49 protein-coding genes, 1 pseudogene and 1 riboswitch (1 of these 51 only partly in view) are annotated in these 56,451 nt (G+C 70.5%); of the genes and pseudogenes, 19 read left to right on the top strand and 31 right to left on the bottom strand.

From position 1 onward, the window contains the following. A riboswitch (yybP-ykoY riboswitch) is annotated at nt 1-96 on the top strand (it extends 38 nt beyond the left edge of the window). 77 nt (nt 97-173) lie between these two features. Beyond that, the gene (locus CS062_RS12755; RefSeq protein WP_099862007.1) at nt 174-752 is read left to right on the top strand and encodes a TMEM165/GDT1 family protein; all 579 of its coding nucleotides are present in this window, start codon (nt 174-176) and stop codon (nt 750-752) included. Here CS062_RS12755 and CS062_RS12750 read toward each other — a convergent pair. The 4 genes from CS062_RS12750 to CS062_RS12735 form a co-directional block, all read right to left on the bottom strand. Continuing rightward, a complete protein-coding gene (locus CS062_RS12750; protein ID WP_099862006.1) occupies nt 674-1,144 on the bottom strand; it encodes a type II toxin-antitoxin system VapC family toxin in 471 nt (156 codons plus the stop codon). The two genes, CS062_RS12755 and CS062_RS12750, sit on opposite strands and share 79 nt — an antisense overlap. Beyond that, nucleotides 1,141-1,401: an AbrB family transcriptional regulator gene (locus CS062_RS12745; RefSeq protein WP_099862005.1), complete on the bottom strand. Its 261-nt coding sequence runs from the start codon at nt 1,399-1,401 to the stop codon at nt 1,141-1,143. Before CS062_RS12745 ends, CS062_RS12750 begins: the two co-directional genes overlap by 4 nt. A 127-nt stretch (nt 1,402-1,528) precedes the next feature. Beyond that, nucleotides 1,529-3,022 carry a glycerol kinase GlpK gene (glpK, locus tag CS062_RS12740; RefSeq protein WP_099862004.1) on the bottom strand — a complete coding sequence of 498 codons (1,494 nt, stop codon included), beginning with the start codon at nt 3,020-3,022 and terminating at the stop codon, nt 1,529-1,531. 57 nt (nt 3,023-3,079) lie between these two features. After that, complete coding sequence (locus CS062_RS12735) at nt 3,080-3,844, bottom strand: DeoR/GlpR family DNA-binding transcription regulator (protein WP_099862003.1); 765 nt, start codon at nt 3,842-3,844, stop codon at nt 3,080-3,082. 174 nt (nt 3,845-4,018) lie between these two features. Between CS062_RS12735 and glpD the strand changes: the two genes are divergently transcribed. The 8 genes from glpD to CS062_RS12695 all read left to right on the top strand — a co-directional run bounded on the left by glpD (nt 4,019) and on the right by CS062_RS12695 (nt 12,451). Then, nucleotides 4,019-5,635, top strand: a complete 1,617-nt coding sequence (gene glpD, locus CS062_RS12730; protein WP_099862002.1) for a glycerol-3-phosphate dehydrogenase — start codon at nt 4,019-4,021, stop codon at nt 5,633-5,635. Nucleotides 5,636-5,814: 179 nt separating this feature from the next. After that, the gene (locus CS062_RS12725) at nt 5,815-6,885 is read left to right on the top strand and encodes an ABC transporter ATP-binding protein (protein WP_099862001.1); all 1,071 of its coding nucleotides are present in this window, start codon (nt 5,815-5,817) and stop codon (nt 6,883-6,885) included. Beyond that, nucleotides 6,885-8,042 carry an ABC transporter ATP-binding protein gene (locus CS062_RS12720; protein WP_099862000.1) on the top strand — a complete coding sequence of 386 codons (1,158 nt, stop codon included), beginning with the start codon at nt 6,885-6,887 and terminating at the stop codon, nt 8,040-8,042. Before CS062_RS12725 ends, CS062_RS12720 begins: the two co-directional genes overlap by 1 nt. After that, nucleotides 8,039-8,923: a carbohydrate ABC transporter permease gene (locus CS062_RS12715; RefSeq protein WP_099861999.1), complete on the top strand. Its 885-nt coding sequence runs from the start codon at nt 8,039-8,041 to the stop codon at nt 8,921-8,923. The genes CS062_RS12720 and CS062_RS12715 overlap by 4 nt, the downstream gene beginning before the upstream one ends. Then, entirely contained in the window at nt 8,916-9,728 is an 813-nt protein-coding gene (locus CS062_RS12710) for a carbohydrate ABC transporter permease (protein ID WP_099861998.1), read from the top strand. Before CS062_RS12715 ends, CS062_RS12710 begins: the two co-directional genes overlap by 8 nt. Then, nucleotides 9,728-10,036 (top strand): DUF2160 domain-containing protein, encoded by a 309-nt coding sequence (locus tag CS062_RS12705; protein WP_099861997.1) that lies wholly within the window; start codon nt 9,728-9,730, stop codon nt 10,034-10,036. Before CS062_RS12710 ends, CS062_RS12705 begins: the two co-directional genes overlap by 1 nt. 96 nt (nt 10,037-10,132) lie before the next feature. Beyond that, nucleotides 10,133-11,869 (top strand): ABC transporter substrate-binding protein, encoded by a 1,737-nt coding sequence (locus tag CS062_RS12700; RefSeq protein WP_091728865.1) that lies wholly within the window; start codon nt 10,133-10,135, stop codon nt 11,867-11,869. Between the two features lie 105 nt (nt 11,870-11,974). Then, a complete protein-coding gene (locus CS062_RS12695) occupies nt 11,975-12,451 on the top strand; it encodes a tellurite resistance TerB family protein (RefSeq protein WP_099861996.1) in 477 nt (158 codons plus the stop codon). A gap of 94 nt (nt 12,452-12,545) precedes the next feature. On the opposite strand, the gene CS062_RS12690 is transcribed toward CS062_RS12695, so the two are convergent. Next, nucleotides 12,546-14,522, bottom strand: coding sequence for an RDD family protein (locus CS062_RS12690; RefSeq protein WP_099861995.1), 1,977 nt, complete (start codon nt 14,520-14,522; stop codon nt 12,546-12,548). Between the two features lie 147 nt (nt 14,523-14,669). Continuing rightward, the gene (locus CS062_RS12685; RefSeq protein WP_099861994.1) at nt 14,670-15,194 is read right to left on the bottom strand and encodes a hypothetical protein; all 525 of its coding nucleotides are present in this window, start codon (nt 15,192-15,194) and stop codon (nt 14,670-14,672) included. Between the two features lie 63 nt (nt 15,195-15,257). Between CS062_RS12685 and CS062_RS12680 the strand changes: the two genes are divergently transcribed. After that, complete coding sequence (locus tag CS062_RS12680) at nt 15,258-15,881, top strand: hypothetical protein (RefSeq protein WP_099861993.1); 624 nt, start codon at nt 15,258-15,260, stop codon at nt 15,879-15,881. A gap of 48 nt (nt 15,882-15,929) precedes the next feature. Here CS062_RS12680 and CS062_RS12675 read toward each other — a convergent pair whose 3' ends face one another. The 3 genes from CS062_RS12675 to CS062_RS12665 all read right to left on the bottom strand — a co-directional run bounded on the left by CS062_RS12675 (nt 15,930) and on the right by CS062_RS12665 (nt 19,696). Beyond that, nucleotides 15,930-16,319: a hypothetical protein gene (locus CS062_RS12675; RefSeq protein ID WP_099861992.1), complete on the bottom strand. Its 390-nt coding sequence runs from the start codon at nt 16,317-16,319 to the stop codon at nt 15,930-15,932. Between the two features lie 29 nt (nt 16,320-16,348). Continuing rightward, nucleotides 16,349-19,072, bottom strand: a complete 2,724-nt coding sequence (locus CS062_RS12670) for a serine/threonine protein kinase (protein WP_099861991.1) — start codon at nt 19,070-19,072, stop codon at nt 16,349-16,351. 69 nt (nt 19,073-19,141) lie between these two features. Next, nucleotides 19,142-19,696: an ECF-type sigma factor gene (locus tag CS062_RS12665; protein ID WP_099861990.1), complete on the bottom strand. Its 555-nt coding sequence runs from the start codon at nt 19,694-19,696 to the stop codon at nt 19,142-19,144. A gap of 309 nt (nt 19,697-20,005) precedes the next feature. Between CS062_RS12665 and CS062_RS12660 the strand changes: the two genes are divergently transcribed. Beyond that, entirely contained in the window at nt 20,006-20,611 is a 606-nt protein-coding gene (locus tag CS062_RS12660; RefSeq protein ID WP_158238775.1) for a diguanylate cyclase domain-containing protein, read from the top strand. A 94-nt stretch (nt 20,612-20,705) separates the two neighbouring features. Here CS062_RS12660 and CS062_RS12655 read toward each other — a convergent pair whose 3' ends face one another. The 3 genes from CS062_RS12655 to CS062_RS12645 form a co-directional block, all read right to left on the bottom strand. After that, nucleotides 20,706-21,167 (bottom strand): GNAT family N-acetyltransferase, encoded by a 462-nt coding sequence (locus CS062_RS12655; RefSeq protein ID WP_099861988.1) that lies wholly within the window; start codon nt 21,165-21,167, stop codon nt 20,706-20,708. Nucleotides 21,168-21,299: 132 nt separating this feature from the next. Then, complete coding sequence (locus CS062_RS12650) at nt 21,300-23,144, bottom strand: phytase (protein ID WP_099861987.1); 1,845 nt, start codon at nt 23,142-23,144, stop codon at nt 21,300-21,302. Between the two features lie 14 nt (nt 23,145-23,158). Next, nucleotides 23,159-25,741, bottom strand: coding sequence for a TonB-dependent receptor (locus CS062_RS12645; protein WP_099861986.1), 2,583 nt, complete (start codon nt 25,739-25,741; stop codon nt 23,159-23,161). Nucleotides 25,742-25,929: 188 nt separating this feature from the next. Here CS062_RS12645 and CS062_RS12640 point away from each other — a divergent pair, with 188 nt between their 5' ends. The 5 genes from CS062_RS12640 to CS062_RS12620 all read left to right on the top strand — a co-directional run bounded on the left by CS062_RS12640 (nt 25,930) and on the right by CS062_RS12620 (nt 31,065). After that, nucleotides 25,930-26,826, top strand: a complete 897-nt coding sequence (locus tag CS062_RS12640; protein WP_099861985.1) for a GGDEF domain-containing protein — start codon at nt 25,930-25,932, stop codon at nt 26,824-26,826. After that, entirely contained in the window at nt 26,823-27,926 is a 1,104-nt protein-coding gene (locus CS062_RS12635) for an AraC family transcriptional regulator (protein ID WP_143742340.1), read from the top strand. Before CS062_RS12640 ends, CS062_RS12635 begins: the two co-directional genes overlap by 4 nt. A gap of 132 nt (nt 27,927-28,058) precedes the next feature. Beyond that, entirely contained in the window at nt 28,059-28,886 is an 828-nt protein-coding gene (locus CS062_RS12630; RefSeq protein ID WP_099861984.1) for an AraC family transcriptional regulator, read from the top strand. A 21-nt stretch (nt 28,887-28,907) separates the two neighbouring features. After that, nucleotides 28,908-29,891 (top strand): DMT family transporter, encoded by a 984-nt coding sequence (locus tag CS062_RS12625; RefSeq protein WP_099861983.1) that lies wholly within the window; start codon nt 28,908-28,910, stop codon nt 29,889-29,891. Nucleotides 29,892-29,967: 76 nt separating this feature from the next. Continuing rightward, on the top strand, nt 29,968-31,065 hold the full coding sequence (locus CS062_RS12620; RefSeq protein WP_099861982.1) for an alpha/beta hydrolase family protein: 1,098 nt from the start codon (nt 29,968-29,970) through the stop codon (nt 31,063-31,065). 27 nt (nt 31,066-31,092) lie between these two features. Here CS062_RS12620 and CS062_RS12615 read toward each other — a convergent pair whose 3' ends face one another. Further along, entirely contained in the window at nt 31,093-32,544 is a 1,452-nt protein-coding gene (locus CS062_RS12615) for an aminotransferase-like domain-containing protein (RefSeq protein ID WP_099861981.1), read from the bottom strand. A 152-nt stretch (nt 32,545-32,696) separates the two neighbouring features. Here CS062_RS12615 and CS062_RS12610 point away from each other — a divergent pair, with 152 nt between their 5' ends. Both CS062_RS12610 and CS062_RS12605 read left to right on the top strand, forming a co-directional pair. Next, nucleotides 32,697-33,020: a DUF2917 domain-containing protein gene (locus CS062_RS12610; protein ID WP_158238774.1), complete on the top strand. Its 324-nt coding sequence runs from the start codon at nt 32,697-32,699 to the stop codon at nt 33,018-33,020. Nucleotides 33,021-33,141: 121 nt separating this feature from the next. Beyond that, a complete protein-coding gene (locus CS062_RS12605) occupies nt 33,142-34,776 on the top strand; it encodes a S41 family peptidase (RefSeq protein WP_303645156.1) in 1,635 nt (544 codons plus the stop codon). 58 nt (nt 34,777-34,834) lie between these two features. Here the strand turns inward: CS062_RS12605 and CS062_RS12600 are convergent, their stop codons facing one another. The 18 genes from CS062_RS12600 to CS062_RS12515 form a co-directional block, all read right to left on the bottom strand. Beyond that, nucleotides 34,835-35,452, bottom strand: coding sequence for a CDP-alcohol phosphatidyltransferase family protein (locus CS062_RS12600; RefSeq protein WP_099861978.1), 618 nt, complete (start codon nt 35,450-35,452; stop codon nt 34,835-34,837). Nucleotides 35,453-35,587: 135 nt separating this feature from the next. Then, nucleotides 35,588-36,706, bottom strand: a complete 1,119-nt coding sequence (locus CS062_RS12595; RefSeq protein ID WP_099861977.1) for a nucleotidyltransferase domain-containing protein — start codon at nt 36,704-36,706, stop codon at nt 35,588-35,590. Continuing rightward, nucleotides 36,703-37,617, bottom strand: coding sequence for an HprK-related kinase A (locus CS062_RS12590; protein WP_099861976.1), 915 nt, complete (start codon nt 37,615-37,617; stop codon nt 36,703-36,705). The genes CS062_RS12595 and CS062_RS12590 overlap by 4 nt, the downstream gene beginning before the upstream one ends. Continuing rightward, nucleotides 37,614-37,931 (bottom strand): HPr-rel-A system PqqD family peptide chaperone, encoded by a 318-nt coding sequence (locus tag CS062_RS12585; RefSeq protein WP_099861975.1) that lies wholly within the window; start codon nt 37,929-37,931, stop codon nt 37,614-37,616. The genes CS062_RS12590 and CS062_RS12585 overlap by 4 nt, the downstream gene beginning before the upstream one ends. Then, complete coding sequence (locus tag CS062_RS12580; RefSeq protein WP_099861974.1) at nt 37,931-38,605, bottom strand: hypothetical protein; 675 nt, start codon at nt 38,603-38,605, stop codon at nt 37,931-37,933. The genes CS062_RS12585 and CS062_RS12580 overlap by 1 nt, the downstream gene beginning before the upstream one ends. Before the next feature lie 305 nt (nt 38,606-38,910). Then, nucleotides 38,911-40,839 carry an ABC transporter ATP-binding protein gene (locus CS062_RS12575; protein ID WP_099861973.1) on the bottom strand — a complete coding sequence of 643 codons (1,929 nt, stop codon included), beginning with the start codon at nt 40,837-40,839 and terminating at the stop codon, nt 38,911-38,913. Between the two features lie 179 nt (nt 40,840-41,018). Next, nucleotides 41,019-42,719 carry an alkaline phosphatase family protein gene (locus CS062_RS12570; RefSeq protein ID WP_158238773.1) on the bottom strand — a complete coding sequence of 567 codons (1,701 nt, stop codon included), beginning with the start codon at nt 42,717-42,719 and terminating at the stop codon, nt 41,019-41,021. A gap of 402 nt (nt 42,720-43,121) precedes the next feature. After that, nucleotides 43,122-44,372, bottom strand: a complete 1,251-nt coding sequence (glcF, locus tag CS062_RS12565; RefSeq protein WP_099861971.1) for a glycolate oxidase subunit GlcF — start codon at nt 44,370-44,372, stop codon at nt 43,122-43,124. Between the two features lie 46 nt (nt 44,373-44,418). Next, on the bottom strand, nt 44,419-45,603 hold the full coding sequence (gene glcE, locus CS062_RS12560; RefSeq protein ID WP_099861970.1) for a glycolate oxidase subunit GlcE: 1,185 nt from the start codon (nt 45,601-45,603) through the stop codon (nt 44,419-44,421). Then, nucleotides 45,603-47,129 carry an FAD-linked oxidase C-terminal domain-containing protein gene (locus CS062_RS12555; protein WP_099861969.1) on the bottom strand — a complete coding sequence of 509 codons (1,527 nt, stop codon included), beginning with the start codon at nt 47,127-47,129 and terminating at the stop codon, nt 45,603-45,605. The genes glcE and CS062_RS12555 overlap by 1 nt, the downstream gene beginning before the upstream one ends. Nucleotides 47,130-47,215: 86 nt before the next feature. Beyond that, nucleotides 47,216-48,160 (bottom strand): substrate-binding periplasmic protein, encoded by a 945-nt coding sequence (locus CS062_RS12550; RefSeq protein ID WP_099861968.1) that lies wholly within the window; start codon nt 48,158-48,160, stop codon nt 47,216-47,218. Continuing rightward, the gene (locus CS062_RS12545) at nt 48,160-49,299 is read right to left on the bottom strand and encodes an FIST signal transduction protein (protein WP_099861967.1); all 1,140 of its coding nucleotides are present in this window, start codon (nt 49,297-49,299) and stop codon (nt 48,160-48,162) included. The genes CS062_RS12550 and CS062_RS12545 overlap by 1 nt, the downstream gene beginning before the upstream one ends. Nucleotides 49,300-49,328: 29 nt before the next feature. Next, nucleotides 49,329-50,102, bottom strand: a complete 774-nt coding sequence (locus CS062_RS12540; protein ID WP_099861966.1) for a PhaM family polyhydroxyalkanoate granule multifunctional regulatory protein — start codon at nt 50,100-50,102, stop codon at nt 49,329-49,331. Nucleotides 50,103-50,219: 117 nt separating this feature from the next. After that, complete coding sequence (locus CS062_RS12535) at nt 50,220-50,891, bottom strand: MarC family protein (protein ID WP_233218034.1); 672 nt, start codon at nt 50,889-50,891, stop codon at nt 50,220-50,222. Nucleotides 50,892-50,979: 88 nt separating this feature from the next. Continuing rightward, on the bottom strand, nt 50,980-52,101 hold the full coding sequence (locus CS062_RS12530; protein ID WP_143742339.1) for a TraB/GumN family protein: 1,122 nt from the start codon (nt 52,099-52,101) through the stop codon (nt 50,980-50,982). A 69-nt stretch (nt 52,102-52,170) separates the two neighbouring features. Beyond that, nucleotides 52,171-54,477, bottom strand: a complete 2,307-nt coding sequence (locus CS062_RS12525) for an ATP-binding protein (protein WP_099861964.1) — start codon at nt 54,475-54,477, stop codon at nt 52,171-52,173. Nucleotides 54,478-54,603: 126 nt separating this feature from the next. Continuing rightward, a complete protein-coding gene (locus CS062_RS12520) occupies nt 54,604-54,909 on the bottom strand; it encodes a BTH_I0359 family protein (RefSeq protein WP_099861963.1) in 306 nt (101 codons plus the stop codon). A gap of 220 nt (nt 54,910-55,129) precedes the next feature. After that, nucleotides 55,130-55,876 (bottom strand): hypothetical protein, encoded by a 747-nt coding sequence (locus CS062_RS12515; RefSeq protein WP_143742338.1) that lies wholly within the window; start codon nt 55,874-55,876, stop codon nt 55,130-55,132. 253 nt (nt 55,877-56,129) lie between these two features. On the opposite strand from CS062_RS12515, the pseudogene CS062_RS12510 reads away from it, so the two are divergent. Beyond that, nucleotides 56,130-56,451, top strand: a pseudogene (locus tag CS062_RS12510) (fumarylacetoacetate hydrolase family protein); the annotation flags it as partial.

The raw sequence follows: 56,451 nt of genomic DNA, 5'->3' as shown, positions 1-56,451 counted from the left end.
TCGCCCGACGGGCCGATTCAGCAGACCCGCGTCAACAGACTTGAGCCTCGGCTCATGGCGCGAGGTAGCCAGGAACCCACGGGTTCCCAGCCTGGCGAGACCTTTGACCATGCCCCCGGTGTCGCGGCCGGCGGCGGCATGGTCAATGGTTCGTCCCGGCCGCTGAGTCTTTCATGGAAGCCTTCCTCATCTCCACCGGCCTCGTGGCCCTCGCCGAGATCGGCGACAAGACCCAATTGCTGGCCTTCATCCTGGCGGCGCGCTTCCGCAAGCCAGGGCCGATCGTGCTGGGCATCCTGATCGCGACGCTGGTCAATCACGCCTGCGCGGGGGCGGTCGGCAGCTGGATCACCACGCAGGTCTCCGCGCAGACCCTGCGCTGGGTGCTGGGCGTGGGCTTCATCGCGATGGCGGTGTGGACGCTGATCCCGGACAAGATCGAGGAAGAGGAAACCGGCGGCAAGTTCCGACTGGGCGTGCTGGGCACGACGATCGTGGCCTTCTTCCTGGCGGAGATGGGCGACAAGACGCAGATCGCGACGGTGGCGCTGGCGGCGCGCTTCAATGACCTGTGGATGGTGGTGGCGGGCACGACGCTGGGGATGATGATCGCCAACGTGCCGGCGGTGCTGGTGGGCGGCAAGCTGGCGCACAAGCTGCCGGTGCGGCTGGTTCACGGCATCGCCGCGGCGATCTTCGCGGTGCTGGGGGCGCTCACGCTTCTTGGAGCAGGCGCGTCGATGGGGTTGTGAGCCAGCAGGGCCATCCCGGCAGACCTCGCCGCGCTCCGATCGAACGTCATCGTTTGGCTGCAGCCAGCAGTCGCGCATCGGCGCTCGATCAGGTAGTCCTGAAAGTCGGCAGACCCCATGACGAAGCGGTTCACTGCCTCCGCGACCTCGGATTCGTGCTCGACCCGCAGATGAGGGTCGGCCAGCATTCGACCAATGGTGCGAATCAGACCGGCCCTCTCCATCCCGTATGACTTGCTGAGCACCCACCACATCTCGATGAGGGCGACAGTGGACACGTAGCCCGGGTCTTCCAGCGTCAGTGTCCTCAGGAAGGATCGAGCCGCCGTGGTCTGTGGATCATCCTCGTCCACGAAGTGACGGACGAGGATGTTCGTATCCAGGCCCCTCATCGGACATGCCCTCCCCGGGCGCGGATGGCCCGGTTCATGTCCTTGATCGTGACCTTGCGACTGGGCTTGCCGATCATTCCCTGAAGACTGAGCGGATGCTCCTTTGAATAGATCAGGTACTCATGCGGCGCGAGCCTGAGGAACTCAACGCGATCCCCGGGAATGAGGCGCAGCTCGTCCCGGACATCGTCGGGGATGTTGAGCACCTGGCCTTCTTCGTACGTGCCAACCTTGACCAAGGCATCGAGTGCGGACATGAGGCTTCTCCTTGAGCAGATGGAAGCCTGCCACTCTAGGCACGCCGACCCCAACCCGCACTTCCCCAAATCAGTCATTGAGGAGGGACAGCCTGCCCCTCGGTCGAGGGCCATCGGAAGGGCGCCTTTATCGCGCTGATGCCTGCCGCACCGCGCGTTCCCAATTCGCCATCAGCGCCTCGGCGCGGTCGCGCGACATGGTCGGGCGGAACACGCGCTCGGCCTGCCAGTTGCGGCCGATGTCATCGAGGTTGCCGTAGACGCCGGCCGTCAGCCCGGCCAGGTAGGCGGCCCCGAGCGCCGTCGTCTCGATCACCTTGGGCCGCACGACCGGGATGCCGAGCAGGTCGGCCTGGAACTGCATCAGCAGGTCGTTCACGCACGCGCCGCCGTCCACCCGCAATTCGCTCACCGGCGCGCCGCCCGCCGCGACCGCATCGCGGCTCATCGCCTGCAGCAGCGCCGCGCTCTGGAATGCGATGCTCTCCAGCGCCGCGCGCGCGATGTGCGCCACCGTCGATCCCCGCGTCAGGCCCACGATCGCGCCGCGAGCCTCCGCATCCCAGTAGGGCGCGCCCAGCCCGGTGAACGCCGGCACGAACATCACGCCGCCCGCATCCGGCACGCTCTCCGCCAGCCCCTGCACCTCGCCGCTCGCCTTGATCGCGTTCAGCCCGTCGCGCAGCCACTGCACCACCGCGCCGCCGATGAAGACGCTGCCCTCCAGCGCGTAGCGCGGCGTCGCGTCGATCTGCGCGGCGCTGGTGGTGATCAAGCCGTTCGCGCTGGTCTGGAAGCGCGTCCCGGTGTGCATCAGCATGAAGCAGCCGGTGCCGTAGGTGTTCTTCGCCATGCCGGCCTCGAAGCAGGCCTGGCCGAACAGCGCGCTCTGCTGGTCGCCGCCGATGCCGCCGATGACAAGCGCGCCGCCCAGGTGCTCCGGCGCCGCCTGCCCGAATGCATGCGCCGACGGCTTCACCTCGGGCAGCATCGATGCGGGAATGCGCAGCAGCGCCAGCAGTTCCTCGTCCCACCGGTTCTCGCGCACGTTGAACAGCATCGTGCGCGACGCGTTGCTCACGTCGGTGACATGGACCTCGCCGTTGGTCAGCTTCCAGATCAGCCAGCTGTCGATCGTGCCGAAGGCCAGTTCGCCGCGCTCGGCCTGCTCCCGCGCGCCGCTGACGTGGTCCAGGATCCACTGCAGCTTCGTGCCGGAGAAGTAGGCGTCGACGACCAGCCCGGTCTTCTCCTGGATCCGCGCGCCGTGTCCCTGCTCGCGCAGTTCGGCGCAGCGCGGCTCGGCGCGCCGGTCCTGCCAGACGATCGCGTGATGAATGGGCCGGCCGGTGCGGCGGTTCCAGACCAGGGTGGTCTCGCGCTGGTTGGTGATGCCCAGCGCCTTCACGTCGGCGGCCTTCAGGGACGCCTTGGACAGCACCTCGCGGGCGACGGCGAGCTGCGTCTCCCAGATCTCGTCGGCGTCATGCTCGACCCAGCCCGGCTGCGGATAGATCTGGCGGAACTCGCGCTGCGCCATCGCGACGATGCGCCCTTGCGCATCGAAGACGATCGCGCGCGAACTGGAGGTGCCCTGGTCCAGGGCCAGCAGGTAGGTCATGACTTGTCTCGCTGGTCGTGTTCTTGAACGGCGCGGGCACGGACGCCCGCCGCGATGCTACGGCGCGACCACCAGCTCCACGCCGGCGTCGCTCATCAGCGCCGGGAAGGGCTCGGGCGGCGGCTCGTCGGTGAAGAGCGCGTCGATCTGCGGCAGCCGCGCGACCTCGGCCATGGCCGGTCGGTTGAATTTCGTCGCGTCCGCCGCCACCCACACCTCGCGCGAGTGCTCGACGATGGTCCTCGCCACCATCACCTCGCGGTAGTCGAAGTCGCGCAGGCTGCCATCGGACTCGATGCCGGAGATCCCGATCAGCCCGATGTCCACCTTGAACTGGCGGATGAAGTCGACCGCCGCCTCGCCGACGATGCCGCGGTCGCGATGCCGCACCGAGCCGCCCACCATGACGAGCTCGCAATCCGGGTTGTCGCTGAGGATCATCGCCACGTTGAGGTTGTTGGTGATGACCCTCAGGCCCTTGTGGCGCAGCAGCGCATGCGCCACGGCCTCGGTCGTGGTGCCGAGGTTCAGGATCAGCGAGCAGCCGGCCGGGATGCGCGCGGCGATCGCGCGTGCGATGCGCGCCTTGCCGTCGGCCTGCATCGCCTGGCGCTGCCGGTAGGCGATGTTCTCGGTGGTCGACGAAGGCACGCGCACGCCACCGTGGAAGCGCTGCACCAGGCCGGCCTCGGCCAGCCGCTGCACGTCTCGGCGCACCGTCTGCAGGGTGACGCCGAACTTCTCGGCCAGCGCCTCGACGCTCACCGATCCGCTGGCGCGCACCTCTTGCAGCAGGTCGTTCTGACGTGGGTTGGGATTCATGGCGCGCAGGCTAAAGGAACCAAAACGAACAAATGATCGGGTAAACCCTCGGCTGAAACGCGCATATTCGCGCTAAAAAGAAAAAAGAAGAACAGAATTGCGAACTTCGCGACGGCACTCGAACGGCCGGCGCGTCGATTCGCCCCCCAGGAGACCCGCTTGACTGCCGCCCCGATGACTGCCAGCCCCACGACGACCGAACCCGGAGCCTCCGGCGCGCCCGGCGCCTGCGACGTGCTCGTCGTCGGCGGTGGCATCAACGGCGCGGGCATTGCGCGCGACCTGGCGGGTCGCGGCTGGAAGGTGGTGCTGGCGGAGGCCTCGGACTTCGCGGCCCACACCTCCTCGTCGTCGACCAAGCTGATCCACGGCGGGCTGCGCTACCTGGAGTACTACGAGTTCTCGCTGGTGCGCAAGGCGCTGCAGGAACGCGAGGTGCTGCTGCGCAGCGCCCCGCACATCATGTGGCCGCTGCGCTTCGTGATGCCGCACGATGCGGCGATGCGTCCGGCCTGGATGATCCGCATCGGGCTGTTCCTGTACGACCACCTGGCGCGACGCGAGGTACTGCCCGGTTCCACCGGCGTCGACCTGCGCCGCTCGCCTTACGGCGAGCCGCTGAAGGCCACGTACACGAAGGGCTTCGTCTATTCCGACGGCTGGGTCGACGACGCCCGCCTGGTGCTGCTGAACGCGCTGGACGCCCGCGAGCATGGCGCGGTGCTGCATACCCGCACCACGGTCACCGCGGCGCGGCGGCATGCGGACCACTGGATCGTCACCCTGCGCTGCGCCGACGGCGAGCGCACGGTGCGCGCCCGTGCGCTGGTCAATGCGGCGGGACCGTGGGCGGAGGGTTTCCTGCGCGAGGTCGCCACGCCGGCGCGCGGCGAGGCGCTGGCCACCAAGAGCCTGCGCCTGGTCAAGGGCAGCCACATCATCGTGCGCAAGCGATTCACCCACGACCACGCCTACATCTTCCAGAACCCGGACAAGCGGATCATCTTCGCCATCCCTTACGAGGACGACTTCACCCTGATCGGCACGACGGACGTGGAACTCGCGCCCGATGCGCTGGCGGGCTTCGGCAAGGCGCGCATCGAGGAGCGCGAGATCGACTACCTCTGCGAGCAGGCCAGCCGCTACTTCCGCGAACCGGTGACCGCCGCGGACGTGGTCTGGACCTACGCCGGCGTGCGGCCGCTGCTGGACGACGCGTCCGGCGACCCGTCCGCGGTCACCCGCGACTACCTGCTGGAAACGCATGCCGACGGCGGCGCGCCGCTGCTGAGCGTGTGGGGCGGCAAGATCACCACCTTCCGCAAGCTGGCCGAGGATGCGGCCGACCTGATCGGCGCGCTGCTCGGCGACCGCCGGCGCGCCTGGACCGAGCATGCGCACCTGCCCGGCGGCGACCTGCGCGACTGGATCGGCGCGCCGCAGCGGCCCGACACCGATTTCCAGCGGCTGCTGGCCGCCATCGGCCAGCGCCATCCGTGGCTGCCGCCGTCGCTGGCGCGGCGGCTGGCGCGGGCCTACGGCGCGCGCGTCGGCCGGGTGCTCGGCGGCGCGGAACGACTGGACGACCTTGGCCCGGAGATTGCCCCGGGCCTGCACCAGGCGGAACTGGAATACCTGGTCCGCGAGGAATGGGCGCGCGTCGCGGACGACGTGCTGTGGCGGCGCTCCAAGCTGGGACTGCATTACACCGAGGCGCAGCGGATGGCGGTGGTCCAGTGGTTCGCCGAGCGCGAGCACCTCTGGGCCAAGCCGCCGGCCGCCGCGGCATGACCTGACCCTGCGCCCCGTGGCCCGTCGGGACTGCGGGTTCGCGGGGAGCGACAACGGGAGCCACCCGCGCCATAAAGCGCAACGGCGCGCCGACCGGTGCCCGCGAGCGCCCATCAACGCCACGAGGCGCGACGAATCGACAACGACATGCACAGAGAGACAACGATGGAGCCGAGCTCATGGAGCTGAGCCTGCAGGGCGTAAGCCACAAGGTCGGCGCGCAGCAGCACCTGTATCCGATGGACCTGCGGCTGGTGCCGAACGCGGTCACCGTGCTGCTGGGCGCGACGCAGGCGGGCAAGACCACGCTGATGCGGCTGATGGCGGGCCTGGACCGGCCCAGCCATGGGCAGGTGCTGGTCGATGGCACCGACGTCACCGGCTGGCCGGTGCGCCAGCGCGACGTGGCCATGGTCTATCAGCAGTTCATCAACTATCCGTCGATGACGGTGCGCGACAACATCGCGTCGCCGCTGAAGCTCCGTGGCCGTCTCGACCGCGACGCGATCCGCGCCCGTGTCGATGAACTGGCCCGCAAGCTGCACATCGAGATGCACCTGGACAAGCTGCCGGCGCAGCTGTCCGGCGGCCAGCAGCAGCGCGTCGCGCTGGCGCGGGCGCTGGCCAAGCAGGCGCCGCTGATGCTGCTCGACGAGCCGCTGGTGAACCTGGACTACAAGCTGCGCGAGGAACTGCGCGAGGAACTCGGCCAGCTCTTCGCCGCTGGCGAATCGACCGTCGTCTATGCGACGACCGAGCCCGCCGAGGCGCTCCAGCTCGGCGGCTACACCGCGGTGATGGACGCTGGCGAGCTGCTGCAGTACGGCCCGACCGCCGAGGTCTTCCACCGCCCCGCGTCGCTGCGCGTCGCGCGGGCCTTCAGCGATCCGCCGATGAATCTGGTGATCGCGCAAGGCCTGGGCGACCGGCTGCAGCTGCGTCCGGGCATCGAGCTCGGGTTGCCGGGGCAGGGCGGCGTCACCGTCGGCGTGCGCGCCAATGCGCTGCGGGTCACCGCGCAGCCCGGCGACCTGGCGATCCGCGGCGAGGTCGAACTCGCCGAGATCTCCGGCTCCGACACCTTCGTCCATGCGCGCACCGAGATCGGCGAGCTCGTCGCCCAGCTGACCGGCGTGCACGATTTCGAGCTCGGCGCACCGCTGACGCTGTACCTCAACGCGGCGCATGTCCACGTCTTCGACGCGGCCGGCCTGCTGACACGGGCGCCCGAGCGCCGGGGAGGCCGCTGATGGCCCGCATCGACCTGGACCTGGCCCATGCCTACCGGCCCGATCCGAAGGAGGACGCCGACTACGCGCTGCTGCCGCTGCAGATGAGCTTCGAGGACGGCGGCGCGTATGCGCTGCTCGGCCCGTCGGGCTGCGGCAAGACGACGATGCTGAACATCGTCTCCGGCCTGCTCAAGCCCTCGCACGGCACGGTGAAGTTCGACGGCCGTGACGTGACCACGCTGACGCCGCAGCAGCGCAACATCGCGCAGGTGTTCCAGTTCCCCGTCATCTACGACACGATGACCGTGGCCGAGAACCTCGCCTTCCCGCTGCGCAACCGCGGCGTCGCGCCGGATCGCATCCGGGCGCGCGTGGGCAAGATCGCGGAGATGCTCGAGCTCAACGGCCAGCTGGATCAGCGCGCCTCGGGCCTCTCGGCGGACGCCAAGCAGAAGATCTCGCTCGGCCGGGGCCTGGTGCGCGAGGACGTGTCGGCGGTGCTCTTCGACGAGCCGCTGACCGTCATCGACCCGCATCTGAAGTGGCAGCTGCGCCGCAAGCTCAAGCAGATCCACCATGAGCTCAAGCTGACGCTGGTCTATGTGACCCATGACCAGGTGGAGGCCCTGACCTTCGCCGATCGCGTCGTCGTCATGACGCGCGGACGGGCGGTGCAGGTCGGCACGGCGGGCGAGCTCTTCGAGTGTCCGAGCCACCGCTTCGTCGGTCACTTCATCGGCTCGCCGGGCATGAATTTCCTGCCCGCCATGCTGGACGAGCGCGGCGGGCTGCGGGTGGCGGAGCAGCCGGTGGCGACCGGCGGCGTCGCGCTCGACGCGGCGCTGCCGCGCGGCACGCCGTTCTCGCTCGGCATCCGGCCGGAATACGTGACCGTCGACGAGGTCGGCGAGGGCGTCCCGGCGCTGCCCGGCAGCCTCACCGGCGTGGTGGCGCAGGTCCAGGACATCGGCACCTACTGGCTGCTGACGGTCCGGACCGGCGCGCACATGCTGAAGGCGCGCCTGCCGGCGCACGCGTCGCCGCCGCCGGCCGGCGCGACGGTCGCGCTGCGCGTGCTCAATCCTCATACCTGCTTCTATGGCGCGGACGAGCGGCTGATCGCCGCCACCGCCGGCGCGGCGACGGCTGGCGCGCGCCAGGAGGATCTCGCATGAAACCCATCAACCAGAAAGCCTGGTTCCTGGTCCTGCCGGTGCTGCTGTGCGTGGCCTTCTCGGCCATCCTGCCGCTGATGACGGTGGTGAACTACTCGGTGCAGGACATCATTTCGCCGGAGCGGCGCGTCTTCGTCGGCACCGAGTGGTTCGCGGCGGTCATGCGCGACGAGGAGCTCCATGGCGCGCTGCTGCGGCAGCTGGGCTTCTCGCTGGCGGTGCTGCTGGTCGAGATCCCGCTCGGCATCTGCCTGGCGCTGTCGATGCCGGCCCAGGGCTGGAAGGCCTCGGCGGTGCTGGTGATCGTCGCGCTGTCGCTGCTGATTCCCTGGAACGTCGTCGGCACGATCTGGCAGATCTACGGCCGCGCCGACATCGGGCTGCTCGGCGCGTCGCTGCAGGCGCTGGGCATCGACTACAACTACACCGGCGATGCGACCGATGCCTGGATCACGGTGCTGGTCATGGACGTCTGGCACTGGACGCCGCTGGTGGCGCTGCTGTGCTTCGCCGGCCTGCGCTCGATCCCCGATGCCTACTACCAGGCCGCGCGCATCGACGGCGCCAGCAAGTTCGCGGTGTTCCGCTACATCCAGCTGCCCAAGATGCGGGGCGTGCTGATGATCGCGGTGCTGCTGCGCTTCATGGACAGCTTCATGATCTATACCGAGCCCTTCGTCCTCACCGGCGGCGGTCCCGGCAACGCCACGACCTTCCTCAGCCAGTACCTGACGCAGAAGGCGGTCGGCCAGTTCGACCTCGGCCCGGCGGCGGCGTTCTCGCTGATCTACTTCCTGATCATCCTGCTGCTGTGCTTCATCCTCTACAACTGGATGCAGGCGCTCGGCACCCAAGACAAGAGCGAGGTGGCCCATGGATGAGCGCCGATTCCGCAAGCGCACGATCTTCCTGATCGCCTACCTGCTCTTCGCGCTGCTGCCCATCTACTGGATGGTCAACATGAGCTTCAAGACCAACGAGGAGATCCTCTCCAGCTTCAGCCTGTGGCCGCAGCACTTCTCGCTGGCGAGCTACAAGACGATCTTCACCGATCCGTCCTGGTACAGCGGCTACATCAACAGCCTGATCTATGTGGCGATCAACACGGTGATCTCGATCAGCGTGGCGCTGCCGGCGGCCTACGCCTTCAGCCGCTACTCCTTCCTCGGCGACAAGCATGTCTTCTTCTGGCTGCTGACCAACCGCATGACGCCGCCGGCGGTGTTCCTGCTGCCGTTCTTCCAGCTCTACACGACGCTGGGCCTGATGGACACGCACCTGGCGGTGGCGCTGGCGCACCTGCTGTTCAACGTGCCGCTGGCGGTCTGGATCCTGGAAGGCTTCATGAGCGGCATTCCGCGCGAGATCGACGAGACCGCCTACATCGACGGCTACAGCTTCCCGCGCTTCTTCCTGACGGTGTTCCTGCCGCTGATCAAGGCCGGCGTGGGCGTGGCGGCGTTCTTCTGCTTCATGTTCTCGTGGGTGGAGCTGCTGCTGGCGCGCACGCTGACCAGCGTTGACGCCAAGCCCATCGTCGCGACGATGACGCGCACGGTGAGCGCGTCGGGCATGGACTGGTCGACGCTGGCCGCGGCGGGCACGCTGACCATCGTGCCGGGCGCCATCGTGATCTGGTTCGTCCGGCACTACATCGCCAAGGGCTTCGCCATGGGGAGAGTCTGATGTTCGATTGGATGGTATGGACGACTCCGGTCGCGATCTTCTTCAGCTGCGTGGTGCTGATGCTGATCGGGATGACGGTGTGGGAGATCAAGGCGCCGACGGCGCTGCGCAAGGGCTGGCTGCCGATGCGCACCACCCGCGGCGACCGGCTGTTCATCGGACTGCTGACGGCCGCGTACATCAACCTGGCCTTCGTCGGGCTGGGCGCGAAGATGGCCGAGTGGTTCAAGCTCGAGGCCGAGCCCAGCGTGTGGATCAGCTTCGTCGCGTCGATGCTGGTGCTGGGCCTGATCCTGCGCAAGGGCTGACAGGTCATTGAAGCTTCAAGGAATTCGGCTCCCTGTTCCCCCGGAGCCGCGATTCGTCCTCAAGAGGGGGAGATTCGACAGACACAGGAGACAAGCGTGAACAAGAGCAAGTATTCCGCGCTGGCCGTGGCCGCATTGCTGGCGTTGGGAGCAAACGCCGCCTGGGCCGGCGAGGCCGAGGCGAAGAAGTGGATCGACAGCGAATTCCAGCCGTCGACGCTGTCCAAGGACAAGCAGACCGCCGAGATGAAGTGGTTCATCGAGGCGGCCAAGAAGCTGCAGGCCAAGGGCGTGAAGGAGATCTCGGTGGTGTCCGAGACCATCACCACGCACGAGTACGAGAGCAAGGTGCTGGCCAAGGCCTTCAGCGAGATCACCGGCATCACGGTCAAGCACGACCTGATCCAGGAAGGCGACGTCGTCGAGAAGCTGCAGACCTCGATGCAGTCGGGCAAGAGCATCTATGACGGCTGGATCTCCGATTCGGACCTGATCGGCACGCACTTCCGCTACGGCAAGATCATGAACCTCACCGACTACATGGGCGGTGCGGGCAAGGAGTGGACGAATCCGGGTCTGGATCTGAAGGACTTCATCGGCACCAGCTTCACCACCGCGCCGGACGGCAAGCTCTATCAGCTGCCCGACCAGCAGTTCGCCAACCTGTACTGGTTCCGCGCCGACCTGTTCGCGCGCAAGGACCTGCAGGACAAGTTCAAGGCCAAGTACGGCTATGAACTCGGCGTGCCGCTGAACTGGAGCGCCTACGAGGACATCGCCGAGTTCTTCACCAATGACGTGAAGACCATCGACGGCAAGCCGATCTACGGCCACATGGATTACGGCAAGAAGGATCCGTCGCTGGGCTGGCGCTTCACCGATGCGTGGCTGTCGATGGCGGGCTCGGCCGACAAGGGCATCCCGAACGGCATGCCGGTGGACGAATGGGGCATCCGCGTCGCTGACGACAAGTGCACGCCGGTGGGCGCATCGGTGGCCCGCGGCGGCGCGACCAACTCGCCGGCGGCGGTGTACGCGCTGACGAAGTACGTCGACTGGATGAAGAAGTACGCGCCCAAGGAAGCGACCGGCATGACCTTCGGCGAGGCCGGCCCGGTGCCGGCGCAGGGTCAGATCGCCCAGCAGATCTTCTGGTACACGGCCTTCACCGCGGACATGACCAAGCCGGGCCTGCCGGTGGTGAATGCGGATGGCACGCCGAAGTGGCGCATGGCGCCCGGACCCAACGGGCCGTACTGGAAGGCCGGCATGCAGAACGGCTACCAGGACGTGGGCAGCTGGACCTTCTTCAGCGGCCATGACGCCAACCGGACGGCGGCGGCCTGGCTGTATGCGCAGTTCGTGACCGCCAAGACGGTGAGCCTGAAGAAGAGCATCCAGGGCCTGACCTTCATCCGCGACAGCGACATCCGCAGCGACTACTTCACCAAGAACGCCAACAAGTACGGCGGGCTGATCGAGTTCTACCGCTCGCCGGCGCGGGTGGCGTGGACGCCGACGGGCACCAACGTGCCGGACTATCCGAAGCTGGCGCAGCTGTGGTGGAAGAACGTGGCGCAGGCGGTGACCGGCGAGAAGACGCCGCAGGCGGCGATGGACACGCTGGCGGACGAGATGGACGCGGTGATGGCGCGCCTGGAGCGCGCTGGCATGGCCAAGTGCGCGCCCAAGCTCAACAAGAAGGAAGACCCGAAGAAGTGGCTCTCCGACAAGGGCGCGCCGTGGGCCAAGCTGGCCAATGAGAAGCCCAAGGGCGAGACGATCGCCTACGAGAAGCTGCTGGGCGCGTGGAAGGAAGGCAAGGTGCGCTGAGCACGCGGCTCATGCCCTCTCCCGCTTGCGGGAGAGGGCAGGGTGAGGGTCAGCGGCTTAAGACGCGCATAAGGCCGGCGATCACCGGCGTGCCACCATGCCGCCATGTTCAAGTCGCTGATGGACCTCTTCGACACGCTGGCGCCGGATGACGCGTTCGGGCGCTCGCGGGGCGGCACGCCGTCGCTGCCGCTGGCGGCGGCGGTGCTGCTGGTCGAAGTCATGCGGGCGGACGCCGATTTCTCCGGCCTCGAACGCACCGCGGTCCGCCGCGCCCTGACCGCGCTGTTCGCGGTCTCCGACGACGAGGCCGACGCGCTGACCGCGCAGGCCGAGCGCACCGCGCGCACCGCCTCCGACCTGTTCGCGTTCACCTCGCCGATCGACGAGCGCTGGGAGATGCCGCAGAAGCTGCGCCTGCTCGAGCTGATGTGGGGCGTGGCCTATGCCGACGGCCGACTCGGCGACATCGAACGGCACACCCTGTGGCGCATCGCCGACCTGCTGCACATCCCGCAAGGTGCTTACGTCCATGCCCGCCTGCGAGCGAAGGCGGCCGCCGGGCTCGGCGATGAGGACTGAGCGCGACGGCCACCGGCATGAATGCCGTGCGCCAGATAAGGAAAGGCCCTCCGCAGGAGGGCCTTCTCATTGGTGAGGTGTTGGTGATGGTGCGTCAGCGCACGTTCTGGAATACCACCCGCTCCGCCAGTTCCCGCGGCGCGACCGCCGTGCTGCGCTGCAGCTGGTTCAGCACCAGGCTGGCGCGCTCGCAGCTGATGGGCGCCGGGCCGGCATCGCCGTCGGTCCAAAGCTTGGAGAAGGCGCCCGCCGCGGTGGCGCCGACCGTGCGGGCCACGACCTCGAGTTCCAGCGCCGTCGCCTGCAGCGCACGCGCGCGCAGCGGTGCGGTCTCCGCGGCGGACTCGGTCAGCCAGCGGGCTTCCAGGGCCATGGCTTCCTCCGGCAGCAGGCGGCGCGGCACCGGCGAGCCCGACAGCCAGGACTGGCAGGTTTCCGCGCCGAGCGCCTGGGCCGCGGTCAACTGCGCCCGCAGCACCTGCAGGTAGCGCCGGCGCAGGTCGCGCGAGCCGTTCAGCAGCATTTCCCGCACGTTCGGTGCGAGCGCGGCCTGGGCCGCGATCTGCGCGCCGGCGGCGGCGTGTTCCGATCCGGCCAGCGCCATGTGGGCGTTGCGCATGCGGCCGGCGGCGTCGTCGATCAGGCCGGGGAAGCGCTGGTCGAGCCGGAACCACGCGTCGCTCGCCCGCAGAGCGTTGACGTAGTCGACCAGCGGCGCGTACTGGCCGGGCTTGTCGCCTTCGGGCAGGGCCACGTCCAGCGTCCGGGGCGGCGGCAGGATCAGCGAGTGGCGCACCAGGTCGTCGGCCGCCGGATACCACATGCGGCGCGACGGCGTGCTGAGCGTCTTCTCGATGAAGTCCTCGGGCAGCTCCATGCGGCGGTAGGTGCGGGCGAGCTCCTGGTTGGCGATCTCGTCGAAGGCCGGGTTGAAGGTGCCGCTGCTGGCGCGATGGAAGCCCAGCTGCGCACCGGGCATGAGCTGGCGCTTGTTGCCGGCCAGGAAGACCAGGGTGCAGGCGCTTTCGCAGTTGCCGACCGCGCGCGTGCCGACGCCGCGCTGGCGGATCAGCTCCACCATGCGCTCGGCCTCGGTGACGCGGCCGCCGGGAGAGGCGACCTCCAGCAGACGCACCGCCGGTGATTCCGACAGCAGCGTGCCCAGGCGATGCGCGTCGCCGGCGCCGATCGGGCCGTTGAACTGCATCGTGCGGCCGTCGGCGCTGACGGACAGGCGCACGTTGCCGATCGGATCGATGCCGCGCGCGAGCTTCCACAGCTCCGGGAACTCGGAGAACACGCCCAGCGCGAGCGAGAAGGCGATCTGCAGGAAGGAGCCCAACAGCGACAGCCGCGCGAGCCCGGAGATCAGGTAGGAGCCGCCGGCGTCGACGTAGCCGCGCACCGAGCGCCAGGTGCCGACGGCGCTCCAGACTTCGATCACGATCAGCAGCGGCCAGGCGATCAGCAGCGCGATCGCGACGCCCTGCAGGCCCTCGCTCTTGGTCGCGAGCCAGGCGACCAGGCCCTGCACGCCGGCGGCGACGGGCCAGGTCAGCAGGACATGGTTGATCCAGAAGCTCTGCGCCAGGTTCTGCTCGCCGCGCCAGTGGCTGGCGATGTAGCCGATGAGCAGGCCCTCGCCGTCGGCGGGCGCCTCGCGGCTGCGCTCGACGGCGGTGCGGGAGAGGCGGTCATGCCAGGTGCGGCCCTCGGCGTCGACCCGGGCCCAGAGGAATCCGGCGAACAGCGGGATCGCGGACACGAGGTAGCCGACCCAGCGCAGGGCGGCTTGCAGTGGCGACGGGTGCTTGCCGCTGCGGGTGTCGACGACCTTGATGCCGGCGACCAGCTTGCCGGGCGTGGCGCCTTGCCAGCTCCAGAACAGCACGCAGACGGCGAGCGGCAGCAGCCAGTTGATGGCGAGGGTGCCGGGGCGCAGGTCAGTCCATTTGGACACCGGGTCGCCATAGACGGCCCACATCAGCAGCGTGCTCGCGGCGAGCATCAGCGCGCCGTCGATGACCATGGCCAGTGCGCGGGGCGCCAGGCCGACGGATTGGTTCGACATCCTCTTCTCCCTCCAGGGCGGGGAGTGTAGTGAGCAGGCGCGGCGCGGCGCTTGTCAGTCCCGTGGCTGTGCCGGGGCTGTATTGAATCCGTCACAGGCGAGGGGCTGGAGTTCCCCCTTAGGGAGGAGAGCGCGAGCGCTGCCGACTCAGTCGTCCCAGAAGAATCGCCGGTCCGGATAGACCACGCTCTGCGAGGTGCGGAACACCACCCCGTTCTTGAAGTGCACATTGAAGCGCAGCAGGTAGCCGTTCATCTCGGGCTCGATGTTCCAGTCCCAGACGTCCTCGCCGCTGAGCTTGAAGAACACGCGGGTGCGTTCGCGGCCGAGGATGCGGTTCACCTGCTCGGGTGTCATGCCCGGCACGATGCGGTTGCGGCTCGCTGGCGACAGGCCGTCGACCACGCTCACGAAGCGGTCCTGGGCATCGAGCCGCACCATGTAGCAGGTGCGGCCGAAAGGCTGGGTGGCGTACTCCAGCGTGTGGCCGCCGTCGGCCTCGGACCAGACGTGGCTCGGCGGACCGTAAAGCTGCTGCACCTCGGCGCCGCTCGTGACGCCGGGCTGCAGACGCTGGTCCTTGAGCGGCGTCGTGCAGCCGCCCAGCGCCACCGTCGCGACCACCGCCACGACCGCCGTGCCCAGCGGGCCCGGGCTCGTCCACTCGCGCATCGTTCTCTCCTGCCAGACGAAGCGGCCATTGTGCGGCGAGCCCGGCGACGCACAATCCGCCCCATGCCGAGACCGCACTTCCGACAGGCGTTTCAGATCGCCGCCCTGACTGTCCAGCTCACCACGGTCCTGCTCATGAGCGGCACGCCGGCAATGGCCCAGACGCCAGCCGTCGCCGGTCCGGGAGCCGCCTCGAGCGCCGCGCCGGGCGCGCCGTGCGTGCTGCTGTTCGGCCAGGGCCGCAACTTCGATCCGGAGCAGCCGGCGGCCAATCGGCGCTGGGACGAGGCCAACAGCGCCTTCAACCTCGCCGTGCGCGAGCCGCTCGCGGCCGCGGGGTTGCCGGTGATCAATCTGGTGCTGCCGGTTTCGGCGATCGACCTGCCGCGCAACCTGCAGGGGCTGCTTGCCGAGGTGCAGCGGCGCGGGTGCACGCGGGTGCTGGAGACGGCGCTGTTCGCCGACGTCGCGCAAGGGGTGCTGATCGCGCGGCTGCGGGTGTATCCAGTGCTGGGGCTGCTGGGCCCGCAGGCGGCCGGCAGCCAGCCGCGGATTGGCGCGGTGGCCTATACGCAGCAGAAGGAGTTCACCCTCGATGCGCGGGTGATGGATCGGGTGAACCCGTCCCGGTTGGGACGGGTGATGGGGGAGGAGGCCATGGCGGCGCTGGTCGGTCCTCGTGAATGAGCAAAGGACCGCGATGCGGCCCTTTGCGTATCGGCACGGACGATGAGATCAGCAGGTCGCAGGACCGTCGTTCAGTACCTGGGGATCGCTGCTCGGGTAGAGGTTCTGGACCGTTCCGGGCGTCGAGAAAAGCAGCACGACGCCCTTGACGATCGATTGCGTCGTGGGCATGGCGAAGCTGACGTTATTCTCATCATCAGCGGGAGCGAAGTTGCTGGCATTCATGCCAGGCGTCGAGCCGATGGTCTTGAACGTCGCGCCGATCAGCAGCAGCTCGGTGCTCTCCGCCTGGGAGAAGATGCAGTTGCCAGAATCGATCGGAATGTGGATCTCCGAGCCCGGAATCTCTTCCGTTCCCTGGTAGTCCTTGAAGTACTTGCAATCGGCGAAGTTCCCATCGGCACTGATTTTTGCCTCGACGTAGACAGAGTAGGACATGTTCTCTCCTTGAGCTGTGGTTTGGAATGTCAGGACGGCGACTCAAGAGAGCGATCGTGCGCAAGCCATTCCGCCGCGCGCCTAGTCTCTTCCCGCTGCCCCCGTCCAAGACAGGATTGGGCCTCAACCCAAGCCTGGGTGATCAGCCGATGAACACCAATTGCCGCAGGTATCTTCAACGTGATGTCATCTATCTCTTTGCATCGAAGTTGCAGGTCTACCGTGCCGCGAGAGCTCGGATGCGCGCGCGCGAGTGCAATGATCTGAAGGCGCGTTTCTACGTAAATGGATACTGAGCGGATGTCGGGCAATTGCACCGCCTTCATCGAATTTTCGGAGTGCGATTCGTCATCGAGGACCTTCATCGCGCCGGCGATGTCGCCCCGCGTGGCCAGGGTTTTGGCCATGAGCACTGACCAACGCCCCCAAGCTTCGAGCAACCTCGGATTGCTTGCCGGTTTGCCCTTGGAGAACTGCTCGATCTGCACCTTCAGCTGATTGGCGCGATTCAAGCGCTCATTGGAGGGCAAGGCTTGCCACTCGAAGTCCAACTGCGCCACTTGGCTCAGAAGCAGATTGAGCCGCCATTGGGTATTGGCAGGATCCTGTGCGTGGAGCGTGCGTAGCAACTCCACAGACGCATTGGCATGACGGAGTGCTTCCCCCGGTTTCCCGAGACGGAAGAGCGCTTCAGCGCGCCATCTGCGCATGAACGCTTCTCTGTAAGCCCATGCGCCGTCGCCTGGCGCGCGTTCTCGAACTCCAGCAATGACTGTCGTCGCTTCGGCGAACATGTTGTCGGCCGCCTGCGTCTGTCCTCGCATGAAGTAGGTGGTGCCAAGCCAGCTTAGGCTGTCCGCAAGATCTCCTCTAACGCCCATATCCTTGGGATCTGCGCCGGCGACAGCTTCACGCTTGTAGGCGATGGACCGCCTGAAATGATCCAGCGCGCCAGTGAGATCAGCCGTCTCCAGCCTCGCGGTTCCAAGACTGTTGTAGGCATAAGAGAGCTCGATCAACGCCTCCCGGTTCCCCGGTTCTGCGTCGACCCAGGCTTGCCCGGCGTCGCGGTAGGCGAGCCAAGCTTCCGTCGCCTTGTCCATCTCGCGTGAATAGTAATGAGCATGTCCGACCCAGAACGCCGCAGCGCCCTGCGCCTTTCTCCATTCGCCCGACTGCACGCCGGGAGGCGGGGCGCCCTCCAGTAGCTTACGGGCCGCCTCCAATGGCTCAAGCGCCTCCTTCAGATTCCGCTTGGACACGCGTACTTCGCCGATAACGCTCAATGCCTTGGCGCGCTGCAGCCGCTCCATCGGCGACGCGTTCGCGTCCTGGGCCAGGTAAGAGAGCGCCTTGCTGCCCACGCTATCCAACAGCTCCAGCCGCCCAATCGGCCGCAGCTTGTCGGCGAACTCGCCGAGCATGTAGCTCAGCAGATCATCCGCCTGCTGCCGCCGTTCCTGCGCTTGGTGCTCCGCCCGTTCCGCCCGCCGCGCCTGCAGCACGCTCAGCCCCGTCAGCGACACCAGCGCCAGCACCGCCACGCTGCTCGCTGCCACGCTCCACCGGTGCCGCCGCACGAAGCGGCCCAGCACGTACAGCCGCGTGTCCGGCCGCGCCGTGATCGGCTCATGCGCCAGCCAGTGCCGCAGGTCGACCGCCATCGACTCCGCGTTGGCATAGCGCTCGGACGGCTTCTTCTTCAGCGCCTTGCCGACGATCGTGTCCAGGTCGCCGCGCAGCAGCTTGGCCTGGCGCGCGATCACCGGGTCGAGCTGGTCGCTCGCCACGTCCGACAGCCGCTTGGGCACCAGCTCGACCACCGCCCGCAGCCGGTCCAGGTGGGTCTGCGTGTCGTCCGCCGTCGGATGGCGGCCGCCGAGCATCTGGTACAGCAACACGCCCAGCGCGTACACGTCGGTGGCCGTCGTCACGTCGGCCTGCTGCACCTGCTCCGGCGCCGCGTACTGCGGCGTGAACGCGCTGCCGGCCCGCTGCGTGAGCTCCGTGGCCACGCCCGCATGCGTCGCGTCGTCCAGCAGCTTGGCGATGCCGAAGTCCAGCAGCTTCACCTGCCCGTCGTGCGTCACCAGGATGTTGCTGGGCTTGAGGTCCCGGTGCAGGATCAGCCGCTGGTGCGCATGCGCCACCGCCGCCAGCACGTCCAGGAACAGCTTGATCCGCGACTCGACATCCAGCCCGTTGACCTGGCAATAGCGATCGATCGGCAGGCCGTCGACATACTCCAGCACCAGGTAGGGCTGGTGCCCGTGATGCACGCCGGCGTCCAGCAGCCGCGCGATGTTCGGATGCGAGAGCCGCGCGAGGATCTGCCCCTCGCGCTCGAAGCGGCCGCTGTCGCCCTTGCCGAACAGCCCCGACTTCAGGAACTTGACCGCCACCTGGCCCTCGAAGCGCCCGTCGGCCCGGCTCGCCAGCCACACCGCGCCCATGCCGCCCTGGCCGAGCTCACGCTCCAGCTCATAGGGCCCGAGCGTCTCGCCGCGGAAGTCCAGCGGCGGCACCGACGACGGCACCGGACCCTGCAGCGCCTCCGCCGCGGGCTGTTCCAGGAAGCGGTCGTCATCGAGCGCAGCATCGCGCGCCAGCAGCGCCTCCAGATGCTCGGCCATCGCGACGTCGCCGGCGCGGATCTCCGCGAGGCGGCGACCCCGCGCGGGCTCCTCCAGGTCGAGCAGTTCGTCGAGCAGCGGACTCAGCGCGATCCAGCGCTGTTTATCGAGTGCGTCCATCGTCGGGCGTCTTGGGATTCCTGAGCGTCTTGGGCGGTGGCGACGGACCGCGCGGTGCCGACCCGGGGGTCAGTCCTTGAGGCTCATCGAGAGCAGGATTCTCGCCTTCTGCCAGTCGCGCTGGATGGTCCTTTCGGTGACGCCCAGCGCCTCCGCGATCTCCTGCTCCAGCAGACCGCCGAAATACCGCATCTCCACCACCTGCGCCAGCCGCGCATCGATCGTCGCCAGTTCCTCCAACGCCTCGTGCACGCGCAGGATGTGGTCGTCGGACTGGGGCGTGCCGTCGACCACCGCCGTGTTGAGCGTCAGGTCCGGCTGGTCGCCGCCGCGGCGCTCGGCCTGGCGCGCCCGCACCAGGTCGATGACAACGTGGCGCATGGTCCGCGCCGCGTAGGCCAGGAAGTGGCGCCGGTCGGGGAAGGTCTGCCCCTGCGCGCCCGCCAGGCGCAGCCAGGCCTCATGCACCAGCGCGGTGGTGTCGAGCAGCGTCATCTCGCCGGCCTGCCGGATGCGCTGCCGCGCCAGCCGTTGAAGGTCGCCATACAGCTGCGCCACCACCTGGTCGGCGGCGGACCGGTCGCCTTGACCAGCTTCTTGCAGCAGTTGGGTGATGTCCTTCATGAGGCGGAACTCTAGCGGGGGTGTATGACCTTGTTACATCGGCCCGGGCGACGGATGACGCAAACCGGTGGGTCTCGACATCAATTTAAGGGTTTCTACCCAGCAGATTTTTGTGAGCGGATGTCGGGATGGCGGTGAGCAATCCGTTTTAGATAGGTGAGGGCACGGCTGGTCAATGTGGCAAGGGAGGCCGGCATGGATCGGGCTGCTTCAGCAGGTCGTGTCCTCAACCCCCTTCATTCGTCCCCCGCGGAGCGGCCCGGCGCCGCACGCGGGCATGGATCCGTCCTCGACCTGGAGCTGTCGCGCATGAGCCTGTCCACCGCCATCGTCGCGTCCGCCGCCATGGAGGAAGCCCAGGCCGCGCTTGCCAAGCCGGCGCGGCAGACCTCGGCGCTGTGGGTGCCCCGGGTCGACTCGCTGGCCGAGTTCGGCCTCATGATCTCGCGCCAGCTGACGCAGTGCCGCCGCTATGGCGGACACCTGTCGGTGCTCTGGCTGGAGGCGGCGCAGGCCGATGCGCCGGAGACCGCGACGGTGGCCGCCCCGGTGTCCGGCGAAGCGCAGGCCGCCGACGATGGCGAGGGCGCCGCGGAACACGCCGCCGCGCTCGAGACCCGGTCGCAGCTGATGACGGCGGTGGGCCGCCGCCTGCGCAGCCGGGTGCGCGGGACCGACATGGTCCTGCAGGTTGGCGAGACCAGCTTCGCCGTGCTGCTGCTGGACGCCGGCCTGCGCGAAGCTCATCTGGTGCAACACCGCCTGGCGGTGGCGCTGAACAGCCCGTACAGCGTGGACGCGCGGACGATGCAGGTGCGCCTGCAGATGGGCACGGCCTCCTTCCCCGAGGGCGGCGTGCGTGGCGCCGATCTGGCCGAGAGCGCTCGCCAGGATCTGCGCCGGCGCCGCTGCTGAGCGCGCGACGCGCTCGAGCTCCCTCGCGCGGCGGCGCTCAGCGCGTCGACCGCGCTCGCCGTCGGACGGTCATCCGCCCGCCATTCGCGGCGGCTCAGAAGTCCTGGCCGTAGACCAGGAAGCCCTTGTGCTCCGCGACCCGGTCGTACAGCGCGCGCCCGGCCGCATTGGTCGTGTGCGTCTGCCAGTAGAGGCGGTGCCCGCCGCGCGCCTGCACCGCCGCGGTGACCGCCGCGATCAGCGCGCGGCCGACGCCGCGGCCGCGGACGTCATCGGCGGTGAACAGGTCCTGCAGGTAGCAGGTGTCCTCGATGCGCGTCGTGCTGCGGTGGAAGAGGTAATGGGTCAGGCCGACCAGCCGCCCGTCGAGTTCGGCCACGAAGGCATGGACCGGCTCGCGTTCATCGAAGAAGCGCGCCCAGGTCGAGGCCGTCACCGCCTCGGGCAGGGCGGTCTCGCCGACGCGGCCATAGAAGGCGTTGTAGCCGTCCCAGAGCGGGCGCCAGGCGGCGAGGTCGGACGGGGCGATCGGGCGGACGACGATTTCAGAGGACATGCGTGAGGTGAGGCGTGGGCCGGGGCCCGGTGGAAAGGGCCGCGATCATCGGGCTTCGCGCGACGCCCGGCAACCGCCGCATGACGCCGGAAGACGTCACGCCGGCGCGGTCGCGTGAACCGGCCGGCGGGCTCAGTGGCCACCCGCGTCGGCCGCACCCGCCGAGCCAGCCGCAGGCACTTCCCCGACCGCGCGCATCACCGCCTGCCAGGGCACCAGCTTGAAGTTCTGCCGCCCCATCGGCCAGCGCTTGTGGCCGTCCTGGACGACAAGCAGGCCCTCGCCGTACTCGCCGCCGAGCGCGGCCGCGCTGACGGCGAGCCCATCCGTCTCCGACGCCGCGTCGATGCCGCGGGCCGGATTCAGGCCGACGCGGAAGCGCCCCCGGACCGCGTGCGGCGCGTCGGCGTCGAGCAGCACATAGCTGTCGTTGCCCTGCGAGGACACGACCAGCCGGGCGCCCTGCGGGCCGCGATGCACCGCCATGCCTTCGACATCGGCATGCAGCATGTCGCCGACCGGCAGGATCAGCGCGGCGTCGCCCATTCGGCCGTCCGCATCGAGCGCGACGCGCCACAGCCCGCGCTTCTCCTCGCCGACGAAGAGCTGCCGGCCGGGTTCGTCGACCACGCAGCCTTCCGGTTGCGAGGCCAGCCGCATCGTCGCCACCGTCGCGGCGGACCAGGCGCCGCCGGCGCGCGCCAGCCGCAGCTGCAGCAAGCGGCCGTCCTTGTCGTTGACGAACACGTCGAGGCCGCCCGCCGGGTTGCGTCCGGCGCAGACGCCGTAGACCTCGTCGAGCCCGGTCGGCAACTCGGCCAGCGCGCTCACCCGGCCGCTGCCGTCGATGCCGAACAGCAGCACGCTGTGGCGGTCGCGCTGCGTGGCGACGGCCAGGTCCCAGTCGCGGCCGTCATGGCGCAGGCGCTGCCGCAGGTCGACGTTGTTGACGCGGCCGACCGGCAGGAACTGCCGCTCGTGGCCCTGCAGGTCGTAGACCGCCAGCCCGAGCTTCTTGTCGGTGCCCAGGATGAGGCTGCGCGCCGGCTGCGTCGGATGGACCCAGATCGCGGGATCGTCCGCGGCGTCGCCGCCGCCGCGCACCGGCTCGGTCTGTGCCGAGGGCACCGCGACCGGGATCGCCGGGTGGGGACGCGCCGCGCGGGCTTCGAGCCAGAGCGCCAGGTCCTTCGGTGCCAGCCCGGGCGCGACCAGCGCGCGGCCGGAGCGCTCCGGGTCGGCTTCGAAGGCCCACAGGCCGACGTCCGCCTCCGCGATGTACAGCGTCGCCTCCTCGTCGCGCACCGCGCAGCCCTTGGCGTCCGGGATGGTCGCCAGCTGTCGCAGCACCTGCGCCGGCATCGGCGAGGACGCGCCGTGGACGCCGCTCGCGCCGCTCGCGCTGGTCACGCCGGTCACGCTGGTCGGGCCTCGCGTGCGCTGCTTGGCCGGGTCGACCGGCGGCGGCGTCAGCAGCCATTGCTCCGACAGGCCATCGCTGCCGAGCAGGAAGGCCTGGAGCGTCTGCTGACGCGGCTCGAGATAAAGACAGATCGCCTCGACGTCGATGGCCGGCGCGACCCAGCGAGCGCGCTCGCGCAGGCGCTGGTCCCGCCCCTCGATCAGGCGCAGGACGCCGGTGTCGGCGTCCTGAAGCAGCGCGACGGTCGTGCCGTCCGCGAGCCGGCGTCGGTCCCATCGCTTGGCGCGGACGCCGAACTCGTCCTGCGGCCGGCCCGCGGCGTCGAGCAGCCGCAGTCCGCTCTTCCCCAGTTCAAGCACTGGCGGCGCCGCCGCCGCTGGCGCAGTCGCAGTGGTGATCGCCGCCGCCGGTCCAGATGCCGCCTGCGCGAATGCCGTCATCGCGGTCGCGATCGCCGTGGCCATCGCAAACGTCCGGATCACCGGCCCGCCGGTGCGCCACCTGGTGGCCGTCTGATCGGCGGTCGGTCGAGTCCTCATCGTCTTCTTCGTCATGACCTGCCGCTCCTTCAGAACATCGCCAGCTTCAGGCTGAGCTTGTAGGCGCGTCCGTACTGCTCGTACTGCGTGTTGAAGGCCTTGCTGCCCTGATAGACGTAATAGCGCTCGTTGCCCAGGTTCAGCGCCTCGAACTGCAGCTGCAGCTGCTTGTTCAGCTGAATGCGCATCGACGCGTCGATCTGGTTCTGCGTGTCGACCTTGCGGTCCTGCGCCGCATCCAGCACGTCGCCGACCTCGAGCAGGTAGGGCGACTTGTGATTCAGCGCGATGCGTGCGCCGAAGGCCGGCGACTCCCAGCCCAGGCTGAGGTTGATGCTGCGGTCGGACTGGCTCGGCAGCGCGATGCGGCGGCTGATGAAGCGGCCCTCGTCGTAGCCGCCGATGGTCGCGCGCGACTTCACGAAGCTGCCGTTGGCGCCGATCACCAGGCCGTTCCACGGCGCCGGCAGCCGGCTCAGCGCCTGGCTCCAGGACAGCTCCAGCCCGCGCACCGTCGCGTCGCCGCCGTTGGCGAAGGACTCGACATGGCTGAAGTCCTCCCAGCCCGGGGTACCGGCCAGGTCGGTCTGGAAGGCGAAGTCGCGGATCTTCTTGTGGAACAGGTAGGCCGACAGCGCCCCGTCGCGACCCAGGCGCTGCTCCAGCCCCAGGTCCAGGTTGCGCGCGCGCAGCGGCTTGAGCAGCGGGTTCCCGACGGTGGCTTCGTCGCCGTCGACGGTCACGCCCGGGCTCAGCTGGCCGAAGGCGGGCCGCACCACCGCGTGCGTCAGCGCCGCGCGCAGCACCAGGCCTTCGCTGAGCTTCTGGCGCAGCAGCACCGCCGGCAGCCAATGGCGCGAGCGGGTGTCCTGGTGCACCGGGCTCAGCTCGCCATCCTTCCAGGCGGTGCCGTCGGCGGTGAAGCGCACCCGCTCATGGCGCACGCCGACCAGCCACTGCGTGCTGCCGCGTTCCAACGTTGCCTGCAGGTAGCCGGCATCGGTGCGCTCCTTCATCGCATGGTCGTTGACCGACGAATCGACCGCATCGCGGAACGCGGTCAGGTCATAGGCGCCGTACAGGCCGCGCAGCCTGCCGGGATCGATGCCGGGCCCGAACGAGGTCCAGGGGTAGTCGACCTCGCCCCCACCGACGAAGTTCCCCAAGCCCAGCTGCGACGCGGGGACGTTGTAAGGCGCCTTTTTCAGCAGCTTCGCGCTGGGCGCATAGGTCTCCTGCGCGTTGTCCTTGTCGCGCCGCATCGCCTTCAGGCCGGTCTTGAGGTCGAGGTCCCAGCCCCCGAGGTCGAATTCGCGCTGGACGTCGGCCTTCAGGTGGCGCACCCGGTCGGTGGCGCTGCTCCGCTCGACCTTGGCCTTGTTGAAGGCGTATCGCGAGGCGTCGCCCAGGCCGGCCACCGCCGTGGGCATCGGCTGGACGGTGCCGGCGTAGCCAAGGCCGGAGAAGTCCGCGGTGAACGAGGACGAAGCCAGCGTGTCGGGCTTGTCCTCACTGGCGCGGCCGGCACCGGCCTCGGCCCAGAACTTCCAGTCGCCGCGGCTGAGTTCGGTGCCCAGCACCGCGGCAGTGGACTTGTTGATCTCGCGGCGTGCCTTCAGGCCGCGGCTGACCGTGCCGTCGCCGGTCTCGCCGGGGGCAAGCGGCTCGTCGAACTCGATCGCGATCGACTGGCGCTGCTCCTCGTCGGTGAAGCGGCTGGTGAAGCTGCGCAAGTAGACCAGCGAGGCCTCGTCGGGCTTGAAGTCCAGGTTCAACGCCGCGCCGACGCGCTCCCGGGTAATGGTGTAGCGGCGCAGCTCGAAGCTGCCCAGCTTGTCGCCATCCCAGTCGCCGCCGGTCTCGACGTTGTCGCTGGCGAAGCGGCGCTGGTCGGCCGACAGCGCCAGCGCCACACCCAGCCTGCCGCCGGCGAAGCGGTCTGCGAAGGCCACCGAGCCGCGTGGCCGGGTCTTGCCGGCATTGGCATCGTGGTTGGCGCCGAGCTCCACGGTGAACAGCCGGCCCGGCTGGTCGAAGGCGCTGAGCGTCCGCACCGTGACCGTTCCGCCCAGCGAGTTGGCGTCCTGGTCCGGCGTCAGCGTCTTCTGCACTTCCAGCGAGCGGATCAGGCCGGCCGGCACCAGGTCCAGGCCGGGAGCGCGGCGGTCGGACTCGGAGGCGGGCGTCAGCGCGCCGTTGATGTTGACCGCGTTGTAGTCCGGGCCCAGGCCGCGGACGCGGATGAAGCGGCCTTCGCCCTGGTCGCGTTCCACCGACACGCCCGGCATGCGGGCCAGCGCCTCGGCCGCGTTGTTGTCGGGCAGCTGGCCGATGCCGTCGGCGTGGACGATGTTGACGATGCCTTGCGCCGCCGCCTGCTTGTCCAGCGCGGAACGCAGCGCCGCCGCCTGGCCCACCGTCACGACGGTGTCGAGCTTGCGCGCATCGGAGGTCGCGTCCTTGGCGGTCTTGGCGTCCTTGCGGGTCTCGGTGCCGGCATCTGGACGGGCCTCGGCCTTCGTTTCGGCGGCCTGCTGCGCCCAGGCGGGCGCGGCGGCGAAGAGGCTGGAGAGGCACAGGGCGAGGAGCGTCGGGCGGGGCGGCGTGCGCATGGGATGAGGCGGGTGAGTCACGGATGGCGGCGCACGTTAGGAAGCCGGGATGGCGGGTCCGTGACAGCGTGGGATTCTCGACGCGCCGCGGCCCGGACGGCTCCGCCAGGCCCGGCGCGTGAGCCGATCCGACCCCTGGCGGCCGGTGTGACGGCGACTGTCACAAACGCTGCCTAGCATCGCGCGCCATGAAAGTCGTGTTGCCGCGTCCGCCGCTGGTGCTCGCGCCGGTCGCGGGCTCGCGCCACTTCGGCCATGGGCTGCTGCTGGCGATGGCGGCCATCACCTGGTCCTTCGGCTACTGGGCCGTCGCCAAGCCGCTGGCGCAGTGGCGCTGGATGGACATCCTCAGCGAATCGCTGATCGTCGCGATGCTGGCCCTGTGGCTGGTGCAACTGCGGGCGAGCCGGCCCGCCGGCCGCGTCACGACCTGGCTGTGCCTGGGGCTGGCCGGGATGCTGCTCGGCGGCTGGGCCGACCTGATGGACGAGTTCTGGAAGTTCCCGCGCGCCTTCACGCTGCTGATGGGCATGGAGTCCACCTGCCATGTCGTCGGCATGACCGGGCTGACCTTCGGGCTGCATCTGTGGCGGCAGGAACAGCTGGCGCTGAACGCGCTGCGCGCCGGCCGCGAGCGCGGCTACCGGGAGCATGCGCAGATCGACGGCCTGACACAGCTGGGCGACGGCGCCTACCTGCTCGCGCAGATCGAGCGGCTGCGACGCGCGCCTGGCGCGCCGACGACGCTGGTGATGCTGGGCTGGCAGGACCTGCCGGCGCTGGCGCGCCAGCACGGCCTGGCCGAGTCGGAGCGGCTGCTCCAGGCGACCGGGCCCTTGCTGCTGCTGCAGCTGCGGCCGGGCGACCTGCTGTGCCGCTACGCGGCGGACCGCTTCGTCGCCCTGCTGCCGAATGCGGACTCGGCGCAGCCGGGCGACCTGCTGGCGGCCCTCTCCGCCCATGTGCACCCCTGCGCCGACGGGCGCACCCGCGCCCGGCTGGGCGCCCGCATGGCCAGCGCGACGCTGGACCCCGACGAGGACGGCGAGGCGCAGCTGCTGCGCCTGCTGGAGCGGCTGCGATGAGCGCGTCGGTCCATGTGGCCGCCGATGTGACGGTCGACGCGACGGCCGATGTGACGGCCGATGTGCCCGGCGACGCGCTTGCCGCGCTGCGCCAGGCGCTGCCGGCGCGCGCCGCGACGGCCTACGGCGCCGACCACGCCTTCATCCCCTGGGCCTATCAGGGCGCGCTGCTGGCCGAGTTCGCCCGCAGCCGCGGCATCGACGCCGCCGAATGGCTGGGCCGCTGCGGCGTGGTGCCGGGGCAGGCGCTGTCCGCGCGCCAGTTGCTGTTGATGCTGGCGGCCCTGCAGCCGCTGGCGGCTGACGTGGGTTTCGTCGTCGGGCAGCTGAGCCTTCCCGGGCATTACGGCCTGGCCAGCCAGGCACTGCAGCAGGCGGGCGACCTGCGCCAGGCGCTGCGTGTGCTGTGCGACTGGCCCGCGCGGCTGTCGCCACTGCTGACGCCGCGGCTGGTGGAGACGGCCGACGAGCTGCTGCTGGTCTGGACCGAGGCCTGCGGCGCGCCGCCCAGCCTGCAGCCGCTGCTGGTGGACATGCAGATGAGCGCGGTCGTCGCGATGGCGCAGTGGCTGGGTGGCGGCCGGGCGCTGCCCTGGCGCTTCAGCTTCAACCGCACGCGGCCGCGCGAGCTGTCGCGGCATGCGGCCTACCTCGGTCCGGCGCTGCACTTCGGCTGCCAGATCGATGCGATGCGGCTGCCGCTGTCCGCGGCCGTCGAGCCCTGGCCGGCCGCGGTGGCCGGCCGCGCGGCGATGGCGCTGGGCGCGCTGGGGCAGGGCGCCGACCCGCAGGCCGCCTGGCGCGGCCAACTGGCCGTGCTCTATGACCATCTGCTGGGCGAGGTCGGCGGCGACCCGTCGCTGGAGCGCAGCGCGCAGCGCTTCGGCATCAGCCCCGCGACGCTGAAGCGGCAACTGGCCCAGCTCGGCACCCACCATCAGGCGCAACTCGACCAGGTCCGCGCGCATGCGGCGCTCTACCTGATGCTGCTGCGCGGCCAGCGCGGCGAGGCGGTGGCGCGCACGCTGGGCTTCCACGACAAGAGCAACTTCCGGCGCTCGTTCAAGCGCTGGACCGGCATGACGCCCGGCCTGCTCTGAAGCGGCGCCTCGGGCGCCCGCGGGGAAGGCGCCCCGGCGGCGGCCCGGCATGACGCGCCGGCATCGCCCGGGTTCCGGAGTCGCGAAGGCTGGCGCGGACCCTGCGGCGGACCCCGGCATAGACTGCCGCCCATGCCCACCGTGTTCGAGCATCCCGAGGACCAGGCCCAGTACCGTCGTCCTGCGCACCGCGCGGGCGTCGAGCTGTACCACGCCCACATCCTGCGGCACAGCTTCGAGCCGCACACCCATGAGGCCTACGGCCTGGGAGCGATCACCGACGGCGTCGGCCGCTTCCGCTGGCGCGGCGGCGAGCACCTGGCGCCGCGCGCCACGCTGATGTTGATGAATCCCGAGGACATCCACACCGGCGAGGCCGCCACCGCCGATGCGTGGGGTTACCGCATGGTCTACCTCGACGAGCAGTTGCTCTCGGAGTTGTACGGCGGCCCGGCCTGGCGCTTCGATGCCGCGGTGGCGCACGATGCGGCGGCCGCGACGCAGGCCGCGGCGCTGATCGCCGCGCTGTGGCGGGCCCGCGAGCCGCTGGCCTTCGACAGCGCGCTGCTCGAGCTGGTCCAGGGCCTGAGCCGCCATGCCCATCGCGCGCCCGTGCGGCCCGACGGCGCCGCGCCGCGCTTCGCCTCGGTGATCGAGCACATGCGGGCCCACCTGGACGAGTCGCTGGACACCGCCCGGCTGGCGGCCGTCGCCGGGCTCAGCCCGTTCCACTTCCTGCGCAGCTTCAAGGCGCAGCACCATGCGACGCCGCAGCAGGCGCTGATGGCGCTGCGGCTCAACGAGGCCAAACGCCAGCTCGCCGCCGGCCAGGCGCCGGCGCAGGTCGCCGCTGCCGTCGGCCTGACCGACCAGGCGCACCTGACGCGCACTTTCGCGCGCCGCTACGGCCTCACCCCGGCGCGCTACCAACAGCAACTCGGTACAAGACGCCGGACCTGACGCGGCGCGACACTGCGCCGCATGCTGTCCGGATTCCTGTTCGCGCTCGCCGCCGGCCTCATGTGGGGCCTGGTGTTCGTCACGCCGCTGCTGCTGCCCGACTACCCCGCCGCCATGCTGATGGCCGGCCGCTACCTGGCCTTCGGCCTGCTGGCACTGCCGCTGGCGCTGATCGATCGTCGCGAGCTGCGGCGCCTGACGCGTGCCGACTGGATCGACGCGGTCAAGCTCAGCGCGATCGGCAACTTCCTCTACTACCTGACGCTGGCCGCCGCGATCCAGCGCGCCGGCGGGCCGCTGCCCACGATGATCATCGGCACGCTGCCGGTGGTGATCGCGGTCTGCGCCAACCACCGCAACGCGGCGCGCGACGGCCATTACCGCTGGCGCGACCTGGCGCCGGCGCTGCTGCTGATCGCGCTGGGCATCGGCTGCGTCAACCAGGTCGAGCAGGCGACGCTCGCGCCGCAGGCGCTGGGCCGCTACCTGCAGGGCGCCGGACTGGCGCTGATCGCGCTGGCCTGCTGGACCTGGTATCCGATCCGCAATGCCGACTGGCTGCGCGCCCACGCCGACCGCAGTCCGCGCGCCTGGGCCACCGCCCAGGGCGTGGTCACGCTGCCGATGGCGGCGCTGGCCTTCCTGGTGCTCGCGGTTGCCGACGGCACCGGGTTGCCGCTGTTGCCGGCCGGATTCGACTTCCCGGCGGGGCCTCGCCCGTGGCCCTATGTCGGACTGATGGCGGCGGTCGGCCTGTTCGCGTCCTGGCTCGGCACGCTGTGCTGGAACGAGGCCAGCCAGCGCCTGCCGACCACGCTGGTGGGTCAGCTCATCGTCTTCGAGACGCTCGCCGCGCTGGTCTACGCGCAGCTCCACCGTGGCGAGTGGCCACCGCTGATGGGGGTGGCCGGCGTGGTGCTGCTGGTCGGCGGGGTGTGCTGGGCCTTGCGCCTCAAGCCGGTGCCGCCGGCCCGGGAACGGCATCTGCCCGCCTCGTCGGCATGACGGCGGCCGCCGTGCCGTCGTCCCCGAGGCCGGTAAAAGTCGGTGCCGCCGGCGCCTGTCTCTGCACAATCGACGGATGCGCATCGCCCCACCCCACGCCCCCGCCCCGGTTCAATCGCCCGCCGAGCCGTCTCCCCAGGTCCTTCATGACGCCGACCCGATCCGGCGTGCGCTGCTGCGGCGCGCCTCGGCGCTGACGCTCGGCACGACCGCCGCGGCGCTCGGCGCCTGGCCGGCCCGGGCCGCGCCCGAAGCGCAGGCGCAGGCGCAGGCGCAGGCGGAGGGCGGCGTGACGCAGGGCCACTGGCACGACCGGTCCCGCTTGCGCGACATTCCCTGGCGCCTGCGCCTGCCCGAAGGCGACGGCCCGGTCGCGCTGGTGGTGTTCTCGCACGGATTGGGCGGCAGCCTCGACGGCGGCACCGAATGGGCGCAGGCCTGGGCCGAGGCCGGACTCGCGACGCTGCATCTGCAGCATGCCGGCAGCGACCGTGCGATCTGGCGCGGCGGGCTGCCTGCGGTCAAGGCCGCCGCCAGCGCCGAGCAGCTGGTCGAGCGCGCCCACGACGTGCAGTTCGCCGTCGAGCAGCTGCTCAAGCTGCGACAGGACCGCAGCGGTCCCTGGTCGCGGGTGCGGCCGGAGGCGCTGGGCATGGCGGGCCACTCGTTCGGCGCGCAGACCACGCTGGCGGTCGCTGGTCGCGACTACCAGGTGCGCGGCGCGCCGGACCTGTCGGAATCGCACTTCAAGGCCTTCGCTGCCTTCAGTCCGTCGGTGGGACACGGCGCCGGCGGCATCAAGGGGATCACCCGCCCGATGCTGTGCCTGACCGGGAGCCTGGACGGCAATCCGCTCGGCCAGGAGCGCGACGGTCGCTACCGCCGTGCCGTCTACGACGCGCTGCCGGCCGGCGCCAAGGCGCAGCTGTGGCTGGAGGGCGCCGATCACATGAGCTTCGGCGGCGGGGGCGAGCGCGGCGCCGGCTTCGGGCAGCGGCTGCTCGGCCGCCCGCGTGAACGCGCACCGGAGCGGCTCGCCGCGCATCACGCGGCGCTGATCAAGTCGATCACCACCGACTGGTGGCGCTGGCGCCTGCTCGAGGACGAGGACGCGATGACCCGGCTCAAGGCGCCCAAGGGCCTGGGCCCGGACGACGAATGGCTGCAGGGCTGAGCGCCCGGAGCGGCGCAGGCATGCCGCCTACGCGGCCAGCTCGTCCGGCGGATTCATCAGCAACTGCTTGGCCAGCGCGCCGATGCGGCGCAGCGCGCGCGGATGCTCCGGCCCCCACTTGCCGCCGACGCCCAGCCGCACGCAGTTCCGGAAGCGCGGGCTCGCCGAAAACATCATTCCCGGCGCGATGACGATGTGCTCGGCCAAGCAGGCCTGGTAGAGCTGCGCGGTGTCGAGCGTCTCCGGCAGTTCCACCCACAGGATGAAGCCGCCCGCGGGGTCCGACACCCGGGTGCCCTTGGGGAAGCTCTCGGCGATCAGCTGGCGCGCCTCGTCGACGCGCGCGGCGATGGTCGCGCGCAAGTGCCGCAGCGCCGCGCCGCTGCCGGCCTGGGTCAGCAGGTCGGCCAGCGCCAGCTCCAGCACGCTGGTCTGCGCCCCCGACTGCACCGCCTTGGTCTGCCGCAGCACCCGGCCCCAGCGGCCCGCCTCGACCCAGCCCAGTCGCAGTCCCGGCGCGATCGTCTTCGAGAAGGAGCCGCAGATCATCACGTGCCCGGTGGTGTCGAAGGACTTCACCGCGCGGCGCTTGTCCTCCTGCTCGGACAGGTCGTTGTAGAGCACGTCCTCGATCAGCGCCACGTCATGCCGCGCCAGCATCGCGGCCAGGCGCCGCCGCTCGGGCACCGGCAGGCAGGCGCCGAGCGGGTTGGACAGCGTTGGCACCGTCAGCACAGCCTTGACCTGCTGCGTCTCGAAAGCCAGTTGCAGCGCGTCGAGCGACATGCCGTGACGCGGATGCGTCGGGATCTCCAGCGCGCGCAGGTGCAGGCTCTGCAGGATCTCCAGGAAGCCGTAATAGGTGGGCGACTCCAGCGCCACCACGTCGCCGGGCTTGCAGACGGCGCGCAGGCACAGGCTGATCGCCTCGATGCAGCTGTTGGTGATGACGACCTCGTCCGGGTCCAGCACGCAGCCCAGGCCGAGCGCGTGACGAGCGACTGCCCGCCGCGCCTCTTCCATGCCGGGGCCGATCGGGTAGGTGCACAGCAGCTCGCGATGGCGCATCACCGCGCGGGCCATCGCGCGGCGCACCCGGTCCTGGTCGAAGAGCTCGGGCCCCGGACAGGCAGCGCCGAAGGAGATGAAGGACGGATCCTGGGACAGCGCCATCACCTGCGCGCCGAGCTGGTCGAGCTGAACCATGCGCGAGGCGTTGTCGGGCCGCGAAACCCGCGGCTCCGGCAGGCGCGGCGGCCGCGCGGCGACGAAGTAGCCGGACCGCGGCCGGGCCTCGATCAGCCGGGCGTCCTCGAGCCAGCGATAGGCCTGGACGGCGGTCGACAGCGACACGCCGTGCTGTCCGGCCAGTTCCCGCACCGACGGCAGCCGCTCGCCGCGTTTCAGCGTGCCGGCGCGAATCGACCGGGCCATGCGGTCGGCGAGTTGCATGTACAGCGGTAGCAGCGGCGCGTCCATGCGTCGATTCTGTGTGTTCTCGGTTGGCGACTACCAATACAGATCAGCGGCAAGCCGGCCAGCACAGGCGAGCGCCGTGCGCGGGCTGTATGCGCCGCATCGGTCCGCGGCTGTGGATGGAGCGCCACACAGTCGCTTCCTATCGTGACGACATGCAACCGCTGCGCCTCCTCCCCCCGCTGTTCCGGCCCCGGCTGACGCCCGCGCCGGCGTTTGTCCCGCCCGGCCCTGGCCCGGATGCGATCGTGCTGCCGACCGATGGCCGGTCCGTCACGTTGCGCCTGCGCCGGCCGGTCCGGGTGCGGGTCTTCGGCGGCCGCGCCTGGATTACCCGCGCCGGTAGCCTCGACGACCACTGGCTCGCGCCCGGCCAGGTGCTCGAGCTGCCCGAGCCGCCGACCTGGTTCGGATGGCGGATCTTCGCGAGTGGCGAGGGTGCATCACTGGTCACCTTGAGGGCAGAACCGCCAATTTGAGCCGCCTGTTTCGTCGCGATTTCCCGCTATAACTCCGCCCTCGAAGCCGTTGGATGCCTGCTGAAAGGTGTCGCCGGCGAGCACAGACAACAACGGGACACCGTCCCTCGAGGGAGTTGGCATGAATCGATCCGCGATGTGGCGGGTGGCGCGTCTGGCGGTGGCCGGCGCGGTCGGGGCGATGCTGCTGAGCGCATGTGGCGGCGGCGGCGGGAGCAGCGGTTCGCCGGTGGTGGGCAGCGGCGACGGCGGCAGCAGCGGCGGCGGAAACACCGGCGGGGGCAACACCGGCACGTCGCTCCAGCCCAGCGCCACCTACGCCCAGCAATGCGCGCCCGGCAATACCGAGGCCAGCCAGCGCGGCGGCACCTTGGCGACCGAGAAGAACTGGATCCGCGCCTACTTCGACGAGGCCTACCTGTGGCGCGAGGAGGTGCCGTCGATCGATGCCTCGGCCGCGCGCTACAGCGGCAGCGATGTCGAGACCGCGCTGGGCCATTACTTCGACGACCTGCGCTCGCCGGCGACCACCGCCAGCGGCAAACGCAAGGACCAGTTCAGCTTCATGATGAGCACCCGCGAGTGGAATGCGCTGTCGCAGGGCGGCGTCGAGCTCGGCTACGGGATCGAATGGCGGATGAAGTCGCCGACGCCGCCGCGCGGCCTGCGCGTCGCGTTCGTCGAACCGGGCAGCGCCGCCGACCGCGCCGGCGTGCGCCGCGGCGACACGCTGGTGAGCGCCGATGGCGCCGCGGCCGATGCCAGCGATGCGGCGGGCGTCGACACGCTCAATGGGGCGCTGTTCCCCGACGCCGCCGGCACCAGCCATCGCTTCGTGCTGACTTCCAACGCCGGCGCGACCCGCGACCTCACCCTGGTCGCGGGCAACGTCACCAAGACGCCGGTCCCGACCCGGCAGGTGCTGACGGCGGCGGATGGCGGCCGGGTCGGCTACCTGGTCTTCAACGACCACATCCTCCCGGCGGAAGCGCAGCTGATCGCGGCGATGCAGGATTTCCGCAGCCAGGGCGTGTCCGACCTGGTCGTCGACCTCCGGTACAACGGCGGCGGCTACCTGTTCATCGCCAGCGAGCTGGCCTACATGATCGCGGGCAGCGCGGCGACCTCGGGCAAGACCTTCGAGCAGCTGCGCTACAACAGCCGGCGTGGCGCGGAGACCAACAGCGCCGACTCGAAGACGCCGTTCTTCGACCAGTCCTGCCTGATGGTGGGCGGCCGGTGCAGCTCGCAGCAGCCGCTGCCGGCGCTCAACCTGCGGCGCGTGTTCGTGCTGGCGCAGTCGGGCACCTGCTCGGCCAGCGAGGCGCTGATCAACGGCCTGCGCGGTGTCGACGTGGAGGTCGTGCTGGTGGGCGGCACCACCTGCGGCAAGCCCTACGGCTTCACCGCCAAGGACAACTGCGGCTACAGCTACTTCCCGATCGAGTTCGTCGGCGTCAACAACAAGGGCTTCGGCGACTACGCGGACGGCTTCGTGCCCGCGGGCGGCGGCGCCACCGGCGTCAAGGGCTGCCCGGTGGCGGACGACTTCGAGCACGCGTTGGGCGATCCCGGCGAGGCGATGCTGGCCGCGGCGCTGCAGTACCGCGCCAACGGCACCTGCCCGGCCGCGAGTGCCTCCGGCACCGGCCTGGCGCGCGCGATGACCGCGCGGGCGGGTGGCGACGATGCGGTGGCGCTGCAGTTCAAGAAGCTTGCCGCGCGCAGCAACCGCATCCTCGGCGGCCGGCCCTGAGGCGTTTCCGAGGCCACATCCGCGCGACGCGCCGAAGCGCGGGGCGCCCAGCCCCGGCTCAGAGCTTCGGGATGCGGATGCGGCTGATCATCAGCGAGCCGGACACCGCGAACAGCAGCACCAGCGGGTGCAGGGTGAAGCCGCCCAGCTTGACGGCGCCGAACCACAGCGCCTCGCCGATCGCGCCCTGCCAGGCCGCGATCCACAGCACGATCACCAGCAGCAGCGAGGTGGGAATGGGCGTGCCTTCGAAGTAGGCGACCTTGTCGCTGCCCGCGGACAGGCTCTCGGCGGTGATGTTGTAGCGCGCCAGGCGCGACACCCCGCTGGCCACGAAGAAGCCCAGCACGATGCGGTCCCACAAGCCCTGCATGCCGCAACCGTAGGCGATCACCGCCGGGGCGACGCCAAAGGAGATCACGTCGGCCAGCGAGTCCAGTTCGCGTCCCATCGCGGAGCTCTTCTGGCGCCAGCGCGCGATGCGGCCGTCCAGCACGTCGAAGACCAGCGCGGCCGGGATCAGCGCGCAGGCGTAGTACAGGTGCTGCGTCAGGCCGGTCTGCAGGAAGGTCATCACCGAGAACAGGGCGCCCACGCCGCAGAAGGCGTTGCCCAGGGTGAACCAGTCCGCCAGATGGAACTCGCGGATCATGGAAAAAGGCTTGGGTCGGTTCATGGGGAGCGAGCATAAGCGAAGGCCCCTGGCCTCGCGGCAAAGGCCGCGCCCGGGGCAGCGCCTCCCTCCGGCGGTCCCCCATGTCCTCCCCCGGGCACCCGCCACGGTGGGATTCGGGGCGAGGGCCGGGGCCGGTCAGGCTTCGACCTTGGGCGCCTCCGGCGCGCTTGTCATGCGCGACCAGGCCTTGCGCGCCAGATGCCGCGTCAGCAGCCCGGCCGGCATGCGCAGCCAGTGCGAGCGCACATACAGCGCGACCTCGGCCAGCGCATGGCCCGGCAGGCGGCAGCTGTCATGGGCCGGCCGCAGCAGGCGCCGGTAGCAGGCGTCCAGCAGCCGCAGCGCCAGCGGCCCCGGCGGCGGTCCGAGCTCGTCCGGCAAGCCGTCCGGGTAGGGCGTGTCCAGCAGCTGCCGCGTGTAGCGCAGGGCCAGCCACAGCGGACGCGTCAGGCCGATGCGCCGCGCGCGCGCAGCCAGCCGGGGCCAGAAGCCGTCGATCGCGCCGAATTCGCGCAGCAGGGCGTCCAGGTCGAACAGGTCCCGCAGCCCGTTGGGCAGCTCGCCCTCGTGGAACAGGTGCGCAGCGCTGTGCAGCAGCATGTCCTCCGGCGGCAGCACGAAAACGCCGGGCAGTCCGGGCAGCGGGCGCGGGGCGTCGAACAGCGCGCGGCTGTCCAGCGGTGTGCGCGCCGTCGGCGGCAGCAGCGTGTGGTGGACATCCAGCGACGTGCCACGGCGCTTGTGGTGCAGCGGCGGCAGCTCGTGCATCCAGTCGCGGTAGTAGCGCTGGTCGTAGGCGTCCAGGCCGTCGTCGAAGTCCCAGCCGTGCACCAGCAGCGTCGTCTCGCAGCGCGGCAGTTGCTCGGGCGGGATCAGCAGGTCGATGTCGCTGAACAGCCGACCCGGCGCCGGCGCATGGCCGCCCAGCGCGTAGGCGGCGCCCTTGAGCAGGATCAGCGGGCCGGGCAGCTCGGCGAGCGTCTGCCGCAGCAGTTCGACCTCCCGTCGCAGCATCTGCACCTGGCGCCGCGACAGCAGCAGCGCCGACCGCAGGTGCGGCTGCACGGGCGCCGGCAGCGTGTCCAGCCAGCCGCCGGCCGCCATCTCCTCGGCGAGCCGGCCGGCCAGGTTGGACCGCCGTGCCTGGCGCAGCAGCAGGTCCCAGTCGGTCAGGCTCAGCCCCGCCGCGACCGCGGGCTGCAACAGCACGCGGACCAGCAGCGGACGACGGCGATCGTCGCGACGGGCGCTCACGACGCGGACTCCTCGAGCGCGTCGAAGCAGGCCAGGGCCTCGTCGAGCCGGCTGTACTCGAAGCGGTGGCAGGCGCAGGCGTCGACCAGCCGTCCCAGCGCCTGGAAGCCGGCCAGGCCGTGGACGTCGTAGTTGAAGGACTGCTCCGCCAGGTCCATGAAGGCGCGCGCCCGCTCCACCGGGACGAGCCGCGCCGGCGCGTCGGCGCGCCAGGCGGGCAGCACGACCCAGGCCGGTCGGGCCGGCGTGAGCCGCGCGTCGACCGCGTCCTGCGGCGCCCGGACCAGTGCGACCGTGCCCTTGGACGTGTTGGGCATGGAGGCGCTGAAGACCGCCTCGGGCGCGAAGGCGCGGATCAGCGGGATCGAGGCGTTCTTCAGGTTGATCGGCCGGGCCATGCCGTGGACCAGGCCGGTGGCCATGTCCAGCAGCCCCAACTCGTCCGACAGCAAGCGCCAGCCGCGATGGGCCAGCGCCGCGCACAGGGTGCTCTTGCCGGAGCCCGGCGGCGCCGGCATCAGCAGCGCCCGGCCACCGCGCTCCAGCACCGCCGCGTGGATCAGCAGGTACTGGTGGGCATGGGCCGCGATGCACCAGTTGATGCCCCACTCCAGCATGGCCAGTGCCTGCGCGGCGGGCAGCGGCGTGAAGGAGCGCTGGCCGTCGAACCAGAACTCGGCGCGGCCTTGCAGCCGGCTCAGCCAGTGGGGGCTGCGCAGCACGGCGACATGGAAGTCGACGAACTCGTCGTCGCCCGCGAGCTCGAAGTCGCGGTACATGGTCGCCACATCGCTGGCGAGATGCGGAATGTCGGAGCGCACACGCACGGTGAACGGCGACAGCCGCAGCGTCACGCCGCCGTCGCGCATCCGGGCGCGCAGCCCGGCGGTGCCGACGTCCTGCAATCTCAAGCGGCCGGCTCCTCCACCGGGCCTTCGGCCAGCAGGTGGATCTCGGCCAGTCGGCGCAGGTGCAGGTCCAGCAGCTCGGCCAGCGCCTCGGGCGCGGGCGGCTCGTCCCAGTCGACGTCGCGGGCCAGGCGCTGCAGCAGTTGGTCGCGGTCGAGCGGCCCGGCGGCCAGCCATTCGGCCAGCTGCGCACCGAGCGCGGCGATCAGGTGGGTGTCCCCGGTGTCAGGGTCGAAATAGACCGCGTGCTGTTCGCCCTCCCAGGCGAGCAGCACGTCGGTGAGCGAGGGCCTGCAGCGCCAGGCGGCTCCGGCCATCAGGCCACGAGCCAGTTGCTGTACAGGTAGTTCTTGAAGTCGGCCTGGGTCCAGGCCGCGCCGGTGGAGTTGGCGGGCTTGAAGATGCCCGGGCCCTGCGCGGCCATCTGCAGCAGCATGTCCTGGCCGGTGGCCGAGAGCACGCACTGGTTGACCTTGTTGCCGGCGAACAGGGTGTTCAGGCGCGCGACGATCATCATCGTGCCGTAGCCCGCCGTGTCGTTCTTCAGCAGGTTGTAGACGTTGGCGGTGCCGCTGACGTTCTTCAGGCCGCCCGGGAACAGCTTGGACACGGTCAGGTTGCTGCGCGCGTAGCTGAGCGACTTGCCGGAATACCACTGCGCGATCACGTAGTTCCAGGGCGCGTTGCCCCCGCGTACCTGCGACCGGCCGGTGTTGTCCTTCCAATTGGCGATGTACCAGCACTCGGTGTTGTTGATCACCGCGGCATCGGCGCGGGCCTGCACGCTGGCGCCGCCATTGCGCAGGATCGCCGAGCCCCAGGCCGAGGTGGTGTTGCAGTGCCAGGCCATCGCCGGCCGGCTGGCCAGCGTCAGGCCCACCGGCACCACGCCCGCCTGGATGAAACGGCGGCGGCGCTGCGAGACGACGGTGCCCGCGGCGGATGCCGGGGTGGCCGAGGGCTGCTGTTGGGTGTCGCTGCTGTTATCCATAAGCTCAGCTTTCGTGGTGCACGGGCCCCAGGAAGGGGCGGACGCTCAAGCGGATCGGCGCTCCCGTCCGACCTGCGACCGCAGTGTTTCATACAAGCCATCGACCGGAAACCCCGCCCAACCCCTTGAACGGGTGGCGTGCGGCCTCCCTCCGACGACGGATAAGTTAGCGCAGGCTTTCGATGAATCCGTTGATGGCCAACGAGTCATCGTCGGCATGACGCCTGACCGCCAGGGCGCTCCGAGCCGAAGGGGCCATGCCGCCCGCCCTGTTCGAGCGACAGCGCCTGGCGCCGCCCCCGCCTTCACTCCGCCTCGTCGTGCACGACGTCACGGTCGTCGGCGTCCTCCCGCGCGGTGCCGCCGGCGGATCGGCGCTTCGCGTCGCCGTTGCCGTCGTCGTCCAGACCCTCCTCGACCAGGAAGCCACCGCTCTGATGCGCCCACAGCTTGGCGTACAGACCACCCTGGGCCAGCAGCGAGGCATGGTCGCCCTGTTCGACGATGCGGCCCTGGTCCATCACGATCAGCCGGTCCATGGCCGCGATGGTCGAGAGCCGGTGCGCGATCGCCACCACCGTCTTGCCTTCCATCAGCCGGTACAGGCTGCGCTGGATCGCCGACTCGACCTCCGAGTCCAGCGCGCTGGTCGCCTCGTCGAGCAGCAGGATCGGCGCGTCCTTCAGCATCACCCGCGCGATCGCGATCCGCTGGCGCTGGCCGCCGGACAGCTTCACGCCGCGTTCGCCGACATGCGCGTCGTAGCCCTGGCGGCCCTTGGGGTCGGTCAGGCCGTCGATGAAGTCCACCGCCTCGGCGCGTTCGGCGGCGGCGCGCATCTCGTCCTCGGTCGCGTCGGGCCGGCCGTACATCAGGTTGTCGCGCACGGAGCGGTGCAGCAGGCTGGTGTCCTGGGTCACCATGCCCACCTGGCGTCTGAGGCTGTCCTGGGTGACCGTGGCGATGTCCTGGCCGTCGATCAGCACCCGGCCCTTGTCCACGTCATAGAAGCGCAGCAGCAGATTGACCAGCGTCGACTTGCCGGCGCCCGAGCGGCCGACCACGCCGATCTTCTCGCCCGGCCGTATGGTCAGCGTCAGGTCGTGCAGGACCGTCTTGCGGCCGCCATAGCTGAAGTCGACATGGTCGAAGCGGACTTCGCCGCGGGTCACCTCGAGCGTGGTCGCGCCGGCGGCGTCCTGGATCGCGATCGGGCGCGACAGCGTCGTGATGCCGTCCTGCACGGTGCCGATGTTCTCGAACAGGCTGGCCATCTCCCACATGATCCAGTGCGAGATGCCATTCAGTCGCAGCGCCATCGCCGTGGCCGCCGCCACCGCGCCGATGCCGACCTGTCCCTGGGTCCACAGCCAGACCGTCATGCCGGCGGTGGAGGCGATCAGGCCCATCGACAGCGCATGGTTGACGATCTCGAAGCCGCTGATCAGCCGCATCTGCCGGTAGGCGGTGCCCAGGAAGTCCTGCATCGCGCCGCGGGCGAAGCCTGCCTCGCGGTTGGAGTGGGAGAACAGCTTGACGGTGCTGATGTTGGTGTAGGCGTCGGTGATGCGGCCGGTCATCAGGCTGCGGGCGTCGGCCTGGGCCGACGCGGCCTTGCCCAGCCGGGGCACGAAGTAGGTCAGCGCCACGACGTAGCAGGCCAGCCAGCCCAGGAAGGGCAGCAGCAGGGTCGCGTCGAAGCTGCCGACGACGCCCAGCATCGTCACGAAGTAGATCGTGATGAAGACCAGGATGTCGGTGACGATCAGCCAGCACTCGCGCACCGCCAGCGCCGTCTGCATCAGCTTGGCCGAGACGCGTCCGGCGAACTCGTCCTGGTAGAAGCTCATGCTCTGGGCGAGCAGGTGACGGTGGAAGTTCCAGCGCAGCCGCATCGGGAAGTTGCTGGACAGCCCCTGGTACTTGCTCAGCGACTGCAGCGCGATCAGCAGCGGGCTGGCCAGCAGGATGCCGCCGAGCATCAGCAGCTTGTCCTTCTGGGTCGACCACCACTGCGCGGGCGGGACCTCGCTGAGCCAGTCGACGACCGAGCCCAGCATCGAGAACAGCAGCGCCTCGAAAGCGCCGATGGCGGCGGTCAGGACGGTCAGCACCAGGATCAGCCTGCGCATGCCCTGCGAGCCCGCCCAGACGAAGGCGAAGAACCCCTTGGGCGGCTGCGGCGCCGGGGTCTGCGGAAACGGATCGACGAGTTTTTCGAACCAGCCAAACACGGCGGTCTCCCTGTCACTTCTGCGAGACCGTGCAGCCTACAGGAGCCGTGTGGCGGCCGCAGCCCACCCCCGCTTCGGTGGCGGGTGGATGAGGCGAATGGGGGGATTCGCCGGCTGGGCGGGCGGACGGCGGCGAGGCCGCGGCGGCCGGCCGTCGGCCTGGGCGCCTGCCCGTCCTCTTACCGGGCCGGGAGCGGCAGCAGCCGGCCCTGGGCCTGTCGCGGCGCGGGAATGTGCAGCAGCGCCGACAGCGTCGGCGCGAAGTCGACGATCTCCACCCGCTGCTCGATGCGGCCCTGGCCGACCCAGGCCGGGCCCCAGGTCAGCAGCGGCACATGGGTGTCGTCCTCGTACGGGCTGCCGTGCGTCGTGCCCATGAGGCGCGAACCGAACATCCAGCCCGGCTTGGGGACCACCTGCAGCGGCGCCGCGATGCCGGGATACCAGGACTTGCGCATCTGCTCGAGATAGGGCGTCGCGGTGTCGGTGCCGGCGAGCTGGGCGCGGGTGAAGGCGGCCTGCACGCCTTCGACCTGCTGCACCAGCGCCTGGGCCGCCGCATAGACCTCGTCCTGCTTCAGGCCCTTCGCCTGGATCGCGGCCTCGTCGAAGATGAACCCGCTGCCCGACATGTTGGTGACCCAGCGGCCTTCGCCGAATTGCCTGGCGAGCCCCGCGTTGATGAAGCCCACCGCCTGCGCCGGATTGATGCGGCCGGCGTCGCGACCCTGCGACTTCGCCCATTCGGGCGTGTCGGTGAAGCCGTGGTCGGCGGTCAACACCGCGACGTAGTTGTCGCGGCCGACCTTCCTGTCGAGGTACTGGAACCACGACTGCAGGTAGGCATCCAGGTGCAGGAAGTGGTCATGCGACAGCCGCGACTCCGGCCCGAACGCGTGGTTGATGTAGTCGTGGCTGGACAGGCTCACCGACAGCAGGTCGGTCTGGTCGTCGGCGCCGAGTTGCTCGCCCTCGACGGCGGCGCGGGCGAAAGCCAGCGTCAGTTCGTCGCCGAACGGGGAAGGCAGGAGGTTGCCGTAGAAGCGCGGACCGGGGCCGTCCATGCCGGCGCCCAGCACCGCCGGCAGCCGGTTGCCGTTGCCGCTGTTGGCCTGCCAGGGCTGGCCGTCCGGCACGCTGCGCGCGTAGGCGGCCTCGGGCAGCATCGGCGTCCAGGCCTTGCCGAAGAACTGGTCGGCCGGCTTGGCGGCGTTGAAGGCCTCCACCCAGGCCGGGTGGCGGTCCATGTAATAGGTGGACGACGCGAATTGGCCGGTCCCGCCCATGTACATGTAGGCCGTGCCCTTGTGGCCAGCCGGCAGGATGGCGCCGCGGTCCTTGCCGGAGATGCCGATCACCTTGGCGGCGGGCTGCAGCGTGCGCAGCACGTCGCCGACGGTCTCGACCTTGTAGTTCTCGGGGCTGGTGCCGGCGAGCGGCTCGGTCTTGTTGCCGATGTACTGGTAGCGCGGATCGGCGGTGTTGTACTGCGGCGTGCCGGTCATCGGATCGCGCCACTCGTTGCCGATGATGCCGCTGCGCTGCGGATAGGCGCCGCTGAGCATGATCGAGTGGCCAGCCGCGGTGACCGTGTAGCCATGGCCGTAATACGCATTGGCGAACCAGGCGCCGCGGTCCAGGAAGCGCTTGAATCCATCGGGCTGCAACTGGTCGCGGTAGCCCAGCACCTGCCGGATCGGCAGGCCGTCAATCACCATGAAGACGACCAGCCGGGGCGGCTTCTTCGCCGCGAAGGGGGAGGCGAGGGGGTCAGGACTTGCCGAAGCCGGGGCCGTGGAAGAGGGGGCGGGCGCGTTGGCGCAGGCGGTCAGCGCGGCCAGGACGGGCACCAGCAGCCAGGTGCGACGGGTCAGGGTCATGGCGGGTCGGGCTCCGCGGAGCCGCTGAAGCAGGGATGAGCGCGGAGTATCCGCGTCCGGCCGCCGCGCGGCGGGCGCCTGACGGCCTCGATGCTCGCGCTGCGCGACGGGAAAACCCTGAGCGGGACCGTGCGGCGCCCGAAGCTGGACGGAAAAAAGGCCGGTCCCCACATGGTGACCGGCCTTCTTCACTTTCTGGTTGGATCGCTTGACGCGCTCCCCTCCTGTTATGGGAAGGGATTCTGCGGGCCGCAGGCAATGCGCATGCCCGGGTTTGCCCGGGGCTGGACCGCAGATGTGAGAACTCCTCCTCATCGAGGCGGGGTTTGCGTGGCGAGTGATGCGCCGATGCGACGTTTCGCGCGCGCCGGTGATGACCGCGCCGTGACGGCGCGGCATGGCTCAGGTCGACAAGGCGTCGTCCAGCACCTCGATCCAATGGCGGACCGGCACGCTGGTGCCCGCTTGCAGGTGCTGGATGCAGCCGATGTTGGCGGAGACGATCGCATCGGCGGCCAGCGGCGCCAGCGCAGCGAGCTTGCGCTCGCGCAGTTGCTTGGACAGCACCGGTTGCAGCACGGAATACGTGCCGGCCGAGCCGCAGCACAGATGGCTCTCCGACGGCGCGGTCGCGATCTCGAAGCCCAATTCCCGCATCAGGCCCTCGACGCCGCCGCGCAGCTGCTGGCCATGCTGCAGCGTGCAGGGCGGGTGATAGGCCAGGCGCGGCCGACCGCCCGGCCGGTCCTGTCCCAGTCGGGAGCGCAGCGCCGGCGTCAGCGCCGGCAGGTACTCGCCGAGGTCGCGCGTCAGCGCCGAAACGCGGGCGGCCTTCTCGGCGTAGTGCGGGTCATGCGCCAGCAGCCGCCCGTAGTCCTTGACCTGGACGCCGCAGCCGGAGGCGTTCATGACGATCGCCTCGACCTCGCCGCCATGGCCGTCGACCATCGGCCACCAGGCGTCGATGTTGCGGCGGGCATCGTCCAGGCCGCCCTCGTGGTCGTTCAGATGCGCCCGGATCGCGCCGCAGCAGCCGGCCTCGTCGGCGACCAGGGTCTGCACGCCGGCGGCGTCCAGCACGCGGGCCGTCGCCGCGTTGATGTTGGGCATCATGGCCGGCTGCACGCAGCCCATCAGCATCAGCACCTTGCGGGGATGCGCGCGCTGCGGCCACTGGTGCGCCCGGGGGCCGGGCGTCGGCGGCACCTTGTCCTTCAGCGCGCCCGGCACGAGCGGCCGCAGTGCCTGTCCCAGCCGCAGCGCCGGCTTGAACAGCGGCGAGGTCAGCCCTTCCCGCAGCAGCCAGCGCTTGATGCGTTCCTCGCGCGGGCGCTCCACCTTGGCCTCGACGACCTGCCGGCCGATCTCGACGAGCTGGCCATACTGGACGCCCGACGGGCAGGTGCTCTCGCAGTTGCGGCAGGTCAGGCAGCGGTCCAGGTGCTGCTGGGTGGTCGCCGTCGGCGTCTCCCCCTCGAGCACCTGCTTGATCAGGTAGATGCGGCCGCGCGGTCCGTCGAGCTCGTCGCCGAGCAACTGGTAGGTCGGGCAGGTCGCCGTGCAGAAGCCGCAATGCACGCAGCGACGCAGGATCGCCTCCGCGGTGCTGCCTTCCGGGGTGCCTTGGAACTCGGGGGCCAGGTGGGTCTGCATCGGTCGGCTTGCTGTCGGCGGGCTCGGGCGGCGTTGCGCGGAGCGGTCAGAGGTCCGGATAGAGCCGGCCGGGATTGAAGATCCCCGCCGGGTCGAACTGCCGCTTCAATTCCTTGTGGATGCGCGTCAGCTGCGGTCCGAGCGGCGAGAAGGCGCCGGCCGTCTTGTCGTTGGCATAGAACATCGTCGCGTGGCCGCCGGCCGCGGTGACCAGTTCGCGCAGCTGCGCCGGCGCCATCGGCGTGACGACCCAGCGCTGCGCGCCGCCCCATTCGATCAGCTGTTCGCCGTGCAGCGGCATCGCCAGCGTCGTCGACGGCACCGCGATCCGCCACAGCGTCGCGCCGCCCTGCACCGCCCGGCGCGCGCCGAGGAAGAACTCGTCGGACTGGTCGCGCAGGCCCTGCCAGAACGGCGCGGCCATCGCCTCCGGGATCACGTCGCCGCCGAGCTTGCGCACCGCCGCCGCGACGGCCGCCTCGGCGCCGGAGAGCCGCGCCACCAGCGCGCCGTCCCACCACGCGGTGGCCGACAACGGCAGCGGCTGCCCGCCCCAGCGGTTCATCTGCAGCAGCGCCTCCTCCTGGCCGAATTCGAAGCGCAGCGTCACCGTTGCCACCGGCATCGGCAGCACCTTCAGCGTGACCTGCGCGATCAGTCCCAGCACGCCCATCGAGCCGGCCATCAGGCGCGACACGTCATAACCCGCGACGTTCTTCATCACCGTGCCGCCGAAGTGCAGCAGCTCGCCCTTGGCGTCGAGCATCGTCAGGCCGAGCACATGGTCGCGCACCGCGCCGGCGCTCGCGCGCGCCGGGCCCGACAGGCCGGTGGCGACCATGCCGCCGAGGGTGCCCGTGCCGCCCGAGGCCGCACCGACGAAACGCGGCGGCTCGAACGCCAGGTGCTGGCCATGGCGCGCGAGCAGCGCCTCGACCTCGGCCACCGGCGTGCCGGCGGCGGCGGTGATGTAGAGCTCGCTCGGCTCGTAGGCCATCACGCCGTTGAGCGCCTGCGTCGACATAGGCGCGGCATCGCCGAGCGGGCCGCCGTAGAAGTCCTTGCTGCCATGGCCGGTGAAGCGCACCGGGCTGCCCTGGCGGAAGCGCTCGGCCATCGCCTCCAGCGCGTCGACCAGCTGCGTCGCCCGGACGAACGCCGCCGGGCCGGTCTCCGTCGCCGCGGGCGCCGACGTCGGCCCCCGCTCGAAATCCTCTGCGTGCACCGTCATCAGAATCGCTCCAGGTCGGGGAAGGCGAGCGCGCCGCGCTTGACGTGCATGCGGCCGTACTCGGCGCAGCGTTGCAGCGTCGGGATCACCTTGCCGGGGTTGAGCAGCCCTTGCGGGTCGAAGGCCCGCTTCAGGGCCAGCATCCGCTCGCGCTCCTGCGGCGAGAACTGGACGCACATGCTGTTGAGCTTCTCCACGCCGACACCGTGCTCGCCGGTCACCGTGCCGCCCATCGCGACGCTGGTCTCCAGGATGTCGGCGCCGAAGCGCTCGCAGCGGTGCAACTGGTCGGGATCGTTGGCATCGAACAGGATCAGCGGATGCAAGTTGCCGTCGCCGGCGTGGAAGACATTGGCGCAACGCAGGCCGTACTTGCGCTCCATCTCCTGGATCGCCAGCAGGATGTCGGCCAGGCGCTTGCGCGGGATCGTCGAATCCATGCACATGTAGTCGGGGCTGATCCGTCCCGATGCGGGGAATGCGTTCTTGCGGCCGCTCCAGAAGCGCAGCCGCTGGGCCTCGTCCGCGCTGACCTCCAGCCGCGTCGCGCCGCTGGCGCGCAGCACCTCGCTCATGCGGCCGATCTCCTCCTCGACCTCCTCCGGCGTGCCGTCGCTCTCGCACAGCAGGATGGCCTCGGCGTCGAGGTCGTAGCCGGCATGGACGAAGTCCTCCACCGCGGCGGTCATCGGCTTGTCCATCATCTCCAGGCCGGCCGGGATGATGCCGGCCGCGATGATCGCGGCCACCGCGTCGCCCGCGCGGCGCAGGTCGTCGAAGCTGGCCATGATGCAGCGCGCCAGCTGCGGCTTGGGCGTCAGCCTGACGACGACCTCGGTCACCACCGCCAGCATGCCCTCGCTGCCGATGACGACGCTGAGCAGATCCAGCCCGGCGGCGTCCAGCGCCTCGGAGCCGAACTCGACCGGCTCGCCCTCGACGGTGAAGCCGCGCACCTTGAGCACGTTGTGCAGCGTCAGGCCGTACTTGAGGCAGTGCACGCCGCCGGAGTTCTCCGCGACGTTGCCGCCGATGGTGCAGGCGATCTGGCTGCTCGGGTCCGGCGCGTAGTAGAGGCCATGCGCGGCCGCGGCCTCGGAAATCGCCAGGTTGCGCACGCCGCATTGCACCCGCGCGGTCCGTGCCAGCGGGTCGATTCCGAGGATGCGGTTGAACCTGGCCAGCGCCAGCGTCAGGCCTTCGGCATGCGGCATCGCGCCGCCGGACAAGCCGGTGCCGGCGCCACGCGCGACCACCGGCACGCCCAGCGCGTGGCAGGCCCGCAGCACGCCGGCCACCTGCGACTCGGTCTCCGGCAGCGCCACGGCCAGCGGGCGTTCCCGATAGGCCGTCAGGCCGTCGCATTCATAGGGGCGGGTCTGCTCGTCCTGCCAGAGCAGCGCATGCGGCGGCACCACCGCGCCCAGCGCCTTCACCAGCGCCGCACGTCGCCCGGCGCGGAACGCGGCCAGCGCGGCGGCCTGCTGGCCGGGCGGCTCGTGGGTCGAGGGAAGGGCGGCGGTCATGGCGTCGAACTGTAGCCGTGCGCGCTGACCCGGGCCTGAACCGGTGCGCCAGCGACCGGGGAAGCGCGACCGTTCATCGGGGCGGCTCAGCGCGCGCCGGGCAGCGGCCACCAGAGCGCGTGGCGGTCCAACGGCGTGTGCGCCGGCAGCAGCGGATTGCGCAGGCGCAGCACGCGGCGCTGGTCGACCCGGTGGCGCCGCACGAGGTCGCCGAACAGCTGTCGCGACAGCCGCTCGAAGCTGCCGTCGGCGATCAGCGCCTCCATGCCGCGTGTCAGGTCCGCCGCCAGCCGCGGCCGACCCGGCCGCACGAACATGTAGAGCGCCGCCGGGTAGTGCAGCAGCAGCGCGGTGTCGATGGCCAGGTGCTGCTCGGGGAAGCTGGCGAGCTCCGCGTCGATCTCGAAGATCGAGCGCGGAAAGTAGTCGAAGCGGCCCTGCGACAGCATCTGGAACAGGCCCTGGTAATGCGTGCTCACCTGCACCGGCAGGCCGTTGGCGCGCAGCACGGCGGTGTCGGGCCAGTCATGCATCTGTCCGGCGGTCAGGCGCGCCAGGTCGCGCAGGTCGCGGACCTGGCGAAGGCGGTCGCGGTCGTCCGCGCGGGTCAGGCACAGGCGCCAGCCGATCAGGCCGCGGTCCAGCGGCACGCGGATCGGCAGCAGCGTCCGCTCGCGCTGCGGGTCGGTCATGGTCCAGAAGACGTCGATGCTGGGGTCGTCGCTGGCCATCTTCAGCAGCGCGCGGCTCTGGACCATCTCCGACTGCGTCGGGATCAGCGCGTAGCGCGTGCCGCTGCGTTGCAGCGCCGCATGCAGCAGGCTGATGAAGTAGTCGACCTGCCGGTCCTGCTGGGGCAGGTGGCGCGGATAGACGACGGTCGCGGGCTCGGGGGGCGAGGTGCCGGAGGCCTGCCGGTCCGGCGGCGTCGCGCTCCGGCGAGCGGTGGCGTCGCCGGCGGCCCGGAGCGGCAGCGCGTTGCACAGCGCCGAGGCCGCGGCGGCCTGGAGCAGGTGACGGCGCGGCGGCATCAGCGATCCAGGAAGACCGTCAGCACGCCGGTGTAGCCGTGCAGCCGCGCATGGGCGATCTCGCCGTTGGCGAAGAAGCCGGCCAGCGGCACCTCGCCGAGCGCGTGCTGCACCCACTGCAGTTCGGCCGACGGCGCGCCGAAATGCGGTCCGCCGCGACCGGTGCAGCTGAAGTACAGGGCGCCGGCCATGCGGGCGCCGCGCTCCTCGGCCTCGGCCCGGATCTCGGTGCAGATGCGCACCAGGTCGCGGCGCGCGGCATCGGGATGGCGTTCGCAGAAGCTCAGCAGCTCGCCGGTGCGCAGCTGCTCGGCGACGGCGATGCCGCGGCGGCTCGGATCCAGGCCGACCAGGTGACGGACGCGGACTTCGGGACCGTACTCGCGGCGGGCGCCGGGTTCGTCGTTCAGTCCGACCAGCGTGCGCCGGAACAGCGGCATCGCCTGGCGCAGCGAGCCGGACTCGCCGGTGTACGCGGGCAGCTTCAGGTCCTCGAGCAGGGCATCGAGCGCCGGTTGCCCGTCGAGCTCGGTGACCAGCGGGCCGTCGCAGGCGGTGACGCGGCGCTCCCGGCCCAGCGGCTGGCAGCCCTGGCTGACTCGCGAGATCCAGCGCACCTGCGGGCCGAGCGACAGGCCCGACAGGCCGCCCGCGAAGACACCGTCGGCGATCTGCACCGCGTCGTCGCCGCCGCTCACCAGGCCGCCGAACAGATAGCCGCTGCTGCAGCGCTGGGCCAGCTCGCCGATCAGCTCCTGCAGGTCGGGCGTGCCGCCGTCGGCATGCAGCAGCAGGCTGCGCGCTTCGCGCTCGGGCGGCAGCGGCTGACGGCCGGAAAAGATGCGCCACTGGTCCGGCGGCAGGTCGCAGAGCATGACGACCAGCGCCGGTTCGTCGAAGTACTCGACGCCGCTGGCGCTCACCGCCAGCGCCGACGCGCCGACCCAGCCGCAGCCGGGCCAGCGCTGGCGGACCTCGTCCAGCAGCGCCTGCGCCTGCGGCACGTAGGGATGGGTCAGGTAGAGGAAGCCCAGCGTCGGCGTCATGCCGGCGCGCTGGCCCTCCAGCTGCGCGCCGGCCAGGGCCAGCGCCATGTGGGGGTCGGGATGGGTGGCGTGCGCCTGGAGGAAGCGAGGCATGGACAGCCCTCGGGGAACTGCGGGGAGGCTCAGGGAGTCTTGCGTTTGGGCGCCGTCTTGCGGGCCGGCGCGGCCTTGGCGGCGGTCTTGGCCCTCGTTCTCGGAGCGCTGCCCGCGGCCGTCTTGCCGGCGCCCTTCGCGGTGGGCTTGCGCGCCGTCGCAGGCCGGGCCGACGGCGCGGCCGACGAGGCGGCTTCCGCGGCCGCCGCCGTGGCGACCGAAGCCGCGGTCTGGGCGCTCTTCATCGCGTTGGCCGCGACCTGCGTGAATTGCTGGGTGAGGGCGTTCCACCACTGCATCGGGTCGGCGCCGGCGGGCTTGGGGCCGGAGGCCGCGGGCGGTTCGGAGGCGTCCTCGGCCGGTTTTTCCTTGGAGGGCGGGGCCGCCTCGGAAGCGGATGGGGACGGAGCGGCCGACGCCGCCGAAGACGCCCGGCTCGGCGCGGGAGACGGCATTGGCGAAGGCGTTGGCGACGGTGCGGACGACGCGCCAGGGAAGGGCGGCGGCACGGGCGTCTTCAGCGCGTCCTTCAGGTCGGCCATCGGCACGTTCATCGCGTGCAGCGTGGACAGCGTCATCCGCTGCACCTCGAGCGCCTGGATGGTCGCGGTCAGCATGCGGGCATTGTTCTCGAGCCAGAACTGCACGGTGCGCAGCTCGTCGATGCGCTTGTCGAGCTCCTGCGGGTCCAGCGTCGGGGCGACCCACTGGTTGAAGCCGGGGATCGCGGCGCCGGCGTTCTTCATCAGCCCCTGCAGGAAGTCGAAGCCAGGAACGAATTTACTGAAGTCGGTGTCCGCCATGCTGTCTCCTCGGTGAGCTTCGGCGACGCCTGCCCGAGCGCCGCCGTGAGCGTCGATCCTACGCCGCGGCGCGAGGCGTCCGGGCGGCGTCCGGGCAGGTCGGGGGCGACGCCGGCCTCAGGTCGGGATGTGGTTCAGGTCGGCCCAGCCGGACCAGAGGATCTGGATGCCGATGCACAGCAGCACGAAGGCCATCAGCCGCATCATGACCAGGGTGCCGACCTCGCCCATGCGCATCAGCAGCCGGCCGCCGTTGCGGTAGACCAGGTAGACGACGGCCGCCGTGATGGCCGCACCGATCGCGGCGATGCCGGCCTGCATCACGTAGGGGATGGGCGAACGCGGGATCTGTGCGCCCAGCGCGATCGCCGCGGCGATGCTGCCGGGACCGGTGGTCAGCGGGAAGGTGATCGGGAAGAAACTGCGGCGGACGATCTCGGCCTCGCTGATGTCGCTCGGCGACGAATGCACCACGGCGGTCTGGACGTCGTCGGTCTCGTTGCGGGTCAGCATCACCCAGGCGCTGTAGGCCACCAGCAGGCCGCCGCCGACGCGCACCACCGGCAGCGAGATGCCGAACAGGTCCAGCACGTAGGTGCCGACCAGCAGCGACACCATGATCACCACCCAGCCGTTGATCGCGACCTGGCGCGACAGCCGCTTGAGGACCTTGTCGTCGCCGCCGGCCGCGCCGATGACGATCGGGGCCACGCCCACCGGGTTGATGATGGGCAGCAGGGTCAGCGGCACCAGGAACAGCGATTGGAGGAAGGACGGCAGGGGGTCCAAGATGCGGGACTCCGAAGGGAAGGGGCGGGTGGAAGGCTCGGCGGCACGAGGGCCGGGCGCGAAGGCGGCCCAGTGTGCCGCAACTCGATCACCGTGATCCGGATGGCGGCATCAGGGTTACCTCGAAGCCATGCTCCCGCAGCAGCGCGGGCAGCGCCCACGGGCCGGTCATGTGCATCGCGCCGACGGCCACCAGCAGCGATTGGCCGCGTTGATGCAGCTCGGAGATCCGCTCGGCGAGCGCGGGATTGCGGCCGTCGTTGATGCGTCGCAGCGCCGTGCGGTCCGCGGCGTCGGTGACGCAATCGCACCACTCCGCGTAGCGGTTCAGCCGCGCCAGGTCACCGCGGTCGTAGACGCTGACCATCGTGTCCAGCGTGCGCAGCAGAGAGGCGGGTCGCTCCAGCTGGCGGAGGTTGGCGCGCAGCTCGTGGCGGGCGGCCTCCTCGTCGGCGGGCAGCAGCGCCTCGAGCTGGCCCTGCAAGGTCTCCAGCGCGAGCACCGGCAGGCCCCGGTCGCGGGCCCATTGGCTCAGCAGCATCTCCTGGCCGTAGCGCACGTCCAGCCCCAGCGCGCGGGCGCGCAACAGCATGTAGGTGCTGGTCTGCAGCAGCGGATGCGTCGTCGCGAGCGCGCCCGGCGGCAGGCAGACCGCGGCGGCCTGGGCCTCCAGCCGCCGGCGCAGCGCGGCATCCAGTGGCAGCTCGGGCATCGGTGGCATCTGCCAGGCGTCGCGGTCCAGCGGATCGAGCTCGAGCGCGACCGCGTCGACCTGGGCCAGTGCCGCCCGCAGGCGCGGTCCGGGCGCGGCCCAGTCCGGCCTGCCCACATGCAGGCTGGCGTAGAGGTAGGACGTGCGGCCATCGCGCTGCAGCGTCCACATCAGGCCGCGATCACGCGCTCGAGCGGCCAGACGCTCGGCCGGCAACGGCGCGGGCTCGGGCGGACAGGATGGCGGCGTGGCGGCGGTCCTCTCCGGCCGGGCCGAGGACGCGGCGGGCGAGACCGAGGCGTTCGACGTGGCCTTGGCGGCGCGCGGCGCGCGCTCGGCAGACACGCCGGAAGCAGGCGATGCGGGCTTCGAGGGGACGGTGGACGCCGCGGCGAAGGCGGCGCCGGCCGCGCTCAGCAGCGCCAGTGCGCTCAGCGCGCGGCGAACGGTGGCGCGCCAGGCGCGTGCTCGCGGTGTCGACGGGGGGACGGATCGCATGGGCGGCACGATGCCACAGAACCGGACCGCTCCCGGATCCGCGGCGGGCTCGGCGCGGGGGCGGTGGGGTCAGGACTCGCCGGCGCGAAAGCCCATCGGGCGGCGCTGGCGGACGTCCGGCTTCACGCGGTGCTCGGCTTCGAGCAGCGTCAGGAATTCATCCGGCGACAGCGCCTCGCCCAGGATCTCGGCCTGCTGCCGCACCGCGGCGAAGTCGCCCAGCGTCAACGCGTCCAGCGCGCGCAGCCGGTCGGCTTGCGCCTCGTCGGGCGACCGACCCAGTTCGCGCTCGAACATCGTCAGCCGCTGGTCCGGCCGCAGCGGCTTGAAGCGGATCTTGAAGCTGAAGCGGCGCAGGGCCGCTTCGTCGAGGTCGTCGAAGGCATTGGTCGTGCAGATGAACAGGCCGGCATGGCGCTCCATGCCGGCCAGCATCTCGTTGACCTCGCTGACCTCGTAATGCCGCTCGGCCATGCGGCGGCTGCGCAGGAAGCTGTCGGCCTCGTCGAGCAGCAGCACCGCGCCCTCGGCGGCGGCGGCCTCGAACATGCGGGCCATGTTCTGCTCGGTCTCGCCGACGTACTTGGACATCAGGTCGCTGGCCAGCCGCACCATCAGCGGCCGCTGCAGTTCCGAGGCGATGTGCTCGGCCAGCGCGGTCTTGCCGCTGCCCGGCGGTCCGTGGAAGCACAGCGTGCCCAGGCCGCGACGCCGCAGCGCCTCGATCAGGCGCGGCAGCGCGAAGCGGCATTCGCAGTGGATCAGGTCGAGCGAATAGCGCGCCGCCGCCGGCCGCGCCTGTGGCGAGACGTCGACCAGGCCGAGCGCCTTGTCGGCATGCAGCAGCTGCCGGCTGACCAGGCGTTCATTGGCGAGGGCGTCCGCGGCGGCCTCGTCGCCGGCCAGCCGGGCGAAGCGCACGGCGGTGCGCACCTGCGCCGGCGTCAGGCCGCGGCGCTCGGCGAGGCGCTCGGCAAAGCCGTCGGGCACCGGCAGTTCCTCCAGTGCCTTGCGCACCAGGCCCAGCCGCGCGCCCGGCGGCGGCGAGGTCAGCTCCAGGTGGTACTGGAATCGGCGCCGGAAGGCAGGGTCGATGTGCTCGATGCGGTTGGTGATCCAGAGCACCGGGACAGGGTTGCTTTCCAGGATCTGGTTGACCCAGGCCTTGCCATTGACGGCCATCGGCGCCGGCACCTCCAGCGCCGCGTCCAGCCGCGCCATCAGGTGGGCCGCGTCGCCGCTCAGGTGCGGGAACACGTCCTCGACTTCGTCGAACAGCAGCGCCACATCGCGGCTGGCCTTCAGGAACACCTGGCTGATCTGCAGTGAGCGGTAGCGGTCGCGGCCGGTCAGCGCATTGCCGTCGCGGTCGGCGTACTCGACCTCGTAGAGCGTCAGCCCGGCCTCGCGCGCGGCGACCTTGGCCAGCTCCGTCTTGCCGGTGCCCGGCGGACCGTAGATCAACACGTTCACGCCCGGTTGGCCCTGCGCCACCGCATGGCGCAGCAAGGTGGCGAGGATGCCCACGTCCTCGGCGATGAAGTCGAAGTCGGCGCGCTGCAGCGGACTGGGCGCGACCGGGCGCGTGAACACCGCCATCAGGTCCTGCGGTCCGTCGTAGGCGCGCATCAGCACCGGCGGCAGCTGCTCGCTGACCTTCATCAGGTCGGAGAGGTCGGTGATGTTGTGCTCGGCGATCAGGTTCTCGATCATGCCGACCCGTTCCAGCCGCGAGCCGACGCGCAGGGCCTCGGCGACCTCGTGCGGATCGACGCCGGCCACTTCCGCGATCGCGGCGAAGGCCTCCTGCGCGGTGTTGACCTTGAACTCCACCAGCGCGCCGCGCAGCTCGCGCTGGTAGCGGGCGAGGGTGCCGTAGAGCAGCAGCGCCCGCTCGGCCGCGTTGAGCTGCAGCAATCGGCCCAGCACATCGATGTTCTGCTCCACCAGCGTGGATCGGCTGCGCAGCTGCGCGTCGAGCGCGTCGCAGGTGCAGGACAGCAGCGCGAGCAGGTCCTTGGGCGCGTCCTTGATGTATTCGTCGAGGTAGAAGAACAGCGTCGCCTCGGCGAACGGGCCGCGCCAGATGCCGTGGCGCGCGAGGAAGGCCGCGTCGCTCAGCCGCTCATGCCCGGCCCAGAGCGAGTGCCCCTGGCAGCGACGCGCGAGGTAGCCCCGCACGCGGGCCAGCACCGGCGAAGGCCAGACCAGATGCCGCGCCGTCAGCGCGAGCAGGCCGCTGAGGTCGCGGCGCGGATTGAAGCGGTTGGCGTGGCGGACCGTGAGCGTCAGCACGAAGTGCGAGCACATGAGATCCAGCACCGGGCTCTCTGACAGGCCCGGGGACACCAGCGGAGGCTGCGCGCGCTTGCCCATGATTCGTGCGGAGGGGGAGGACCTCACCGCCTGGAGCGGTGCATGGCCGCACGATCTTGGCGCAGCGGGTGCCGCGCGACAAGTCCCGGTCCCCCGCAGGTGGAGGGCACCGGGACCGGCCGGGGGTCAATGCATGACGACGGGCTGCTGGCCCAGGTTGGCGTAGGTGGCGATGAACGCGTCGAGGTCGTCGACATCGGGGCCTTGCTCGATCAGCGCCTCGACGCCTTCCTGGAAGGTCTGGGCCAGGGCGCCCTCGATGAAGATTTCCTTGCGGGTGAACTTGTCGACGATCTCGAAACCATCGCGCTGCAGCGCGGGCAGGTGGGTGTGGTCCGCCTGCGCGGCATGCGCCGCGTCGCCAGGGGACGGATCGACCGGGACATCGAACTGCACGACGATGTAGCTCGGCGAGTCGTAGAGCATGTGCATGAAGGACTCCTTTGTGGCAGGAGTTATGGCCTGACGCGACGGATTCAAGCCCCATCGCTCCCAACCAGGCCATGACCCCATGGTGGCAGAACTTGCCGGCACGGATTCATTCGGTCCCAAGCATTTGTGGTGCCAACCGCACAGGGTTTCACGGATTCACCGAACGTAACGTGTTCGCATCCCTGGGGCGATCGTGCGGGCATGCGAAGCACGGGCAGGGTCATTCCAGCAATCGGAGGGCCCACTGTTCCTCGTCGTCGAGGCTGAAACGCAGGTCCACCGGCAGGAAGCCGCGTTGCCCGTCCAACCAGGCGGACCATTGCAGCGCAGGGCGGCCCGGCCCGCGCCGCAGCTCCCGCTGCAGCAACCAGCGATCGCCGTCGCGGGCGATCACCTCGAAATCCCAGTCGTGCACGCCCGCGGAAGCGGCCACCGGCACCCGCAGGCGCAGGCCGAGATGGGGCGAGGGTTCGGCCGCCATCAGGGCCGCCAACTGGAGCCACCATGAGAGGCGATCCTGCGTGCCCGCCGACAGCGGGTAGGCGCGTGCGCCGACAAGCAGACGCGGCATGGCGGCATCGCGGTCGAAGACCAGCAGTTCGCGCTCTCGGCCCTGGCGGCGCACCCGATGTCGTTCCGGCTGCAATCCTTGCGGGCCGACACGACCTTCGCTGCGCCAGAGCGGCAATTCGCGGTCGCCAGCGCGGCGCTCCAGCGCCAGTTCGTAGCGCCCGTCCTCGATCCGGAAGCGCAGCGAGGCCTCGCCGGGCTGGCCGTCGATGACGAAGGCGTAGGCGAGCGCGCCTTCGCCGCGCAGCGGCAGGGCGAGCAGCGCGGGCACGGGACGCGCATCGGCGAGCGGCGCGGGCGCGATGGTGGGCCCTTCGGAAGGGATGCCGCGGCCGGCCTCGTCCAGCTCCGCGCTCGCGGGCGAGGGGCGTTCGGGCGCCGCCGATCGTTCGTTCACGGGCGCTCGCGCCGGCGCAGCCTCGCGCGCCGGCTTCGGTGCCGCCACGGGCGCGGCTCGTGGGGCCGACTCGATGAGGCGGGTCGTCATCGACGTCGCATCGACCGCGCGCGGCGCGGGTCGTTGCCACAGCGCATCCATCACCCCGGCATGCAGCAGCAGGGCGGCCGCGAGCGCGGCCCCGAGCGCCTTCCGGTCCTGAGGTGAAAATGCCGCCAACGCTCGCCCGACGAATGACTGTCCGACCACAACAATGAAACTCGCAACCTATCGCGATGGATCGCGCGACGGCCAACTGGTGGTCGTGTCGCGAGACCTGAGCCAGGCATGCTATGCCAACGGCATCGCGACGCGCCTGCAGCAGGTGCTCGACGACTGGAACTTCATGGCGCCGCAGCTGGAGACGCTGTCGTTGTCGCTGAACCAAGGGCGCGCGCGGCATGCCTTCGCCTTCGATCCCAGGCAGTGCATGGCGCCGCTGCCGAGGCTGGCCGGCTGGATCGCCGGCGAGGCCTATCCCGGCCAGGGCCAGGCGCTGCGCGAGCGCGGACTCGCCTGGCCGGAGCGGCTGAGCG

Source organism: Roseateles chitinivorans (genome assembly GCF_002761755.1).
Lineage (GTDB): Bacteria > Pseudomonadota > Gammaproteobacteria > Burkholderiales > Burkholderiaceae_C > Roseateles > Roseateles chitinivorans.
Note: the sequence above shows the minus strand (reverse complement) of the source record. Positions and strands in the feature narration are given on the sequence as shown.

Bases quoted from the DNA above. Each gene is read 5' to 3' on its own strand.
- CS062_RS12755 (WP_099862007.1), top strand. From the start codon at position 174: ATGGAAGCCTTCCTCATCTCCACCGGCCTCGTGGCCCTCGCCGAGATC.
- CS062_RS12750 (WP_099862006.1), bottom strand. From the start codon at position 1,144: ATGAGGGGCCTGGATACGAACATCCTCGTCCGTCACTTCGTGGACGAG.
- CS062_RS12745 (WP_099862005.1), bottom strand. From the start codon at position 1,401: ATGTCCGCACTCGATGCCTTGGTCAAGGTTGGCACGTACGAAGAAGGC.
- glpK (WP_099862004.1), bottom strand. From the start codon at position 3,022: ATGACCTACCTGCTGGCCCTGGACCAGGGCACCTCCAGTTCGCGCGCG.
- CS062_RS12735 (WP_099862003.1), bottom strand. From the start codon at position 3,844: ATGAATCCCAACCCACGTCAGAACGACCTGCTGCAAGAGGTGCGCGCC.
- glpD (WP_099862002.1), top strand. From the start codon at position 4,019: ATGACTGCCAGCCCCACGACGACCGAACCCGGAGCCTCCGGCGCGCCC.
- CS062_RS12725 (WP_099862001.1), top strand. From the start codon at position 5,815: ATGGAGCTGAGCCTGCAGGGCGTAAGCCACAAGGTCGGCGCGCAGCAG.
- CS062_RS12720 (WP_099862000.1), top strand. From the start codon at position 6,885: ATGGCCCGCATCGACCTGGACCTGGCCCATGCCTACCGGCCCGATCCG.
- CS062_RS12715 (WP_099861999.1), top strand. From the start codon at position 8,039: ATGAAACCCATCAACCAGAAAGCCTGGTTCCTGGTCCTGCCGGTGCTG.
- CS062_RS12710 (WP_099861998.1), top strand. From the start codon at position 8,916: ATGGATGAGCGCCGATTCCGCAAGCGCACGATCTTCCTGATCGCCTAC.
- CS062_RS12705 (WP_099861997.1), top strand. From the start codon at position 9,728: ATGTTCGATTGGATGGTATGGACGACTCCGGTCGCGATCTTCTTCAGC.
- CS062_RS12695 (WP_099861996.1), top strand. From the start codon at position 11,975: ATGTTCAAGTCGCTGATGGACCTCTTCGACACGCTGGCGCCGGATGAC.
- CS062_RS12690 (WP_099861995.1), bottom strand. From the start codon at position 14,522: ATGTCGAACCAATCCGTCGGCCTGGCGCCCCGCGCACTGGCCATGGTC.
- CS062_RS12685 (WP_099861994.1), bottom strand. From the start codon at position 15,194: ATGCGCGAGTGGACGAGCCCGGGCCCGCTGGGCACGGCGGTCGTGGCG.
- CS062_RS12680 (WP_099861993.1), top strand. From the start codon at position 15,258: ATGCCGAGACCGCACTTCCGACAGGCGTTTCAGATCGCCGCCCTGACT.
- CS062_RS12675 (WP_099861992.1), bottom strand. From the start codon at position 16,319: ATGTCCTACTCTGTCTACGTCGAGGCAAAAATCAGTGCCGATGGGAAC.
- CS062_RS12670 (WP_099861991.1), bottom strand. From the start codon at position 19,072: ATGGACGCACTCGATAAACAGCGCTGGATCGCGCTGAGTCCGCTGCTC.
- CS062_RS12665 (WP_099861990.1), bottom strand. From the start codon at position 19,696: ATGAAGGACATCACCCAACTGCTGCAAGAAGCTGGTCAAGGCGACCGG.
- CS062_RS12660 (WP_158238775.1), top strand. From the start codon at position 20,006: ATGAGCCTGTCCACCGCCATCGTCGCGTCCGCCGCCATGGAGGAAGCC.
- CS062_RS12655 (WP_099861988.1), bottom strand. From the start codon at position 21,167: ATGTCCTCTGAAATCGTCGTCCGCCCGATCGCCCCGTCCGACCTCGCC.
- CS062_RS12650 (WP_099861987.1), bottom strand. From the start codon at position 23,144: ATGACGAAGAAGACGATGAGGACTCGACCGACCGCCGATCAGACGGCC.
- CS062_RS12645 (WP_099861986.1), bottom strand. From the start codon at position 25,741: ATGCGCACGCCGCCCCGCCCGACGCTCCTCGCCCTGTGCCTCTCCAGC.
- CS062_RS12640 (WP_099861985.1), top strand. From the start codon at position 25,930: ATGAAAGTCGTGTTGCCGCGTCCGCCGCTGGTGCTCGCGCCGGTCGCG.
- CS062_RS12635 (WP_143742340.1), top strand. From the start codon at position 26,823: ATGAGCGCGTCGGTCCATGTGGCCGCCGATGTGACGGTCGACGCGACG.
- CS062_RS12630 (WP_099861984.1), top strand. From the start codon at position 28,059: ATGCCCACCGTGTTCGAGCATCCCGAGGACCAGGCCCAGTACCGTCGT.
- CS062_RS12625 (WP_099861983.1), top strand. From the start codon at position 28,908: ATGCTGTCCGGATTCCTGTTCGCGCTCGCCGCCGGCCTCATGTGGGGC.
- CS062_RS12620 (WP_099861982.1), top strand. From the start codon at position 29,968: ATGCGCATCGCCCCACCCCACGCCCCCGCCCCGGTTCAATCGCCCGCC.
- CS062_RS12615 (WP_099861981.1), bottom strand. From the start codon at position 32,544: ATGGACGCGCCGCTGCTACCGCTGTACATGCAACTCGCCGACCGCATG.
- CS062_RS12610 (WP_158238774.1), top strand. From the start codon at position 32,697: ATGCAACCGCTGCGCCTCCTCCCCCCGCTGTTCCGGCCCCGGCTGACG.
- CS062_RS12605 (WP_303645156.1), top strand. From the start codon at position 33,142: ATGAATCGATCCGCGATGTGGCGGGTGGCGCGTCTGGCGGTGGCCGGC.
- CS062_RS12600 (WP_099861978.1), bottom strand. From the start codon at position 35,452: ATGAACCGACCCAAGCCTTTTTCCATGATCCGCGAGTTCCATCTGGCG.
- CS062_RS12585 (WP_099861975.1), bottom strand. From the start codon at position 37,931: ATGGCCGGAGCCGCCTGGCGCTGCAGGCCCTCGCTCACCGACGTGCTG.
- CS062_RS12580 (WP_099861974.1), bottom strand. From the start codon at position 38,605: ATGGATAACAGCAGCGACACCCAACAGCAGCCCTCGGCCACCCCGGCA.
- CS062_RS12570 (WP_158238773.1), bottom strand. From the start codon at position 42,719: ATGACCCTGACCCGTCGCACCTGGCTGCTGGTGCCCGTCCTGGCCGCG.
- glcF (WP_099861971.1), bottom strand. From the start codon at position 44,372: ATGCAGACCCACCTGGCCCCCGAGTTCCAAGGCACCCCGGAAGGCAGC.
- glcE (WP_099861970.1), bottom strand. From the start codon at position 45,603: ATGACGGTGCACGCAGAGGATTTCGAGCGGGGGCCGACGTCGGCGCCC.
- CS062_RS12555 (WP_099861969.1), bottom strand. From the start codon at position 47,129: ATGACCGCCGCCCTTCCCTCGACCCACGAGCCGCCCGGCCAGCAGGCC.
- CS062_RS12550 (WP_099861968.1), bottom strand. From the start codon at position 48,160: ATGCCGCCGCGCCGTCACCTGCTCCAGGCCGCCGCGGCCTCGGCGCTG.
- CS062_RS12545 (WP_099861967.1), bottom strand. From the start codon at position 49,299: ATGCCTCGCTTCCTCCAGGCGCACGCCACCCATCCCGACCCCCACATG.
- CS062_RS12540 (WP_099861966.1), bottom strand. From the start codon at position 50,102: ATGGCGGACACCGACTTCAGTAAATTCGTTCCTGGCTTCGACTTCCTG.
- CS062_RS12530 (WP_143742339.1), bottom strand. From the start codon at position 52,101: ATGCGATCCGTCCCCCCGTCGACACCGCGAGCACGCGCCTGGCGCGCC.
- CS062_RS12525 (WP_099861964.1), bottom strand. From the start codon at position 54,477: ATGGGCAAGCGCGCGCAGCCTCCGCTGGTGTCCCCGGGCCTGTCAGAG.
- CS062_RS12520 (WP_099861963.1), bottom strand. From the start codon at position 54,909: ATGCACATGCTCTACGACTCGCCGAGCTACATCGTCGTGCAGTTCGAT.